Below are 57671 nucleotides of genomic sequence, written 5' to 3' on the forward strand. Positions count from 1 at the left end.
GGCCCTAGTGCGTGGCCCACAAACAAGGTGGCTACTGTGGCCGTCAAGCACAGCATGGCCACGCCGGTTAGGCCCAGCAGTAGGCGGGTGTGGTCGACGGCGTCGGCGGTGTCTTTCAGGGGCAGCGCAATTAGCACCCCACCGATGTATTCCTTACCGTCACCGGAAGAAATTGGCAGGATGATGGCACGCCACTTGGCGCCGTCGATATTCGATTCAATGGTGAAGGGATTGGGTTTATAGGAGGCTACAGCTTTGCGGGAAAAATCTATGCCTTTAATGTTTGGGATGCCGTAATGCTCGGCGGTAGAGCTAGAAATCAGCTGACCAGAAGTGCCGTCAAACCATTTGCCGTAAATGTAGTAAGTGGAGGGAATGGGGTTGGTTTGACCATTTTTAATTAGGGTCAGGGCTTGATTGCCAACTGTACGGGTGGCGCCGGTATCTACCAGTTGCGAATCTACTTGTTCTTGAAGGGTGTTTTCCAGTAGTAGCGAGGTGGATATCGAGGTCACCGCCACCGATAGCATCAGCAGCAAGGTGGTTATTATTGCCAGCTGATTAGTCAGCGGTAGTTTGCTCCAAAACCTTTGGAACAAACTACGTTTAGGTGGCGGTTGGGTGGGCTCGGCCGCATTTAGTTTGACTGGTGGGACCGAGGGAAGCGGTTGCCCATCACGCATCAGGAGTCCTTGGGTTCACGCATCATGTAGCCCACCCCGCGTCGGGTCTGGATTAATGGCGTCACCTTGCCGCCGTCAGGACCCTTGAGCTGGTCAATCTTGCGGCGTAGATAGGAAATATACGACTCAACAATAGCGGCGTCGCCATTCCAGTCATACTCCCATACGTGGTCAAGGATCTGGCTCTTAGAGACCACGCGACCAGAGTTAACCATCAGATAACGCAGTAGTTTGAACTCGGTGGGGGACAGCTCGATTTCCTGGCCAGCACGGCGTACCTCGTAGGCATCCTCGTCTAGGATTAGGTCTGCCAGCTGCAAAATATGGGAGCGCTCAGGCTCTACATTTTGGGTGCGACGCAAAATAGCACGAATACGTGCCACTACTTCTTCAAGACCAAAAGGTTTAGTTACGTAGTCGTCTCCGCCTACGGTTAATCCCTGGATCTTTGCTTCCATATCGTCGCGAGCAGTTAAGAACAAAATAGGTACTTTGATATTTCGTTCACGCATTCGCCTGGCAACAGTGAATCCGTCCATATCGGGCATCATCACGTCCAGAATTATTAAATCAGGCCTTTGGGTCTCGACGGCGTGCATAGCACCATTACCATCTTGAGCAGTTGACACGTCAAAACCCGCAAAGCGTAGCGAAGAAGCTAGCAGATCGCGGATATTGGGTTCATCGTCAACTACTAGTAGCTGAGCTTCGGGAGCGGTCTGATTCGGGGACATGCTTAAAGTATGAGGCATTGGCCTGAAGATTTCCTTGAAGCCCGTCCACTAAACGGACAGTAAGGTTAGCCACTTAGCGGATTAGATGAATTGCTGCGGATCGAATTCTTCTAGCGGGATGATGCGCACGCGCGGCAATGGGCTGGTAAATGCACGCACATCAAGCTCCAGGTCGAATAGTTCCAATCCTTCGAGTTCCAGGGCAGCCAACTGTGTGTTCAGGAACTCTCTGAAGCAGAATACACCTACCTGTACCCCTACCTGCAGCAGGCGCTCAATCTGTGGGATGTAGTCGCCGTCGTGGCTAGCAAGCAGCACGCGGGCAGGGGCGCCGCGCTCAGCGATAGCGTCCAGGGTGCGCTGGATGCCAATGTCTACTACTTTTTCTTCGGCCGATGCAGAAAGTGGAACCGGGCGATAGTCCATTGCTAGTAGGGCCTGTACAAAGCCCATTGGCATATGTCCGGAAGAAGCATTTAAGAAAAAAAGTCCGCGTGTTAGCGTGTCTTGATCCCAAATAGAGTTGCAGTAGTGCAATACGCGATCCCAGCGTGGCCGCTCATCTGGGTCTGGGCGGCGTCCTAAAACACTTGTGCCTAGTGTTGCATCGATGTTTTCGCCGTCGACTAGAAGATAAGTTGGAGTGCCCATATCCACATACTAATTCAAAAGTCTTGAATTTGTTTCTTAAAATGAAAAAATTACGCGCCCAATTTTGGTCAATGACGTGAATCGGGCGCGTACTCGCGTGTTGTTTTAGCTAAGGCCGCACCTAGCGGGGCAAAAATTTAGCGGCAAACTGCGGTTTTTACGGCTAGAGGCGCTTTAGTGCCAAGGCGATAGCTAAGCGCTCACCTTGGCACTAAAACATCTCAGTAGGAGGAGGTGTCGCCGGCGGCCTGGTTTTCAGCCTTCAGGGCGGCAAAGGCGGCGTCAATGTCGACGTCGGAAGCACCGGCGGTGATCTGCGGGGCGCTAGAGGGACGGTTGCCGGACTTCAGAGCGGCCAGACGTGCCTCAGCCTCCATCTGAGCGGAGGAGGACTCTAGGGCGGCAAACTGGGACTCCAGCGAGGTGCCTGCCAGCTCGGCCTGGCCGGCAGCCTGGGCCTCGACGCGGCGTACGCGGTCCTCGAAACGGCCCAGCGACGAGGTGGGGTCGGTGGTGTTGATCTGGTTGAGGGCGCTTTGTACCTTCACCTGGGCCTGCGCGGTGCGCTGACGTGCCACCAGCTCGTCACGCTTGGACTTAAGGTCACCAAGCTTGGCTTCCATCTGGGTCAGGCCAGTCTTTAGCTGCTCAACCACCTGACGCTGGGAGTCAATGGAAGGCTGGGCGGAGCTGACCTTCTGCTCGGCGGTGATCTGCTTGGTTAGTGCAATCTTGGCCAGGTTGTCGAACTTGTCGGCCGCACCAGTGTCACCAGCAGCGCGTAGCTCATCAGCCTTACGGGAGGCGGCCAGGGCCTTGTTGCCCCAGTCGGTAGCTTCAGCGGTGTACTTGGCCTGGTCTTTTTCGGCCATGCGTAGGTTACCGATGGACTGGGCGACAGCCTGACGGGCTTCCACAATAGAGTTGGAGTAGTCGCGTACCAGCTGGTCCAGCATCTTTTGCGGGTCTTCAGCGCGGTCAATAAGCGCGTTAATGTTGGCGCGGGTCAGCTGGGAAATTCGGCCCAGGATCGTTTGCTTCTCAGCCATGAGTTATACCTTTCGTTTTATTGCCTGCTTAATGGCAAGGTAGCACGGAGATGACGATTATTTTTTAAAAAAAATCGCCGAAGTCTATGTCGGAATCGCCGAAATTCGGGCCGCCACCCCAGTCATGGTTACCAATACTACGGGTAACATTTCCGATTACGTCACCCAGCAGGATGCCACCTAGCATCATGGTGCCCATATCGATTCCGCTGGAGCCAATAGCGCGCGGCTGATTGGCGTTAAAACGGTTAATGTCCCGCTGGGCCTGGCCCTGGGCGCGGCCGATAAGCTGCTCGGCATGACCAATAGCCTGCCCGGCCCGCACCGGATCGTTCTTAATAGTCTGCTTAGCCTCAGACGCCAGGCGTGAGGCTTCAGCCAGGTCAGTGCGGGCGGCGATCCCCACCGCACCACGGGCCGTAGAAATCATATTGGTAACTGCGTCAATAGAAGCGTCAAGGCGCCCCAAGCGCTGGTCAAGGCCGGCGCGGGCACGGTTATGTACCTCTTCCTGACTGCGGGCCTGCTCTAGGGCATTATCCAAAGCAGCCTCAGCGGCGGTGAGCTCATTAAGCGGGGCCACCGGGTCTAGCTGGCTTTGGCTCAGCACTCGCTGGCCGGCGGCAATGGCACGCTGAGCGCGAGCCACTAGCGGGTCAAGCACTGCTGCGGGCACGGGCCCATTAGGCTGACCTAGACGCTTAGCGTCCTCAATGTCAGAGCTAATAGAGGTAATTGCCGCAGTTAAGTTAGCGGCCGCATTTTCCAGCAGGGAACGCGTAGCCATCACCTGGTTAGCCAGCTCACCAGCCTGGGTGACGGTAGAAGTAGCCAAGCGAATCTGCTCAAGTGCCAGCACACTATTGCCGGCCTCATAGGTTTCTTTAGCCTGGGCCGCAGTCACCTGCGCGGCCTGCAACAGTTTAGCGGCGCGCTCAGGGGCGTCGGCCACAGAAGTTAGCGATTCAGCCGGGTAGGTGGCAGATAGTGCAACTAGCAGAGAGCGGGCGTTTTCAATGCTGACGTGCACTTCGTTGATCTGAATATTTAGCTGCGAGAGGGTGTCAGGAATATTGGCTAATGTATCGCGCTTAGAAGCAAACTTTTGCTCCTGGGACTTAATGGCGTTAGTGGCCCGCTGGCAGCGATCGAGCAGCTCATTAAGCATGTGGTGACGCTGCACCGGGGTCTCAGGGTTATCGTCGTCGAGCAGGCGACGTAGCTCAAAAGCCCGACTCAACTCTGCCTTGGCGTTATCGATAGCCTTAGCAAAATCCTGAGTTTCAGAACTAGAAAACTGTGCCTGCGCAAAAGCCAGCTCCTGATCGGCGCTGTGTACCAGATCGTCGGCAGCCATCAGCGCAGAGTTAGCCTGCGCATCGAGCTGGTTTAGATCCACCCCGGGCCGCAAACCCGCAGTGGGGGCAGCCTCAATACGTTTACGCATATTCGAATTGGAAGTACTAAGCGCCACAATGGCGGCTAGCACAGCCCCAATTATGAAGATAAATAAAGCGGTTCCCATAGTCTTTCCTGCCTGTTCGGCGTCCCTCCGTAGTCTATGTCAGGAGCCAATGAGACGCGCCATTCATTGAGAAAGTATTTCCCTTAGAGCTGTTAACGTGCTTCCATAGGCACTATGTCCCAGGATTCCTCAATCACTGACGCGATTAATAAGACTCCAGTCCTCACTGTTTTCCAGCCTGCGTCTACAGTTGGCGTTGCGCGGTTTGGACAGTGGCTAGCTTCTGAGGGAGCAATCCTTAACACCATTGACTTAGGTGCAGATCAGCCGGTCCCAGCTTACAGTGAGCTAAACAGTGACGGCATCATTATTCTGGGTGGTCCCATGGGTGCTAACGACGGCGCCGACTACCCCTGGATAGAGCCGCTCAGTCAGCTGGTGCGTGAGGCCTACGCCCACGCCATGCCGGTGTTTGGTATCTGCCTGGGATCCCAGCTTTCCGCCCGCGCCCTGGGTGGACAGGTAGCTAGCCCCGCCCCCGGACAGGGTGAGAGCGGCCTGGCCAGTGTCTTCCTCACCGAAGCCGGCCAGGAAGATGAGGCTATTGCGGAAATGTTCGCCCAAGGTGACGCCGCTAGTGCCCGCGCGGATGTAGCCACCAATGAGGGCACCCAACTGCCCGTGCCCGTAAACCACAACGACGCCGTCGTCGCACTACCCCCGCAAGCCAAACTGCTGGCCAGCTCAAAAGCTTGCCCCATTGAGGCCTGGCGCCTAGGCAGCGTGCTTGGCTTGCAGTGGCACCCCGAAGTTGTGCCCGAGCGCCTATATGTGTGGGCCAAGGAAAACGGCGCCCAAGCGGGCCTAGATGAGGCTGAGATCAAGCGCCAAGCCGACGACGTACTAGCCCAGGGGCGCCGCATTGACGCCATCACCTGCGCCATGGGTCGCACAGCTGCACGTATGTTGCTGCGTAAGGCCCGCGCCTATCGGGTCCTGCAAAGCGTCGTAGACTAAACCATGTGACCGATCAACGTTTAGGGGCGGCACCCACCGCCGCTCAGGCTGCGGCCGCCGCCAAAGACAAAGTGCTGTGTAGCGAGCAGGTAATTGAGGTAGCTCGCATGGCGCTAGCTGACATTACCGACCCGGCTAGCGTCGGTGACTATAGCGGGGCTGTTCCCACCGGCAAGCGCATGGTCACCCACCTGTTTGAATGCAACCTGCCCGGCTATCGCGGCTGGCGCTGGCAGGTGACTGTGGCGCGCCCCTCGCGAGCCCGCCAGGCCACTATCTGCGAGCTAGACCTAGCCCCCGGCGAGGATGCGCTACTAGCCCCTGCCTGGGTGCCTTGGGAGCAGCGCCTGCAGCCCTCGGATGTAAACCGTGGTGACCGCCTGCCCTTTCGAGAATTAGATGAGCGCCTCCAGCCCGGCTGGCAGTCCACCGACGACGCCGTAGCTGACGCCGTGGCCATTGATGAGCTCTACTTGGGTCGCGCCCGGGTGCTTTCACCCCAGGGCCTGGCCGCCGCCGCCCAGCGCTGGTACGAGGGTGATCACGGCCCTACTGCCAACGGTGTACGTCGCGCTCACGCCAACTGCTCTAGCTGCGGTTTCCTGATGCGCATTGATGGACCCATGCGTCGCCTGTTTGGGGTGTGCGCTAACGCCTGGTCTCCCGACGACGGCCAGGTGGTTTCCATGGATCACGGCTGCGGGGCCCACTCAGAAACTGACGTGCCCGAGCGAGAAACGGCCTGGCCTGCCAACGCACCTATCGTGGATGAGGGTGCGGTAGAGGTCGTAGAGCCGGCCAACTAAAAGCGCCGGCGCGCGGCTGGGCGGCGCGCAGCTGGGGCCGTGAGGCTGGTGCGGCTTAGATATCGCGGTAACGCAGGCTGAGGGCCTCGCCGGCAGCGACGTCGTCGACAGGGGTGCTGTTATCCTCACTTAACGGGCCGCGACCTAGGGCTTTGCGATATTCGTGCACGCCACCCCAAGCCATACCGAGCACCCCAATAACAATTCCGCACAGGCAAATTTCCAAAGCTGCCGAGCGTGAAGCCGTGGCACCCAGCAAAATAGACAACCCTACCGCCGCCAGGGCCCAAATGCTGGTGCCCACAGCCATTAGGTGCAGCGCGTCCACATTTTCGGGGCCAACAGTGGGCAGGGACTTATAGTGCGCCAGATTGTGCTCAGTGTTTTTATCTGCCGGCGCCGGGATGGGCGCCTTGGGTTTAGGGCTGCGCTTAATGGATAGCGCTTTAAAGCGCTTAATGGCCGACGCCGGGGCGTCAGCCGATGCCGAGGCTGCCGGAAGCGGGGCCGGGGGCTGTGCCGGGGCTGCGGCTGCGGGTGTTGGGGCCGGGGCTGCGGCCTGAATTTGGGCCTGCGCCGGGGCCGGGATATTGGCTGACGCTGTCGGGCTTAGCGGGCCAGAGTGCGCAGGTCGAGAAGGCGCTGACTGAGGGGCCGGCGGCTGCGCAAACGCAGCTTGCGGGCGGGCCGGTTGAGAGTGCGCTGGCTGGGAGTGCGCTGGCTGGGAGTGCGCAGCTTGGGAGTGTGCAGCTTGGGGATGCGCTGGCTGAGGCATAGTCTGTTGAGAACGCGCTGAGTGAGGGGCCTGCTGTGGAGCTGGCGGTTGAGGCGCCTTCTGTTGAGGAGCCCTCTGCTGCTGAGGGGCTGGCGGGGCCATTAAGGGCGGTTGGGCGCCATTAGCTACATTGCCGACGACGCGGTTTGCTAACTGGTTGGCGTCGGCTGTGCGCTCGCGGCGTTTGCCGCCAAAGAGCTTGCGACGCAGGCGGCCAGCCTTGGAAGCAGACTGAGCGCGGGCAGCAGACTGGGGGGCTGGCGGCGCAAACTGCGCGGGGTAGCCGGGCGCTGGAGTTGTGGGGTAACTGGGCGCTGGGGCGGCGGGAGCTGCGGGGTTGTAGCCGGGCGCCGTCGAGCCAGGGGCCTGTAGATAGCGCGGATACTGGCCGGCGCGGGCGGCAGCGGCATTGGTGGCAGTGCCACGCTGGGCTGCAGTACGTCCCGCAGCGGCGCGGGCGGCCTGTGCTCGTTGTGCCTGAGCCTGCTGCGCCTGGGCTAGTTGTGCCTGCTGCGCCCGCATGACGGCCTCACGTTGGGCCGCTTCGCGCATGGCGGCTTCACGGGCGGCCATGGCGGCCATCTGCTGGGCTCGCTCACGCTGCGCGCGCTCACGCTGCGCGTGCTCAGCAGCAAGCTGCTCGTAGATCCCCATAGCCTCTCCTTAAGCCGGTCACCAGGTAGTTCGGGGCGCTTAGGCGCTAACTGCATACTACTAAGCTCTCCGATGGCAAAACTTGCTGTGATTTAGTTCTCTAATGGCGATATTGCCCTTTTCTGGACGCAAAAGTCAAAATGGGGTAGGTGAGTACTGCAAGCGCTACTAACGCGCAACTAAGTCCGCTAGATCGGTTCTTTAAGATCTCCCAAAGGGGTTCCACCGTCGCCCGCGAAGTACGTGGTGGCCTGGTTACCTTCTTCTCTATGAGCTACATTTTGGTGCTCAACCCGCTTATCCTTAGCACTCCCCACGACGGAATCGCTCCGCTGGGCACCACTGCCCAGATCGCTTCCGGTACCGCATTTATTGCCGGCCTTATGACCATCCTGATGGGTGTAGTAGCCAACTACCCGCTAGCTTTGGCTGCTGGTCTGGGCATTAACGCCATGGTGGCCTATACCCTGGTTGGTATGCACGGCATGACCTATGCCGACGCCATGGGTCTAATCGTGATTGAGGGTGTAGTCATCCTCCTACTAGTGCTAACTGGTTTCCGTGAAGCCGTGTTCCGCGCAGTTCCCGCCCAGCTCAAGACTGCTATCAGTGTTGGTCTGGGCCTTTTCATTGCGCTTATCGGTCTGATCGACTCCAAGGTGGTACGTCAGGGTGGCACCCCGCTAGAGCTCGGCCTGGGTGGCTCGCTACAGGGCTGGCCCACGCTGGTGTTCATGTTCGGCCTATTCCTAACCCTGATTTTGATGGTGCGTAAGGTTCGTGGCGCCATCCTGATCGGTATTCTTTCCTCCACCGTGCTGGCCGTCATCATTGAAGCTGTTGCCCACCTAGGCGCTTTCAATGCTGAAAAGAACAAGACCGGCTGGTCTCTGGCCGTGCCGCACCTCAACGGCTCGCCTTTTGCTATGCCTTCCTTTGAAACCCTGGGTAAGTTCTCCTTGCTGGGTTCTATCGACAAGGTCGGTATTGTTTCGGTAGTCCTGCTGGTGTTCACCCTGCTGCTGGCCGACTTCTTCGACACCATGGGCACCATGATCGCCGTCGGTGCTGAAGGTGACCTGCTGGACTCTGAGGGCAACCCGCCCAAGACCCGCGAAATCCTGGTAGTTGACTCTCTAGCCGCAGTTGCTGGTGGTGTAGGTGGCGTTTCCTCCAACACCTCCTATATTGAGTCCGCCACCGGTGTTGGTGAAGGCGCCCGTACTGGTTTGGCCAGTGTGGTTACCGGCTGCATGTTCTTCCTGTCAATGTTCATTGCCCCGCTGGTAAGCATGGTTCCCTACGAGGCGGCCACACCCGCCCTGGTAATCGTTGGTTTCTTGATGATGACCCAGGTGGCTGAGATTGACTGGACTGACCTGGAAATCGCCATCCCGTCCTTCCTGACCATCGCCATGATGCCCTTCAGCTACTCCATTACTAACGGTATTGGTGCTGGTTTCCTGTCTTACGTGGTGCTGGCTGTGGCTCGCGGCAAGGTAAAGCAGATTCACCCGCTGATGTGGCTGACTGCGGTGCTGTTCCTGGTGTACTTCACCCTGGCCCCCATTAAGGCCATTTTGGGTGTCAGCTGATTCCTTATAAGACCTATATATAAAGGGGCGTGGCTTTTTGGCTGCGCCCCTTTTGGTTGCGCTTTTGGGTTTTGCCAGGTTGTTTAGGGCCGACGGCGCTCGCGGCTTTACTTGCTACCTTCAGTTTTCAGGGCGGTAGGGCGGCTGGAGATGGGCGCTCGCGGCTGGGGTGAGTGGTGACGCGGCGGGGACGGGGGCAGGCGTAAAATTTAGAACCTTAAGGAGGCTAGCTTTTACGTGAGAGAAACTTTCGCATCCCTGAAATATCCCGCCTATCGCATCTGGTTTTTTAGTGCCCTGATTGCCAATATCGGCACCTGGATGCAGCGCATCGCCCAAGACTGGTTGGTGCTGCGCACACTTACTAACGATTCCGCCTATGCAGTGGGTGTGGTTAGCGCCCTGCAATTTGGGCCCTCCCTGCTGTTCTCGCCCCACGCCGGGGTGGTGGCCGACCGGGTTAATCCACGTAAATTACTGGTATGCACCCAGGGGTTAATGGGTTTAATTAGCGCCCTGCTGGCCGTGGATGTGATCAGTGGCCAGGTGCAGCTGTGGCATGTGTATGTGGCGGCAGCGCTGGCTGGGGTGGTGGCCGCCTACGACGCCCCGGTGCGCCAAACTTTTGTGGCTTCCATGGTGCCGGTTGGCTCGCTATCTAATGCGGTGGGTCTAAACGCCACCAGCTTTAACGCGGCCCGCCTGATTGGCCCCGCTTTTGCTGGTTTGGTTATTAACTGGGTTGGTGAAGGCTGGGTGTTTGGCATCAACGCGCTGACCTTCTTAATGCCGATGGCGGCGCTGATCTTGACCCCCAGGCGTCACTTTCGCGAGGTGGAGCGTTCTAAACCCAAACCCGGTCAGCTCCGTGAAGGGGTGGCCTACCTGCGTTCACGCAGCGACATCTTGGTGATTATGGTGGTGGTCGCCGTCGTTAGCGCCATGACCCTTAACTTCCCGGTTACCTTAGCGGCCATGGTGCGCTCTACCTTCCATATGGAGGCCGACGCATACGGCAATGTTTCTAGCTCCTTTGCTATCGGCTCGCTTACCGGGGCGCTAGTTGCGGCCCGACGCCGAGATGCGCGGGTGCGCCTGGTGATTATTGGCGCCCTGGGGCTGGGGGTAACCACCTGCATTTTGGCTTTGATGCCTAATTACTACACCTTCATGGCGGCTTCTATCCCGGTAGGTTTCTTTGTGCTTAGCCTGCTTACCGCCGCCAACCAGACCGTGCAGCTAACTACCCCGGAGGCAGTGCGTGGGCGGGTAATGAGCCTATATGTAATGGTGCTGCTAGGGGCGACGCCGATCGGCTCACCTGTGGTGGGCTGGCTATCGGATGCTTTTGGGCCGCGCGCCGCACTGATAGCTGGCGGAATTAGCTCAATGACAGCGGCCTTGCTGGTTACCCTATGGGCTTTTAAAGCCTGGAATATTCGCCTTAAGTATTTGCGTCACGCGCCTTTTGTGGAAACCGTGCGCGTGCACCAGGGTGAGGCAGACAACGAAAACGGCATTATTTCGCCACAAGATGACCAGTTAAAGCGGTGCTAGGCGGGTTAGGAGTGCCTCAGTAAACCTAGTGGTGATAGCCTGACCTCAGTTGGATGAGGTTTGTAATCAAAGCTGCCTTAACTGCACCATCCCGAAGGGTCCCCGCGTTACACCATGAGCGACTTAATCGACACCACCGAAATGTATCTCAAGACGGTTTACGAGCTTGAAGAGGACGGCGTCACGCCGCTGCGCGCACGCATTGTGGAGCGCCTAGACCATTCTGGTCCCACAGTTAGCCAGACTGTGGCCCGCATGGAGCGTGACGGCCTAATCCATGTAGCTCCTGACCGTTCGCTTGAACTAACTGAGGCTGGCCGCCATCGCGCCACTGAAGTAGTACGCAAGCACCGCCTAGCTGAGCGACTGCTACTAGATGTGATCCGCCTGGATCGCAATCTGGTGCATCAGGAGGCTTGCCGCTGGGAGCACGTAATGAGCGACGACGTCGAGGCGCGCCTATTGGCCGTACTAGACGACCCGGGCGTAGATCCCTTCGGCAACCCCATTCCTGAAGCGGGCGAGCAGCGTCCCGCCCCGGCAGCCGACGAGATGAGCGTAGAAGAGGCACGTCGTCGGGGAGTGCAGCGCGGCGTAATCAAGCGCCTAGGTGAGCCGGTACAGGCCCGAGAAGAGGTCTTTACCGAGATTAACAAGGCCGGCATTGCCCCGGGAGTGTCGGTAAATATCAGCACCGATGCTCACGGCGTCATTGTCACCACCGACGCGGGTGCGCGTATCTTCCTAACTGACGCCATCGCGCGTCACGCCTTCATTTTCCGAGGCTGATAAATAATAGGGCAGGCTGGGCCGCTAGTGCGCAGCTCAGCCACCGTCAGGCGACGACGTAGGTAGGGCTACGTCGTCGCCTTTTTGTTCTAAAAGTTGAATAAATCATGGTTACTGGCGGCAAATCACAAGAGCAATTTCTAAGCTGACAGCTCGAAACAAAACCGCGGTATGGCGCGGAAAAAACGGGAACCAAGTTTACTATTGTGACCCTGGCTACATCAAGAAGTGTTACCTTACTGTGACAACTAGTTGGAAGTTGGGCTACAGTCTTACCTGTCGCGAACCATACCGGTTTGCGATCGCGGAGGTCAGAGCCAAGTCCCGTTATGGCCGAAGTGGAAACAGATCCGGCTAACGGGACCGGAGCTATCTGGACGCGATGCGCGTTTGGCGGGAATTTCCGCTAAGGTAGCCCCGTAAGGCTCAAACAGGAGAAACCAATGTCTAAGACGTCCACTGCGCGCCACCGTAAGGCAGCCCGCCCGCTTAACTCGCTGGTCGGTGCCTCCCCCATGGTGCGTCGCTCCCTAGCCGTCGCTGCATCCTCGGGTCTCGCTCTTACTGTGGTTGCTTCCGGTGTGGCCGCGTCCGGCACCAGCGCCCAGGCCGCGAACAGTGCAGGTACTCTCAAGAGCGCCTCTGTTACCACCGTGGCTCTTGATGCACGCGAAGCCGTAACTACTAACGCTGCTCTCGATGTCTCTGGTGACGTTCAGTGGAGCGCTGACTCTTCGGCTCAGGCCGGTGTAAGTGTTGAGAAGAAGGCAGAGCCGGCTCCCGCCGCTACTGCTACCCCTGCCGCTGACACCAACAAAGATAAAGACAAGGCTGAGGCTGAGGAAGAGACCACTACCGCTACTCAGAACGAGTCTGAGAGCGAGTCCTCCAGCTCTAGCTCTGCTGCCGCCACTCCGGCTGAAACTCCCGCCCCGACCGCTAACACTCATGCTTCTTCCGTGGCCGCCCTGGCCATGCAGTACGTGGGTGTGCCCTACGTGTGGGGTGGCTCTAGCCCCTCCGGCTTCGACTGCTCCGGTCTGGTTTCCTACGTTTACGCCCAGTTCGGTGTAAGCCTGCCCCACCAGAGTGAAGGTATCCGCGCCGCTGGTACCGTCGTCAGCGCCTCCGAGGCTCGCCCCGGTGACGTTGTGTGGTGGCCGGGTCACGTAGGTATCTACATGGGTAACGGCATGATGGTAGATGCCGCCAACGAATCCATCGGTGTGCAGTACGCTTCTGTCTACGCCGGTGCTACTTACCTGCGAATTTCCTGAATTTAGCTACGGTAGGGAGGGTCCGCATCTGCGGGCCCTCTTTTTGTTGCCCGTGCCGCTCAACTGCAGCTGCTCTGCCCAGCTCTGGCCCTGACTGTAAGGGGCAGTAGGCGGGTTGACGACGGCGCTGGCAGGCGGGCTTATGGCGGCGTCCGACAGGGTGCTTGGCGATGGCGCCGGTAGGTGGGCTGACGATGGCGTCAGCGGGGCGCTTGCGGCAATATCTGCCCGGTAGGGCTGGTAACTAACGTTGTGGAGCTGGTCACGGCGCTGGAAGGTGAGCGACGACGTCGGAAATAGGGCTAAAGACCTATGGGGGCGTAACCAAAAATGAGTGCCCGCAAGAATGTGTTTGTCAACACATTAACGTTGACCGGCTATGTTATGAGCAACTGACTTAGTGGATTATTGATTGCTGCGTAAAGCCGCGCAAATACTGCCAATAGTGCAAGTGCTACAAAGCTTGCTACATGCCACTAAGTTTGCTACAAAAATGCTCTTGATCTGCATAGATGTCTGAAAATGCGCAAACTCTATGGGTGCAAATAGCAAATAAGTGCGGTAAAGTGTCGTATACCTCACTTGAGAGGCATGTTGGTCCCCATGCCTTCAGGTGAATCGTAGTTAGGAAGGTGTCGACCATGACCACAGACAATGTTGTCCTCGTGGGCGTAGACGGCTCGCTAGAGTCGCTGGAAGCCCTGCGGTGGGCAGTACAACACGCGGCGCACTCCGGTGCTCGTGTGCACTTAGTTTGTGCGTATTCTTTGCCTTCGTTCACGGCAGGTTCGCTAGATGGTGGATATGCCGGCATTGACGACAGTGCAATTCGGGCTGGTGCCCAAAAAGTTATTGAAGAGGCCGAAGCCATTGTGCGTGAGGCCAATGTGCCGGTAACCAGTGCGCTGGAGACTGGCGATCCCACTGGGGTGCTGGTGGAACTCTCCCGTGAGGCTAGCCTCGCGGTGGTAGGTACTCGTGGTGGTGGCGGCTTTGCTGACCGCCTCCTAGGTGCCGTCTCCTCAGCGCTTCCCGCTCACGCCCACTGCCCGGTGGCGGTTGTACCTCAACACAAAGAGGGATCGGCCTTCACTCCGGTAAGACGCATCGTGGTGGGTGTTGACGGTTCTGACTCGTCCCGCAAGGCGCTAAATGCTGCAGTAGTGGCCGCGCACCTGTGGAATGCAGAGCTCACCGCCATCGCTGCCGTACCCATCGCGGCTGGCTCAGGCGCACTGGCCTGGCTACCGGCTGCTGTAGACCATGAAGAAGTTGTTAACGATCTACGTGCAGGCTTAGATCGTACGATCGCTGCAGTTACCAAGGATTACCCGGATGTGCGCGTGCGCCGGCACGTGCTAGATGGGAACGCAGCAGAACTCATGGCTGAGTTCTCCACTGCGGTAGACCTGATTGTGGTTGGCTCTCGCGGTCGCGGCGGCTTCTCTGGAATCCTGCTTGGCTCCACCTCTCAAGCCGTCCTCAGTCACGCAAGCTGCCCAGTGCTGGTAGTACCTCAGCGTGTACGTGAGGAGCCGGCTCGGCGAGGGAACACTCCCTGGCCGCGTGCATAGCATAGATAGCCGGTAACGGTCGTCATCACCTTAACTTGGCGTCACCCGCCGCAAGGCGGGTGACGCCGCTGTGTATACAGCTGCTAAACTAGCTCGTGTAATGCCCTCGTAGCTCAGGGGATAGAGCACCGCTCTCCTAAAGCGGGTGTCGGACGTTCGAATCGTCTCGGGGGCACGAATTTAGCCAAAACTGGATGTATCCTGACGTTTACCCGGTAAAGTCATGGGGTTTTGGCCTACTTGCACGCTTTGGGTTAACTCTTACGCGTAGCTCACGTAGGGTTAACATATGAAACACCAAGACACCGCTCATCGTCGCCTTGCCCTGGTTGCTACACCATTAGCTTTGCTATTTGCACTTGGGGCCTGCGGCTCAGACACCAAGCCTGCTGCGGAAAGTTCCGCTAAACCCACCACGGTAGCCACGGCTAGTGCAAAATCTGCTGCTAGCTCCAGCGCCAGCGCAACGGCTGCTGTGCCCGGCCTCAAGGCCGGTGAAATCCCGGCCGTACCGGTTTTCTCTATTCCCACCATTGGCGTATTCGCGCAAAACTCGGATAAAGCCCTAATTGAAAGCACCAAACAGCTAAGCACTGTTCCTGGTATTAGCGTCAGCCCCGCCAAGTGCGATGGCAATGGCGTGGTTTCCGGCAGCACTATCCTTAGCGGCTCTGGTGCAGGCGTAACCAGCAGCGACAGTGGCTCCGTAATTAACAGTGGCGCCGGCGCCGGCGTCATCACTGAAGGCCCAGTTAGCATCGTTTACGGCGGCGAGGGCTCAGGCACCTACACCAACTCTGAAACCGGCGAAAACATCACCATTTCCTCCGATGGTTCAGGCACCTACAAGAGCAAGACCCTAAGTATCAACGTTTCTGCAGACGGCTCGGGTACCTACGACAACTCTGAAACCGGCGTTAAGATCAACATTTCCTCCACCGGTTCGGGCACCTACGAGGACACCAAAAACAACATTAAGTACAACAACAACGGTGACGGCGGCGGAACCTACACCTCTGCCACGCTGAACATCATTAACAAGGGTGATGGCACTGCCCTAGTAAACGGGAAAAGCGTCAAGGCCGAAAAGCTACCCCCGGTAGCCAAGGTAGGTAAATTCCCCAAGGTTGAAAGCCTCAAGCCCGTCAAGAGCTGCGGCACGGTAATCACCCTGCAAGACGGCGTGCTGTTTGACTTCGGTAAATATGATCTGCGCCCCGAAGCTAAAGCCACTTTGGCTAAGCTGGCCACTGTGCTTAACCAGGCTAAGGTGCCCGCCGCACAGATCAATGGTCACACCGACTCCATTGGTGACGACGCCTTCAACCAGGACCTGAGCGAAAAGCGCGCCTCCGCCGTCGCCACCCAGCTCAAAGCCGACGGCGTCAGCGCCAACCTGGAAACCCACGGTTACGGCAAAACCCAGCCGGTAGCTGACAACACCAACGCTGACGGCTCCGACAACCCAGCTGGGCGTCAAGCCAACCGCCGCGTAGAGATCTACATTCCGGCGTTCTAAAGCCCAAGCGGCTAGTAACCAGGGAGGTACCTGCGGGTATCTCCCTGCTGCTTTCTAGGGACTTTATGGGGACTTGTACCCGCCAAGAACGAAAAAATTAGCGCCAACGCCCCCAGTGTGAAAAGATGGACACCAATAGATTTTGGAGGGTAGGCCATGAGTGCACAGCCGCAGGTCAACCAGGAGCGAGTGAAGACCTGGCTGGAAAATGCGGGCCTGGAATACACCGTCGACAGTGCGGGAATTATTTCAGTTAACTTTGCCGTGTGTACCGTAGTGATCGGGTTACAACACGACAATTTCATCTGGGTGCGTGCGGTTTGGAAAGCTAACTTAACCTGCACCGACGCCGCGCTGCTGCAAACCTATGTAAACGAACTAAACGCCAAGCGTTTCATGCCGCAGCTGGGCATTTACGGGCGCAACACCGACACCCCGGTGCTGCGGGCGGCAGTGGCCGGAATCATCATGGAAGGCATGAGTGACGCCCAGCTGGATGAATTCATGGACTTGGCAATTGCCGCCACAGAAGGTGCTTTGCGTGAATTAAGTACGGAGCATCCAGAGCTGATGGGGGAGAGTGAATAATGGCTTGGTGGCAACATCCTGAAGACCAAGACACCCCGCCGGTAACGGTGGAGCGCATCACCGAATGGTATGAGCAGCAAGGCTACAAATACGGCATAGACGGCGACGGCGAACGCCAGTATGTGGTTAGCGGTTTCGGTGGCTTTGGCGTGATTATGGAGATCACCCGCGCCGGACTGCTGCGCGTGCACGGCCTGTACGACGTCGACATGAGCGTTAGCGAAGAAAACCGCTCACGCCTAGACTCCGTGTGCTGCTACTACAACGAAAACGCCCTGTTTCCCACCCTTTACAGCGAAGCTGACGATACCGGGCTACAAATACGCTCAGACTTTGTAATTCCCGTAGGGCGTGGTGCCAACGGCAAGCAGCTCAGCAGCTACATCTACACCATGCTCGACGCTACCCTAGACGCCCTGCGCACAGCCCGCCTCGACCTAGGGTTGGAACCCAACCAGGAAGCTGACTGATGTCCACATTCCAAGTAGACCTACGCGGCATGGTAGATCTGCTCTCGCGCAACCTCTACTCCGGTCCGCGCGTGTATGTGCGCGAACTACTGCAAAACTGCGTGGATGCTATCTCTGCGCGCCGCGAACTAGACCCGCAGGCCCCCGCCCGCATCTCTTTCACCATTGAAGGCAACACCCTCACCTGCGCCGACACCGGCATTGGCTTAACCGAGCAGGAGGCGGGCACGCTCCTATCCACCATTGGTGCCTCCTCTAAACGCGACGAGCTGGGCCTGGCCCGCTCAGACTTTTTGGGCCAATTCGGTATCGGGCTGCTGTCCTGCTTTATGGTCAGCCCTGAAATTGATGTGCGCTCACGCTCAGCTAAAGACCCCAACGCTCCCACCGTGCACTGGCAGGGACACACTGACGGTACCTACAGCGTAGACGTGCTCGACGCCGTCGACCCGGGAGTACTGCGCCAAAGCGGCACCGTAATCACCCTGCACGCCCTGCCCGGCGAAGTGTGGATGGAGCCAGACACAGTGCGCTCGCTGATTGACGAGTTTGGCTCACTACTGCCGGTAGAGATTGAAGTACGCTCCCAAGGACGCACCACCCACCACGGCAATGCCAAAGCCCCCTGGGAACTGCCGCGTGAGCAGCAGGTGCGCTGGTGCCGCGAAAACCTAGGCTTTAACCCCTCTGAGATTCTCGAAATTGAGATTCCCGGCTCGGGGCTGCACGGACTGGTGGCTATTAACCCTGATGGGGTAAGCGCCAACGACTCGCGCCACACCGTCTACGTCAAGCGGATGCTGGTCTCGCGCTCTGCCCAGGGGCTGGCCCCCAAGTGGGCTTACTTTGCGCGGGTGGTGGCCGACGCCGATTACCTGCGGCTAACTGCATCACGTGAGCAGCTAGCCGACGACGACCTACTACACGACACCGCCAATGCGGTAGGCACTGGCATTCGCACCTGGCTAGAGCGCCTAGCTAAGCACGCCCCGGGGACGTTTAACGAGTTCGTGGCCAGCCACGCGGTAGGCCTACGCTCAGTGGCCCTAACTGACGACTACATGCTGGACCTAGTGTCTAAGTACGTGCCCTACCAGACCACGCTAGGCCCGCGCACACTGGTGGAACTAGCCGAAATGGACAAACCGGTGCGCTACACCCGCAGCGTGGATCAGTACCGGGCGCTGGCGGATGTGGCCGCCAGCCAAGAACTGGTGCTGGTAAACGCTGGCTACGCCTATGAGGACGAGGTGCTGGGCGCCTTTATGCGCAACCAGACAGTGTCTGGTAAGAGCGTGAATATCTCCCTGGTAGACCCCGGTGACCTGCTAGATGCCTTCCAAAACGCCTCGCCGGCAGAAGAAGCTGAAGCTTTAGACCTGATGCTGGTAGCTGCCCGCGCTATCAACCCGGCAGACTGCGAAGTAGTGCTACGTCGCTTCGAGCCAGCCACCATGCCAGCCCTGTACCTGCCAGACCCGGATCTGGCAGAACGCCAGGTAGCTAAAACTGCGCGCGAAAACGCTGACAGCATCTGGCAAGAACTACTGGGCGTAACTGACCCATTTGCTAATTCACGCCCTCCGCGACTAGTGCTTAACCGCGCCAACTCTCTAGTGGCGCGCCTAGTGGCGGTAGGCTCCAATGAGAAAATCGCTAGCCAAGTACTGCGCGGCCTATATGTGCAATGCCTGCTAGCTGGGCGCCAACCGCTAGGACCCAAAGAACGTGCCTGGGCGGCGCAAGCCCTGGGGGCTTTGCTAGATATGGCGTTGCAGGGTTAACGCCAACTAGCGGGCCGGGAAGGAACATCATGACCACTGCCGACGACGTTCGTCAGCAACTTGACTATGTCTACGCCCTGGCTTACGGCCGGGCACGCATCACTGCGGCAGCTGAGGCCGCCAGTGCCTCACTGGGCATTGATGACACTGCCCTGCAGCTAGAAGCCCACCAGCTACTAGTTGAGGCCTATGTGCAAGGTAGTGAACGCTGGAAAGCTATGGCGCCTTTCTCCTGGTGCCTGGCGCTGTACAAAAACCACCCCGAATATTTCAATGAGGAGCGCTTGGATACGCTGCGTTGGCAGTACAAGTGGATCATTGAAATGGTGTGTAAAAACCCCGATATTAAACGCTCTCAGATTGAGTCTCTATTTAAGCAATTTAGCGACTTCTACCATGAGCAGGGGCTTAGCTCCCACACGGTGTACGGCATCGGGGTGTGGATGTACCAGAGCCTAGGTGAACTAGATCTGGCCTATGAGCAGCTAACCGCCTGGCGCGCCACCCCCACCGACGAGTTTTCTGACTGCCCCGCCTGCGACCTGCAAATTCAGGTGGACTACGCCACCGCCGTCGAAGACTGGCAGCTAGCCCTGAGCGCCACCATCCCAGTGCTAGGCGGCACCCTCGGGTGCGCTGACCAGCCTCAAGCCACCCAGGCCCGGGCCCTGCTACCCATGCTCTACACTAACCGGCCCAAGGACGCCTGGGATGCACACCTACGCTCCTACCGGGTATCGCGCCGCGACCCCGGCAACGCCGTCAAACTAGGTTTGCACCTGCAATACCTGGCCCTATCAGGGCACCTCGCCCGCGGCCTGCGAGCCCTGCGCGAAACCCTGCCCCTAATCAAGGCAGTAGACAGTGCCTACGCCCTGTGGGAGCTACTAGTTGGCGCAGCTTTGGTAGCCCGCGAATCAGTGGCAGCCGGGCAAGGGCAGGGGCTAGTTAGTATCGACGTCGACACCAAAAACATGTGGTGCCCGGGAATGGAAATTACCTCCCAAACCACCATGGCGCAGCTATACGAAGGCCTCACCCAGTGGGCCTACGACCTGGCCGCAAAATTCGACGCCCGCAACCAAAACAGCTTCTTCACTGACACCACCCGCACTCGCCTAGAGCGCGAAACCTTCAAAAACCTAGGCGATGCCGACGACAGTTTCGCCTCCCTGGGCGTAGACCTGCTAGAGATCGGTGAAGAACTGCCTGACGGCGTCGCCCTTGGTGAAAAAGGCGGACTGGAAACCATTGAGGCCCCCGCACGCCCCAACCAAAAACTCAGCCCCCTCAAAGATGACGAACTAGCCCCCTACCCGGCAGTAGACCTGCGTCGCCCTAAGCCGGTGGCTGACGTCAACCAGGCCATGGAGCGCTACATCGCCCAGTTCTTTGATATCGGCACTGACCTGGAATTTGAATACCTGATGGACCAGCTAATCACCCCTGGTTACGCTGAAGCCATTGAAGCTATGGACATTGATCCAGTAGCTAAATACGTGTCTCTAGCCGGCATTCACACTGCCCTGCTAGACCCCCAAGGAGCCATTACTTGGCGGGCGCGGGCGCGTGAAGCAGTACTAGAGCGGCTAAACACCCAGGAAGCCAGTCGCGGCCTGCTAGCCAAGCTCAAAAACAAGCGCGCCGGCCGGGTAGCTTTTGACGAAGCCTACCTGGTGGCATTTGAAATCTCCGACATTGACTCTGAGCTGAGCCTAGAGCAGATGAGCGGGGATGAAGACTCAAATGTCGACAAGCGCACCAAACGCCAACAGAAGCTAGAAAGCCTCTACCTGCTTACTGCCGATATGGTTGAGCGAGGCTGTGAAGAGCGCGAGCGTCAAAAGGACTTTGACAGTTTCCTGTTTTCCATTGCCGGCAGTCTAATTGGCACATCCCTGCAGCTAGAAGACAAAGACCTAGCCGCGAAGTGCCTAGAGCTACGACGCACCATTGCCCAGCGCCCACTGAACCTGGCTACTGACCGGGGTAGCTCGGTTATGCAGATCAAAGACATTTTGGATATTGATCTGGCTGAATATCAGCGCGCCATCGGTAAGGTATATGACGCCTGCGCTCTAGCCGATGAGCTAATGCGCCGCTATGACCCCTGCCCGCCGCGCATTGTGCTAAACGCTCGCCTGGTGATTGCCCGGGCTAGTGTGACCATGGGTGAATACCAAGAAGCTGTGCGCCAGTGCCGCGAAATGGTTAACGTGTGCCTAACCCTGGGGCAGATGGACCGGGCGTTAACCTCCCTGCTGTTCCTGGCTCAGGCGCTAGGTCAAGATGGGCGCTACCTAGAGAGCGCTGAAATCATTGAATCTGGCCTAAACCTGCTGGACTCGCGTGACCTGCCGGCTATCCGACACCACTTTGTGCGTACCCTAGCCCAGGTACAAATGGCCATGGGTGAGCTGGGGGAGGCCGCCGACAACTTCGAAAAAACCGCCGAATTTGAGGCTGCCCAAGGCAACACCAAAGCCTGGGAGAGCGCTTTGGAGTATGCGGCCAGCTGCTGCGAAGAAAACGACGAGTTTACGCGCGCCTTTGGGATTTTGATGCGCCTGGCTGATGGCTATGAGCTAAAAACCCCTGACGAGTGCATTGACTGTGAACGCACCTTACGCCGCGCCGCCGGCGACCTGGTGCAAAACCCCACCCTGCCCCAGCGCCGCGCCAACTTTGACCGGGCCGCTGAGCTGATGGAGCGCGCCCGCAAACTAGCCCAGGCCCAGCCGGCCAGCCCGCGTTACCTGCCCGAATACGAAATGGGCTCGTGGCATTACGACTTCGCGGTGATCTGCTGGAACTGCGAAGAAATTAGCCAGTGTCTAGAACACGCCCAGGCCTCCTATGAGAGCTTTATGAGCGACGAGGATCTGTACCAGGCCCCGCGCGCCATGGCCATGGTAGTGCGCTGCCACATAGCGCTAGGTCAGGTAGAGCAGGCTCGCGCCGCTATCGCCAAGATCCGCGCCATGCTGGACAGTCCCAAATATCGAGACCACCCGGCGCTAGAGTTCTGCGACGAACAAAGCGACCGGCTAGACAGTGAGTTTGGCCCAGAATAAAGCGGTTTTTGAAACTTATTTGCGCCTCGTCGGCAACCCCGGCGGGGCGCATTTTTACCGGTAAATCACCGGGTTTAATCTGTGAATAGCGGCACTAAAAGCGATAGATGGGTTGTCAGCACGTTTTAGCACAGGCTAACGTTATTCACAGTTCAACAACTTAGTCAGCTTTTAATGACTAACCACTTAAAGGAGACGGTCTAGTGACCCAGGTTTGCGGGATGTGTATGTGCTGTTGCCGTTGATGGCCACAGTCAATTTTCCAACCCTAAAACCTTTAAGTGAGGTGCCAAGTGCACACAGAAGAAGCCGTCCGACCACAACGTCAATTTGGCGCCAGCTATGTCTGGAGCGGACTTAAACGTGACAAATGGGGCCTATTTGGCGGGCTGATCGTCGTCGTCGCCACGCTAGTAACCCTGACGGCCACCTGGATCACCAAAGCCCTAGGCATTTCCGCCACCGAATACCACCTACAGCTGCTGGATGATTCTGGCGTGCCTAAAGGGTTCATGGGCGGTGTCAGCCTGGCCCACCCGCTAGGAGTTGAGCCCCAAACCGGGCGCGACCTGCTAGCCATTGTGGTGGAAGGGACGCGCACCTCCTACACCATTGGCCTGGGCGCCACCATTGTTTCCGTACTGATCGCCATTATCTTGGGAGTTAGCGCCGGTTACCTGGGTGGCTGGTGGGATGGGCTCATCTCACGCCTAACCGACGTCACCATGGGCTTTCCGCACCTGGTGTTCATGATTGCGGTTTCCGCCCTGATCCCCTCCAATGTGCCGCGCGTACCCGTAATGATCGCCATCATCGGCATCCTGGGCTGGACCTCCACCGCCCGCGTACTGCGCTCACACGCCCTGAGCCTGCGTAACCGCACCTTCGTGCAAGCAGCCCGGGCCATGGGTTCCAGCAACTGGCGCATCCTTAGCCGCGAGATCATGCCCAACCTGGTCTCCACCCTGATTGTTTTCACCACCATTTCTATCCCCGGCAAGATTGGTGCGGAGGCTGCCCTGTCCTTCCTGGGGGTAGGGGTTAGTCCGCCGACGCCGTCATGGGGACGCACTATCGGCTCGGCAGTGGCCTGGGTAAACACTGACCCCTGGTATCTGCTATGGCCGGGCGCCGCCCTGTTCCTGGTAACGCTGGGTTTCAACATGTTTGGTGACGCGCTACGCGACGCACTGGACCCCAAGACGGGAGAGCAGTGATGGGACGGACTCGTTTCTTAATTTCCCGCACCTTCCAATCCATCTTGGTGCTGGTAATCGTCACCCTAATTACTTTCGCGATTTTCTCACTGTGGCCCTCAAACCCGGCCCTGCTGGTTTGTGGCAAGCCCTGTACTGCTGAGAACCTGGCGCGCGCCCAAGCCTATATGGGGCTAGATGAGCCCTGGTATGTCCAGTTTTGGCAGTACCTGTCCGGGATTTTCACTGGCCGCACTTTCGGTAGCGGGGCAGACATGATTGTTTGCAACGCGCCCTGCTTGGGTTACTCCTTCCGTCTCAACGCCCAAGTGAGCGAACTAATCACTAGTCGCCTGCCGGTGACAGTGTCTATTGCTGTAGGTGCCGCCGTGCTCTGGCTGGTAGTTGGGGTAGGTGCCGGAATTATTTCCGCGCTACGCCGAGGCTCACGCACTGACCGTTTCATCATGGCCGGAACAGTTTTTGGGGTTAGCGCCCCCACCTACCTGATTGGTTTGCTGGGCATCTTAATCTTTGGTTTCACCCTAGATATGGTGCCGGTGGCCGGGTATGTGCCGCTAACTGAAGACTTCGTGGGCTGGCTGTGGCATCTGGTGCTGCCCTGGACCGTACTGGCGATTATCTCCGCCGCCATGTATGCGCGCCTGGTGCGCTCAGACATGCTCGATAACCTCCAGGAAGACTATGTGCGTACCCTACGCGCCCAGGGACTACCTGAGCGGGTAGTGATTGGCCGCCACGTCATGCGCAACATTGCTCTGCCCATCATTACCTTCTTCGCCCTAGATTTTGGGTCTATGTTGGGTGGTGCGGTGATTACTGAACGAGTATTTTCCATGCAGGGACTAGGAGCCTTACTAATGGATGCTGTGGGCACCACAGATATCCCGGTCATCATGGGAGTTACCCTAGTAGCAGCGGCATTCGTGGTGGTCGCGAACTTAATTGCCGACGCCGTCGCTACTTTAGTTGATCCGCGTATCTGAACCTGGAACTTACTTTCACAAACCGGCGCGCAGCTACAGCTACCGTCTACTTTCCGTAACACACAGATTTCTCGCCTGAGCGAGTAGAACCTAGTAGAAACAACTACAGGTTTAAGCACCATAAGAAAGGACTCGAAATGTCCCAGAACCTGTCGGCTCCGGCTTGGGTTAAAGCCAATATTTCTCGTCGTGGTCTGCTAAGCGCATCCGGTATGGGCGCTATGGGTTTGGTGCTAGCCGCATGTGGCGCCAACTCCTCGGACAAGGTGGGGGCTGCGGCGTCGGCCAACGCTAAGAAGGGCGGCACCCTGACGGTACTCAGCTCCTCCACCGACATTAACTGGGACCCGGCCAAGAGCCAGTCCTTGCCCATCACCTCCCTGCCGCTGGTACACCGCCGCCTAGTGGGCCTGCGCCTGGTTGAGGGTAAGCCGGTTGAACTGGTTGGTGACCTAGCCAACGACACCGGTAAGGTCTCTGAAGATGGCCTGACCTGGACCTTCACCATTAAGAAGGGCCTGAAGATGCAAAATGGCCAGGAGATCACCACCAAGCTGATCAAGTACGGCATTGAGCGTTCCTTTGCTCCCTCGCTTTCCGGTGGTCTGGGCTACCACAAGACCCTGCTAGAGGGTGGTAAGAACTACCAGGGCCCCTACAACGGCAAGCACCTGGACTCGATCGGCACCCCCGACGACTACACCATTACCTTCAAGCTGGTGCGCCCCTACGGTGACTGGCCGTGGGTAGTGTCCACCCCCACCTTCTCGCCCGTGCCCACCGGTGACGACCCGTCCACCTACACCCGTAAGCCGGTAGCTTCCGGCCCCTACCAGGTGGCGGACTACAAGCAGGGTGTTTCGGTGACCCTGGAGCGCAACCCCAAGTGGGAGGCCAAGAGCGACCCGCTGCGTAGCGCCCTGCCCGACAAGGTGGTATTCAAGCTGGGTCAGGATGAATCGGTAGCTAACAAGTCCATCATTGCTGACGCCGGTGAGGCTGCCACCTCCATGAGCTCCTCGCGCGTGGCCGCCGCTCAGCTAGCGGAAATCACCGCCAACCCCAAGGCTAAGGCCCGCCTGGCTACCTCCAGCGCTGGCCCGCTGCTGTACTTGGCCATCAACACGGAGCGTGTAAAGGACTTGGCTGTGCGTCAGGCCATCAACTACGCGGTCAACAAGGACGCCGTGGTGCAGGCCCTGGGTGGTCAGCTAGGTGGCCTCAAGGCCACCACCTACATCACCCCCGGCATTGAGGGGCGCAAGGAATACGACCTGTACCCCTACAACGTAAACAAGGCCAAGCAGCTGATCGCCGGCAAGAACGTGCCCGAGCTGGTGCTGCTCACCCCCAACGGCCAGGCCCAGGTGGCCGTGGCTGAGGCAGTGCAGCAGTCGCTGACCAAGGCCGGTTTCAAGGTTCGCATTGACCCGGTTGAAACCGACACCGCCAGCGAGCGCTCCACTAACTCTGACGGTTCCTCCTACGACCTGACGCTAATGTCTTGGAACCCGGACTACCCCAGCCCGGCCGCTAACCTACAGCCGCTGTTTGCCTCCAGCGAGATCGGTAACGGTGGCATTAACGCCTCGCGCTTTAAGGATGACGCCGTCGACAAGGCTATTGACGCGGCCTCAGCTGAGCTGGACCCGGCCAAGGCCAAGGTTGCCTGGGCCGCCGTCGACAAGCAGATTGCCCAGCACGCCCCCGCAGTGCCGTTGGCCTACCGCCGCAACTCCTTCCTGCGTGGCTCGAAGGTTACCGGCTTCTACGTGGAGCCTTACCCGGCATACCCGAACTACCTGGTACTAGGGGTCGAATAGAGATGAGCATCGAAAGTAGTTCCCAGCGCCCTAGTGGCGAGGCTGCAGGCGCCGCAGGCTTTGAAAAGCCTGCGCCTGGAGCGGTGTTTTGCCTGCGCGAATTTGGCGTAACCTTCCCCGCCCAAGGCGGCGAGGACGTCGTCGCCAGCCAGCAGATCAACCTGGACCTAATTAAGGGCCAAGTGTTGGCGCTGGTGGGTGAGTCGGGCTCAGGTAAATCTGTGACCGCCATGGGGGCGTTGGGGCTACTTTCGGCTAACGCGTTAGTTAGTGGCAGTGCCGTACTGGATTGCTGCCACCAAAACCAGGAACTGGTGGGTGCGGCGCGCGAAATTTTGGATCAGGTGCGCGGCGAACATGTGGGCGTGATCTTCCAAGAACCCACCACCGCCCTGGATCCGCTGTTTACCATTGGCGACCAGATCGCCGAAGCCATTGCCATCCACGGTGAGGGTAAACGTAAGCGCACCACTTTGCGTCAGCGCCGCGCCGTGCGCACCCAGGTACTTAACGCCCTTAGTCGCGCCGGTCTGGGCGGGGATCAGCGCGAAACTGAGCGGATCGCTGACTCCTACCCGCACCAGCTTTCTGGTGGCCAGTTGCAGCGCGCCTGCATCGCCCTGGCTACCGCTAACCACCCCAGCGTGCTGATTGCTGACGAGCCCACCACCGCCCTGGATGTAACCGTGCAGGCCGAGATTTTGGATCTGCTGCGCCAACTGGCCAGTGAAGGCGTGGCGGTACTGCTAATCACCCACGACATGGGGGTGGTGGCCGATGTGGCCGACACGGTGGCGGTAATGCGTCACGGGCGAATCATTGAGCGCGGCGATGTGCGCACTATTTTTGCTTCTCCTAGCCATGACTACACCCGTCAGCTGTTGGCTGCGGTGCCGCGTCTAAATAGCTTGCGTGGTGGCGCGGGCAGTGGCGTTGACAGCGGTGCTGGCGACGGCGTCGCGGCTGTGTCTGGCGACGGCCTCGCTAAGGTGGCCACAGTTAACAGCGACGGCGCCGCTAGTGAGGGTGATGGCGTTGCCTCCCGTGCGGGGGATAGCGGCCAGCCGCTAGTGCGAATTGAAAATCTAGACGTTGTCTACCGCAATGGGCGCCGCCACGTGCACGCGGTGCGTGGGGTTAGCTTCGATATTGCGCGCGGCCAAGTTCTGGGCCTGGTGGGTGAATCTGGCTCAGGTAAATCCACCATTGCCGGCACGCTCACCGGACTGGTTCCTATCCACTCCGGCTCAGTACAGGTAGATGGCCTGGAAGTAGCTGGGGCCAGCGGGCGCAAGCTGCGGGGAGTGCGCAGCCAAACCGGCATCGTGTTCCAAAACCCGGCCTCCTCACTAAATCCACGCCGCTCAGTTGGGGCCTCCATTGGCCAGCCATTACAGCTACACACTGATTTGACTAATGCTCAGCGGCGCCAGCGGGTGAATGAGCTGCTTGAGGCAGTGCGCCTACCGGCGTCGATGGCTCAGCGCTACCCCCACGAAATGAGTGGTGGACAGCGTCAACGAGTGGCTATTGCGCGTGCCCTGGCGCTGCAGCCGAAACTGCTGATTGCCGATGAACCCACCAGTGCGCTGGATGTGTCAGTGCAGGCCGTAGTGCTGGAGCTGCTAGCTAACTTGCAGCACGAACTGGGCTTTGCCTGCCTGTTTGTTTCCCACGACCTAGCCGTGGTGGAGCAGGTAGCCTCCCAGGTAGTGGTGTTGCGTCAAGGCCAGGTGGTTGAAGCTGGCAAAACTACCCAGGTGCTCTCTGCCCCCAGTGATCCTTATACCCAAGCACTGGTTGCTGCTGTACCAGTTCCTGACCCAATTATTCAGGCCCAGCGCCGCGCTAAGCGGGCATCTGCTTTACGAGCTGCTTAGACCCTAGCCACAACCGGCTTGCCACCGTAACATTAATTTAGTGGGCAGCGCCACGTTCTTGCGCTGTATATGCCGTTGCGCTGGGCCGTTGGCCTTTGGGATAAGGAGATTGGTATGCCGATTAGTAGCCATAAGCGTTTTGGTTCTGAACTTGCACCTGGACCGGGGCGATACCGACTGGTTGCTAGCGGCGCCTGCCCTTACTGCCGTCGCGTGCTAATTGCCCGTCGACTACTAGGCCTAACCAACGCTCTGCGTGTGGCCTGGAGCTATGGTCGTGGCGAGGACGGCTACTGGCAGCTAACTGATGGCTCTGGCCTACCCGGCGAGGACCCGGTACTGCACGCCACCTCAGTGGCTGAGGTTTACGCCAACACCCCCGGCTACACTCCGCCGCCCACCATTCCCGCCCTGGTTGAACTGGCCAGTGGGGAAGTGGTTATGGACTCCTCTGCTGACCTGCTCTTTGACCTGGCTACCGCCTGGAAGCCGTTCCAGATTGCCAGTGCCCCCGATCTCTACCCTGAGCCCTACCACCTGGCCATTGACGCCTGGCAGCGCTGGCTAGATGACCATGTGGCCGCCCCCCAGGGCAAGATTATTCACGCCGACGGCGACGCCGAACTAGTCGACGCCGGGGTGCTGACCCTATTCACAGCTTTTGACGTGATTGACACTCTGCTGGCGCGCGCCACCGGTATGGAGGCTGCCCGCGAGGACGTCATGACCTTCGCTGAGCACCCCTACCTGGCTGCTGTGACCGCTGTGGGCCAGTACCTGTGCGGCAATAAGCCCACCGCTGCTGACATCTTGCTGTTCACCCAGATCCAGTCCTACGAGTACTCCACCCGTGAGGAGCTGGGCTCTCCCTCAATCAGCTTCTGGCCGGCACTGGCCCGCTGGTTCCGTGCACTGGAGAACACCCGTTACTGGGTGGGTAGCGAGGAGCGCGCCGCCCTGGGCCTGTAAGCCGCCCTGGCTTTGTAACTGCCCTGGGTCTGTAAGCCGTTCAGGCCCTGTAAAAGTGTGTTGTGGCGGCGTGGGGTAGTGCGCTAGTTACGCCAGGCGTTAGGCTTAAAGCCAGCCAAAGTAAATTTGAAAGGCAAATATGAGCGTCGAACTGATCGAGCAGTCTTCCCCTGAGCTAGTGGCTGCCATGGAGCGTCTGATCCCGCAGCTGAGCCGCAGCGCCAAGCCCCTCACCGCCGAGCAGACCCAGGCCCTGGTGGACCAGGACAGTGTCTACCTGTTCGTTTTCCGCACCGATAAGCCCGTCACCGCTGCCGACGGCAACGAGGTTGAGGCCGGCACCATCCTAGGTATGCTCTCCCTGGCTACCTTCGCTATCCCCACCGGCGTGCGCGCCTGGGTTGAGGATGTGGTGGTCGACGCCGGCACACGCGGCATGGGTGCAGGCCAGCAGCTGGTTGAGGCCGCCGTGGCACACGCCCAGAAGATTGGCGCGCGCACCGTTGACCTAACCAGCCGCCCCAGCCGTGAAGCTGCCAACCGTCTCTACCGACGCTGTGGCTTCGAGCTGCGCGAAACCAACGTTTACCGCTACGCCAGCAACTGATCGATATAGGCTGCCACGCTAGGCACGCTGTGACCACCGGCCGCTTCACGCAGGCCATCCACAGAGTTTTCCATGGCGGCAGCCATATCGGCGCTCGCTAGTAGCTGTAAGTCATTCCAAGAATCACCCACCGCCGCAGTGCGGGCCACCGGCCTGCCTGCGGCGGCCAGGTATTGCACCAGCCACTGCAAAGCAGTGGCTTTGGTGACTCCATGTGGGACCACATCAAGGTAGTTGGTGGAACGCGGGGCATCTAGCTGCCCCGCGAACTCCTGGCTGATTTGGGCAGACAGGGCGTCGGCAGTGTGCGGGTTGGGGATATAAACCGGCACTGAGGAAACCTCTAAACCTCGCTCCAACACCTCATCCAGGCTGGACCACACAAAACCGTTTTCAGGCCGGTCAGTGCTGAATTTAGCCAGGTGACCGGTGGCGTCATGAACAATGTAGTCCGCCTGCGGCGTGGTGCAATAGAAGCTGCAATCTTCACGCTCCAACAGGGGCCGCAGCACCGCCTCCAGCTGAGCTGGCGCAATAGTGCGGTTATGGAGCACGTTAGCCTCGCCGTCGGCAACCACGCAGCCAGAAGCGCAAATGGTGTAGTCATAAACCAGCTGCTGCAGCCCTAGCGGGCGCGAAACCAGGCTCAAACTGCGCCCACTGGCGGGCACCAACACGTTGCCAGCAGCCCGCCAACGCGCACAGGCCGCCGTGTTTGCCTCCCCCACAGTGTTAGGGGAGCTAAATAAAGTGCCATCCAAGTCAGTTGCCAGTAACTGCACCAAAACCTCCAAAACTTTAAACAAAACGCGGCTGAACCTGCCCGGCCTGGGCGGGCTCAGCCGCTTAGCAGCCGGCCTGGGCTAAGGCCCTGGTTGGCACTTACTCCTTGGGGACGTTGCGCTCTAGCTCGGACAGCCAAGCGGCCCCGGAAGCATCAGAAGGCATCCGCCAGTCGCCGCGCGGCGAGAGAGTGCCGCCAGCTACCACCTTGGGGCCGTTAGGCAGGGTGGAACGCTTGAACTGGTTAGCGAAGAAACGCTTAATGAACAGCTCCAGCCACTTGCGGATCTCGGGCAGCTGGTAGGCCACCTGTTCACTTTCGGGAATCCCCACCGGCCAGTGGCCCGTGGAGGCGTCATGCCAGGCCTTCTCCGCCAGGAACGCAATGCGGCTGGGGCGCGCCCCGCGTCGCAGCACCTGGAACAGGGTGAAGTCCTGTAGCGGGTAGGGGCCAATCTTAGCCTGGGTGGACTGGATCGGCTCACCATCCTTGCTGGGAACCAGTTCAGGGCTGATCTCAGTGTCCAGCACCGAAAGCAAAGTGGCGCCCACGGCGTCGTCGAAAATCTTTTCCGCCACCACCCAACGGATCAGGTGCTGGATCAAGGTCTTGGGGATGCCGGCGTTGACGCCATAGTGGGCCATCTGGTCGCCCACGCCGAAAGTGCACCAACCCAGCGCCAACTCGCTTAGGTCACCGGTGCCAAGCACAATCCCGCCGCGCTCATTGGCGATACGGAACAGGAAGTCGGTGCGCAGACCAGCCTGGACGTTTTCGAAGGTGACGTCGTAGACCTCCTCGCCGCGTCCGAAGGGGTGACCCATGTCTTTAAGCATTTGCGTGGCCACGGGACGAATGTCGATTTCTTCAAAAGTGCAGCCCAGGCGGGTGGCTAGGTCGATAGCGTTGCGCTTGGTGCCGGCGGTGGTGGCAAAACCGGGCATGGTGATGGCGATTATGTCGCTGCGCGGGCGGCCCAGGCGATCCATGGCGCGCGCGGCCACAATCAACGCATGGGTGGAGTCCAGGCCGCCAGAAACCCCGATCACCAGCTTAGGGTTGCCGATAGCGCGCAGGCGCTGCTCCAGTCCGGCCACCTGGATCGAGTAGGCCTCATAGCAGTCTTGGGCTAGGCGCGCCGGGTCGTCGGGCACGAACGGGAAGCGGTCTAGCGGGCGGCGCAAACCAATATCGGCGCGGGTGGGCACTAGCGGCACCGAAATGGTGCGGTAGTCGCTGGCGGTGCCCTGCTGCTCAACGCGGTTGTCGTCAAAGCTGCCTTGGCGTAGTCGCTCTGAGGCCAGGGTGCGGATATCGACGTCGGCTACCGCCATGCGCGGGCCCTGCGGGAAACGCTCAGTTTCAGCCAGCTTCTCGCCCAGCTCATAGATCATGGTTTGCCCATCCCACGACAGGTCCGTGGAGGACTCGCCCTCACCGGCGGCGGCGTACACGTAGGCGGCGTTGCAGCGCAGGGAGGCTGAGCGGGCCAGCAGCTCACGGTCGTCGGCGCGGCCCACAGTAATGGGCGAGCCCGACAGGTTCACCAGCACATTGGCGCCCGCCAGGGCAGCCTGGGCGGAGGGCGCCACCGGTACCCACAGGTCCTCACACACCTCCATGTGCAACACCATGCCCGGGATATGGGGGAAGTCTAGGAGCAGCTTGTTACCAAAAGGCACGACGGCGCCGCTCGGGCTCACCTGGGCAGCTGCGGGGGAGTCCGGGCTGGCTACGGGGTTGGCTGTAGGCGTGGCCGGGGTGGCTGCAGGGGAGGCGGCTACGGCGTCGTCCTGGGCGGCTGCGAGGGAGGCGGCGACGGCGTCGTCCCGGGTGGGGCCGTCACCCACCCCGGGCAGGGTGATAGAGGTGGTGGCGGCACTGGCGCCAGAGGCGAAGTGGCGCTTTTCGTAAAATTCGCGGTAGTTGGGCAGGAAAGTCTTGGGGGCGACGGCGTAAACGCGACCACCCTGGATGGCTAGCGCGCAGTTGTATAGGCGGTTGCCCTGGCGTAGCGGGGCTCCCACCACTGCCATGACAGTTAGCTCGGCGCTGGCCTGACGCACCGACTCAATTGCGGCCAGAGTCTGCTCTAGCAGTACTTCCTGCAGGAAAAGATCATCGATGGCGTAACCGGTGAGGTTGAGTTCCGGGAACACGGCCACAGCTACGCCCTGAGCTTGGGCTTCGTGAAGCAAATCAATGGTGGTTTGCGCATTCTTAGCTGGATTAGCAGGCGCTACGGGGGCGGTTACGGCCGCGATACGGGCAAAGCCTTGATCATAAACTGAGCGGAACTCCATATGCGTATTGTGTCACGGCCAAGGGGAGTGGGTTAAGTAGTGAGTAGCGGGTTAAGTAGTGAATGGAGCGGGTTAAGTGACGCCGGGGCGGTGAAACTACAAAAACTGCGCCACCAAGGTGGTGACGCAGTTTTTGTGTGCAGTTCTGCGCAGTGGACGGGCCGGCTGGGGAGCCCAGGACCGCCCTGCGCTAGCCGCTAGCGCTCGCAGCTAGCGCTCGCGGGCGCAGGGCCGGGCTGCCTGAGTTGCCGGTTTAAGGGCCGAGCTGCTTTTAGTGGTCAGCTGTCGGATGCAGCTTTCTGAACAGGCGGGGCGACGGCGTCGTCGGCAGATACCGAAGTGGCAGGCGCAGCGTCACCAGCAGACGCAACCTCACCAGCAGACGCAACCTCACCAGCGGCGGCCTCCTCTTCTTCCAGCAGCTGCAAGGCGGCCTTAATGCCCAGCTCCTTCTTGCGGAAGAGCGCACCCAACACGGCGGCCAGTAGCATGGTGGGCACCAAATAGGCGAAGATCGGAATCAAAGCGTCGGCGTAAGATTCCACCACCACGTTACGCAACGGCGTCGGCAATGTCTTAACAATGGCGGGGGTGAGGCCAGAAGTACCCTTGCCGCCACCAACGTTAGAGAAAGCCGCCATCTGCTTAAGCGTGGCCGGGTCAGCGTTAGCCAGCAAGGCGCGCATCTTCTCGCTCAGGTTGTCCTTCAGGCCACTGGAGAAGGCAGTACCCATCGCGGCCACGCCCAAAGACAAGCCAATCTCGCGGAAGAAGTTATTACCGCTGGTGGCAGTGCCAATGTGACGCGGGTTGACGTCATTTTGCACCAGGGTGGTGATTAGCTGGAAGAAGAAGCCGATGCCAGCACCTATAACCGTGGCATACAGGGTGATAAGCCAAACCGGACTGTGAACATCCAGCTGGGACATCCCCAAAGTGCCAGCTGCCGCAACGATCGGGCCAATGATCAGGTAGATCTTGTAATGGCCGGTGCGGCTCATGGCGATGCCGGAGAGAACACCAGTAGCCAACATGCCCAGCGTCATCGGCACCAGCAAAAGCCCTGAAACCGTGGCCGAATATCCATAACCCATTTGCAGGTAAGTAGGCAGGTACAAGGTGGCGCCAAACATGGCCCCCATGTACAGCATGGACATCAGCGTGGCCAGGACGAAGGTGCGGTTAGTCATCACCTCATAGGGCAAAATCGGCTCAACCGCGCGTCGCTCTGCGAGCACAAAAGCCGCCAGGCAGGCCACACCCACCACAGCCATACCAATAATCACCGGGCTAGACCAGGCGTACTCGCTGCCGCCCCACGTGGCCACCAAAACGATCGCCACCGCCGCAACATCCATAAGCACTAAACCTAGCCAGTCAATGGGGGCGGTCAGCTTGTGCTTAGGTAGCTTCAGGGTTAGCGCCATGGCGGTGAAAGCAATTACGCCCAGGGGTAGGTTAATCCAGAAAGTCCAACGCCAAGACACCGAGTCGGTTAGCCAGCCACCAATGATCGGACCCAGTACCGAGGCGATACCGAACATGGCGCCAATCGGGGCGCCGTAGCTGCCACGGTAACGCGGCGGGATCAGGTCAGCCATAACTGCCTGAGAAGAGATAATCAGGCCGCCGCCACCCACGCCCTGTAGGGCACGGAAAACAATGAGCTGGGTCATGTCGGTAGAAAAACCACACAGGGTAGAGCCCAGCAGGAAGCTGCCGATAGCCACCAAGAACAGGTTCTTGCGGCCCACCAGGTCACCTAGCTTGCCGTAAAGCGGCATAACAACCGTGATGGCCAGGGTGTAGGCGGTGATAATCCACGACATGTGCTCGGCGCCGCCCAGTTCACCCACGATTGTGGGTAGGGCCGTGCCTACGATGGTCTGGTCCATGGCTGACAAGAACATCACCAGCAGCAAAGCCACATACACCGCCCAGAAACGGCGGTCTGGCTTAAAGCTGGTTTGTGTTACTGTGCCTGTTTGTGCGGGCGTGGCAGCCTGGGCTGAGGTCGATGCGGGCGTGGCAGCCTGGGCTGAGGTCGATGCGGGCGCGGCGGCTGGTGCGAGCGCGCTTGCGTGCTTTTGTGTGCTCATTTTCCTTCCTTCTCCTGCTTCTTGCGTTTGGCTTGGTTAATCTTTTTAGGTTCGACGGCAGGGCTCGGCTTGGCTACTGGGGGGAGGTCAGTCCCTGAGCCAACAAGGGAGACCATCAAAGCCAAGGTGTGATCAATGGCCTCTTCTAAAGTGGCAGAGCTGAAAGCGTCGTTATCTAGCCACTCATCGAAAGCTGCGCGCTCAATGGCCAGCATCAGGTAGACCGCCATTCGTAGTCGAGAGTCATCTTCGCTGAGCTGGGTGCGCTGAGCTAAGGCTGGGCGCAGTGACTCAAAAGAGTTGCGAATTGCTGCGTCGATGCGGTTGTGAACTTCCGGGTCGGTTGCGGCAATTTCGCGCTGTAACAAAAATTCTGCCCGGTCGCCGTCAAGGTGCCTGGCACGCTCAAGCAGCAGTTCACGCAGATCTGCTAGGAAATTTTCGCTATTGGTAGCGATATGAGCGAAGGCTTTAGCGTCGAGCGTGGGCCAGACTTTAATTAGATCGAATTTGGTGGGGAAATAATTAAAAACGGTCCGACGTGAGACCCCGGCGCGCTCAGCTACGGCGTCGTAAGTCATGGCCTCATAGCCACGCTCGCGAACCAACTCGGCGGCAGCCTGGCGAATCGCCCTATAGCGACGCCGTTTGTGAGGCGGCATTTCAGTGTCCAACACTACCGGACAGTGAAGTTGTTTCACAGAATGTTTCACGGGAAACAATTTTGCACCCAATGCATATTTGCATCAAGTGCAAAAAAGGTGTTAACAAACACAACGGGCGTCCGCTGCGTTAGCGAACGCCCGTAAGGGCCCAAAAGGGGGATTCCCTGCTTCCCAGCGCTTGATACTTTTCGACGTTGTTTCCGTGTGGGTGCGGTCTGGGTGCAGTTGGCTTTGACGATGTCGAAAATCTCGTACCACAACACATTCGCCTGCTTCTGAAAACTCTGCGACATGGCCACAAACGGGGACGCGATCGCAGCACCCGTTGTCGGGTGCTTACCCAACAGCCCGAAATCGGAAATGGCTTTCTCGCATTGGATGAACCGCACGAACGACTGCGCATAGGCCTCCAGCAGACGCTTTGAAACGAACTGCGCGCAGCCTTTGTCGGTGTCGGTACTGGTGAAGTCATAGGGCTCGGGCATCTCATCGGTAGCCAGGATTCTGTCGGTGCGGCCGTCAGCCAGGCGGTCTGCCAAGGGCTCGGGTTTGGTGCCTGCGCGGACGCGGCGTCGCCCCGGTTCGTGCCATCACGAGCCATGCTTTCTCCAGGGTGTTGTGGTCTCATAGAGGTATGGAACAGGTACGGCAACTGCTGCGAGAAGCTTTAGGGGCGCTCGAGAAGGCTTTGTCGCCTCAGGGCGTCCAGGTGCTGAAGTTTGGGCTGCTTTTCGCTGTGCTGGTGGCTATCGACTGTTGGCTTATCGCAAACCAGCACGCAGTTTTTATCGAGAGTGGAAAAAATGTCGGGCCACTGCGTGAGATAACGTGGTTTGGTCTAGTGCTGCTCGATATTAGTGGAGTCTTGAATGTTCTTGGCTACGCAGCGATTGCTAACCGCAAGCTTTTCACGACATTGAGGCTGCCCTCCATTATCGTCTTGACGGTGCTCACGGCAGCGGCGAGTGTTGGGCCTGTAGTAGAAGGCCGGCTAGCGTACTACCTCCACGACGGCAGAATTGTCTACTTGGCTTATCCCATAATCGTGTCAGTCGCAACGGTGCTTACGCGGTATTTCTGGTTCCGAAGGAAGAGGCAGTTGGGTGCGGCGGAAGGATGACTCTTCGGCCGCACCCAACTTGATCTTCCCCTTAGCGTGATCGCGCCAACAGGTATCCAGCCAACGCGTTGCAACAAGCCTGGCGCTCTTCTTCAGTCGAATCTCCAGCAAGTTCGAGTAGTCCAGCCCCCCAAATGTGTGTACTGAAGCTATTCATAGCATTCCAGATACTTGCAGCTAATGCCGTTTGGGAGGAGTAGTCCAACTCATCAGCCTCGCTAGGATCAGAGCCGATGAGTGCGTTGGCGGCGCTGGCGGTTATCAATCCGCTCCAGGTGCGCCATGATCCTCTCCTCTGCCCCGTGGGGGTTGAACCCACCACCAGGCATCCCATCCAGCTTGGGTGAGCTGGCGGTGGGGATATCTTCGGCGATGGCCTGGGCGCGGCAGGCCTGCGCGGTCGACCCCACGCCACGACCCCACAGTGTCTAGCCTGCTGCTATGTAATCAGCCCTCGACGCGAGCACCCGGTCCGGCCGGAGCCTGCGGATCTGCGGGGCGATCGTAACCACCGGCGGCGCGGTCGTCGGCGTCGGCGTCAGTCTCAAAGAGCATGTTGGCCAGGCGCACGTGCACGGTCTCAATCTTGGGGATGTCCTCTAGGCGCACCGGCTTTTCGGCACTGGTTTCCAAAATCAGTGTGCCGCAACCGAAAATGCGGTCAGTCCAGCCGCGCTCGTAACGGATGTCAGAGATACGCGATAGGGGGATGTCGTGACCGTCTTTGTTGAAAATGCCCTTGCGGGTGATGATGCGGCGGTTGGTGATGGTGAAGGTTTTATTTAGCCACTCCAGCCAGGGGATGATCATTAGCGGGAAAGCCACGATAAGCGCCAGGATCCAGACTGCGTAAAGTCCCCAAGGCTGCCACGACTGCGGTGCAATTACGCTGGCGATGATGGCTACGATAATGAGTAACACGGTGCCCAAGATGCGCCAACCCAGTACTTTGGGGTGGGTGTGCATGTGGTCAACTACGTACTCGCCGGCGGATAGATGTTTTTTAGGAAACGCCATAGCTTCATCTTTGCAGACCCTCGCCTTAGTGTCACTTGCTTAGGCCGGAAAATTTTAGGTGCGGGCGCAGCTTGGTAGTGGAGCTTGACGGCGGTGCCTTGGCGACCAGCTGGTTGTGTGCAGGGTGGCTGCGTGGGTCGACGGCGTCAGGCTGGTGGCGGCATGTGCCGATGGGGTGCGGCGTGAAACCGGGAGTGGTTAAGGGTGTAGGAGGCTAGATGGATGAGATGGATGGGTTACAAATACTGAAAAATCGTCCCTTGCCTATAAAACCCCATGAATTTTTTATAGGCGAGGGACGATTTTGTATGTACCTGTGTGTACTTGTATGTACTTGTATGTACTTGTGTGTATGCGAAGAGAAGATCAGTTCTGCTTGGCCAGCAGGTCGCGGATCTCGCTGAGCAGCTCGGTCTCGGTGGGAACGGCCGGAGCTGCGGCTTCCTTGGCAGCCTTGCGCTCGCGCATCTTGTTCATGGGCAGCACGATGCAGAAGTAAACAGCGGCGGCCACCAGCAGGAAGTTGATGCCCTGGGTCAGGATGGCGCCGGGCTGGATGTATTCCTTGGAGCTGGGGTCAATCTTGAACTGCAGCACAGAGTCGAAGTTCGGGGAACCGATTAGCTGAGCCAGGATGCCCATGATGAAAGCGGTTACCTTGTCAACGATCGGCTTGAAAGCGTTACCGATAATAACGGCGACGGCAAGGTCGACCACGTTGCCCTGAGAAATAAAGTCGCGGAAGCCCTTAAGCATGGTTTTCCCCCCTGAAGTTTTAAGTGAAGTGGGTGTGCCTACCCCGTTTCAGGGTCTGAGCACTATTGAAAGCGGGCCCTGGGAAGCCGCGCCGCATAAAAGCGTAGCCTCAGTTTCCTTAACTGCAAACGTTATTAGTCTCATAGTCCCTTGTGTTTGGGTGAGATTCGCTTTGTTTGGCGGCTCTACATCAACAATTGTGACTTTCCGCGCCAATACCTGCGCCCCCACCTTGGAGTATGCGCCGTCACTAGAAACCACCCCGCCATTAGTGGTACCGTCCACCGAACCCACAATGTCCACCTGCTGGCCTATACGCGCCAGCTGCGAGCCGGTTTGTATCTGCAACTGCACCACCCGCTGCTGCTTGCCTAGATGTGAGAGCGCCGGCCCGGTAAGCATTGATTCAATCAGTGCTGTGCCTTTGGGTAGGTCAATGCTCAGTTTTCGGCCCACTGGGGAGGTGCGTACCGCTTGCGGTGGCGAGGTTGGCAGGTTGCTTAGGACGACGTCGCTGCTGCTGATCACTTGCCCCAAAGACATATCCGTGCGTATTACCCACACTTTTGCCTGGCTGGGGTTAGTTAGTGCCTGGGCTGCTAGTAGCGCGCATAAAAGCACAGCTAAGGCGGTAATTAGCCGCCGGTGCAGCCACAGCTGGCCGCGCCAAGAGGCCCTAGCTAATTGGCTGAGCCCCTGATTGACCTGCCCGGATGCTGGCTTAGCCCTTTGCTGGAGGCCGTCACGGAGCTGGTCAGTACTAGTCTGTCCGGGTGCAAGCTGGGGCCCTTGGCTATCAGCCCAGCTGAGCGACGAGGGCTCCTTAAACCCTGAGTTAAAGCGCAGGCTAAAGCTGCGCTGGGGCTCATCGAGTTCCTGGTTGAGTCCCGGGCAGTGAGCGGCAGGGCCGGTTTTGCGTTGCATGATTCAAGTGTTGAGCATTTAGTCCAGCGCCTGCCTGGCGACTGTGGATAGGTGGCATTCAGGAAATTTTTTATCCACAGGCGCGCAAAACCGCCTCGCAAAGCGCTGCCCGCCGCGGCGTCACCGGCAAAGAGTCGCCAGCACCGCCCTAAAGCAGCGTCGCCAAAGCCGCAGCGCAGTGCGCAGGCAGGCGCCTACGGTGTGGCCCTACTCCGTCGTCGGCAAAAGGCCCCTACGCCGTCGTCGGCAAAAAACACCCCGCGCCCAAGAACTTACGTTCCAAGGACGCGGGGATAGTGTGCGGGCGCGCTGTTAACGGGGAGCTCTCAGCGCCGGCCGGGACCCAGGCAAGAGCAGCCCGCAGGCGAGGGCCAACATAAGAGCAGCCCGCAGGCGAGGCCCACTAGAAGCGGGTGATGCCTTCCGTGGTGATAATGCCGCTAACCGGGCGGTCAAACTCGGCAGTGGGTAGGACCGTGTCGGTCAGATACTCGTTGGGGTGCAGTAGCGCGAAAGTTTCCACACCAGGGTTAACCAGCGGCAGCATTCGGTCATACCAGCCGCCACCTTGACCCAGGCGGTTGCCGTGCGCATCAACTGCCAGCGCCGGCACCAATACGCTTTGCACCAGCGTGATAGCGGCAGGCCCCAGCACCAGGCCAGAAGGCTCGGGGGGACGGCCGGGAGCGCGGGTAGCCAGATCATCGCTACCACGGAACCAGCCCCAACTGCGCGACAGGTGGGGCCCAAGCACAGGCAGGAGCACCTGCACACCGGCGGCGTACAGCTCATCAATAAGTAGACGAGTACAGGGCTCGTCTCCTACAGACACATAGGCGGCCACGGCCTGAGCGCCGTTTAAAGCCTGAAAGACGTTTTCGGCCAAAGCCGCACAACGGGCGTCGTGGCGGCGGGACGGGTGGCTGTACGCAGCGCGCGTGCGGCGAAGCTTGTAACGCAGGTGGTCCTTAAGATCGTCAACGTCCAATCCGACTACGGTGTCGGTCATTGAGTTCCCTTCACTTGATCCGGTTTCTCGTACTTCCAGGGTACCCTAAAAGTATCCCTAAGTGTCGCGCCACTGACCCCACAGGAGTTTCAAATGCGTACCGTCGCTGAACATTTATCGGCCTGCCTTGAGGTAGCCCACGCTGCTGAGCCGCTTGACGTGGTACTTTCCGACGCCGTGGGCACGGTGCTAGCTGCAGATATCGTTTCTGACGTGGATATGCCCCCCGCGAACCTGGCCGGTTTAGACGGTTACGCGGTGCGCGCCAAGGACTGCGTCAGCGCCTCCCCGGCCACGCCGGTGGTGCTGGATGTGATCGACGCCGTCCGCGCGGGGGATGTGCGCCGCACCCATCTTGTGCCCGGCACTGCGGTGCTGATTGACTCTGGTGCGCCCATGCCGATCGGGGCCGACGCCGTGGTTCCCTGGCAGTTCACCGACCGGGGTGAGGCGCAGGTGACCATTAACCGCAAGGTCAATGCTGGCCAGCGGGTGCGCATGTTGGGTGAGGACGTTGAGGCCGGCGCTACCGTGCTTTCTAAGGGCAGCCGAATTGGGGCGCGCCAGGTGGCGCTGCTGGCTTCGCTGGGTCACCAGCGCGTGGCGGTGCACCCGGTGCCGCGCGTGGTGGTGGTTTCTATTGGCGACGAGCTGATTGAGCCCGGCCAGCGCGCTGAGCCGGGGGACGTGTATGACGCTAACGGTCACGCCCTGTCCACAGCGGTGGCCGACGCCGGCGGGCAGCCTTTCCGAGTGAGTGCCGTCCCCGACGAGTACCACGCCCTTACCGAAACCCTGGAGGACCAGCTGGTGCGTTCTGACCTGCTGATCACCACCGGTGGTTTGAGTGTGGGTCAGGGTGACACGGTTAAAGAGGTGCTCTCACCGCTGGGCACGGTGCGTTTTGACACGGTGGCGATGAGCCCGGGACGCCAGCTGGGTGTGGGCACGCTAGGTGACGGTATTCCGGTGTTTTGTCTGCCCGGTGACCCGGTCAGCGCCCAGATGGCTTTTGAAGTGTTTGTGCGCCCGGTGCTGCGCTCAATTGCGGGCTGGCAGGACATTCACCGCCCCTCACTGCCGGCGGCGGTTTCTACATCCTGGTCTAGCCCGGCGGGGATGCGTGAATTTGTGCCGGTGCAGCTAGCTGGCGCCCCCAGCACTGGCTATCAGGCCCACCCCACCCAGGCTCCAGGGGTGCAAACTATTTCTGGTCTGGCCTATGCAAATGCTATTGCGGTAGTGCCCGAAGAAGTTACGCAAGTTAATGCTGGGACGCAATTGCATTGCCTACTTTTAGATATGTAACGCAATAGTAACGACACGCCGCGAAACTTCCGGATGCCTCCTGTATAAACCCTTACTTTTAGTCGTATGGTGTTTCAGGCGGTTCTTGGTTTTGCGCTGGCGGGCGCAATCTCGTTCTATTTGCTGCCACATTTGCGCAGGCGCGATAGGCTTGCAGTCTACTCGCATGACCAGGATCGCTACTCGCCCTACCTACGTGTGTTAAATACGGCTATGGCGGCTGGTAAAACTCCAGGTCACGCGAATAATAATGATATTGCTAGGCTGATTTTTAGCCCGGAGGTGAAGGTCATGAATCGACCTGCCGTGAGGAACGTGCGTGCCGCGCGCCTGGAGCGTGATTTAGCGAAGGCAAAGCGGGCTCAGGCTGCTCACCAGGCCAAGGCTTCAGCTGCTGCCAAAACTCGCCGCATCCTGATGGGGTCTTTAGCCGGCGTAACTGTGCTTCTAGGGGTTTTAGCTGGGGTCTTTACTTGGCCTTGGTTTGTGGTTTTGCCGACGGCGGCCCTGCTTGCGGCCGCTATGGTTGGTGACGTGCGCGTACGTCGTGTTAGCGCCAAAAATGATGCTGCCCTGGCTGTGCGGGTAAGCCAGCTGGAGGAGCAGCTTGAAGGCGTAGGCCGATCCGCCAAGACCGTCAAGGAAGCTAAAGCTAAGCGCGAGGCTGAGATTGCCGCTCGTAAGGCGAGTGTGGAAGCTGCCCGCCGCGAGGCGGCTCGCCTGCGTGAGCAGGAGGCTGCCGCTGCCCGTAAGGAGCTGGCTGAGCAGGAGCGCCGGGCCCACGAAAGCGCCGAGGAAACCGATGTGCGCCAGCGTGAGCAGGTAGCTAAGGTTAAGGACCAGCTGGTGCGGGAAGCTAAAACCGCCACTGAAGCTAAGTACTTGGCGCGCCTAAACAAGCAAGCTGAAGCTAAGCAGGCTGTTGCTAAGGCTGCCGCTTCGGCCGCTAAGCCGGCCGCTAAGCCGGCCACCCAGGTTGAGCCGGCCGCCAAGCCTGCCCCGACTGTTGCCAAGCCGGCCGCCTCGGCTACTGCGTCTGCTTCGGCTGTTGCCAAGCCAGTCTCTGCCGCTAAGGTGACTTCCGCTGACAGCGCTGGCGACGTCGTCGAGACTGCCAAGGCTGCCCCCAAGGCCGCTAGCGCCACCAAGTGGGAACCGGTGAACGTGCCCGCCCCCAGCTACACCATGGCTGCGCGTGGGCCGCGTCGCCGGGTTGTAGAGGCTGAGGCGGACTTCAACTCAGCCAAGGAAGTAACCGGCGTGGTTAACCCGGTACGTCCCTCCACCGCGCCGGCTAACGTGTCGCTGGATGTGGAGTCTGTGGCTGGAGACTTCAAGCCGATCGACCTCGATGCTGTCTTGGAGCGGCGTCGCGCGGCGGGTGAATAAGCAGGCGGCGGGTGAGTAAGCCGCCAGGGCATGGCTCGCAGAATTTACGCGGGCCGCGCGCTGTGCTAAGCTAAACCCGCCCATGGGGCTATGGCGCAGTTGGTAGCGCGTCTCGTTCGCAATGAGAAGGTCAGGGGTTCGAATCCCCTTAGCTCCACCAAACAGACGATCCGACCTGGAAACCAGGTCGGATTTTTTGTTGTCCAAGGCTGGCTGAGTTGTTACCCAAAGGTTGGCTTTTTGTTGCCTAAAGGGCAACCGAGGTGGGCCATAAGCACTGAAGGCCCACTATGGGGCAGACACAAAGCGCACGATTGCTGCCAAGTGCATCGCCAATACCTGGCTAATACCCGATCAATAACCGGCTAGTTCTTACCAAAGTAAAAGCCCCAGTATTTAAGATCCGGCATCTCTGGGCAAAAGTTCTAATTGTTTACTTTTAGGTCTTTAGGACTAAAGCGGATAAACCTATAGCTTTGTAAATATAAGCATTGTTTATGATGACTTCGTAAAAAGCTTAAGAAAATGCCGAGGGCCGCACGTTTCACGTGCGGCCCATCGCCAATGAGGTTCCTCAACCCGTGTTCCCAGATCGGGGAGGGCGCCTCCTTCGCCAGAACGTTCACTGTAGGCTCCCTTAAACCTCAGTCCAACTAGCTCTCGGCCGGTCATCAGGCTCCCCAACCCTCGCGACCGCTAACCTCTGGCGGTAGTAAGAATTTAACCCCCTCTGCCTGTAAGAACACCCCTGGGCAAGCTGTGAATTTCCTGGGAAATTTAAATAGCGTTCCCAGGTTTCTGCAAAAGCGAATTTGACCTGGATAAACGTCAAAAAGTCCGACTACATACAAAGTAAAGTTTTTATCTCTCAACGCAACTTCGTGCAGCATACTGAGCCTGTAGGCTTGTAACCGTGCTCTGTCAGCTCCACGACGCCTCCCTGTGTCGCTCCTGCCCCAACCTTGATCTACCCCTGGCGCAGCAGCTGCAATTAAAGCAATCTGCGGTGCAAGCCACACTTGCCGGCCAGGTTGAGGCGGCCGCCTGGCTTGAACCTTTCGCCAGCGCCCCCAGCCACTTCCGCAATAAAGCCAAACTGGCGGTTTCGGGCGCAACCCATGCCCCGGCGCTGGGGCTAGTTGACCGTTTCGACAACGGCACGGATTTAACTTCCTGCCCGCTGCATGTAAACGAAATTAAAGCCGCACTAGCCCCGTTAACTCGCGCAATTACCCGTATGGGGCTGCAGCCCTACTCGATCGTCAAGCGGCGCGGGGAGCTTAAGCATGTGCTGGTTACTGCCTCGGCTAACGGCCAGCTGATGGTGCGTTTCGTTTTGCGCTCGACGGCGCAGTTGCCGGCTATCCGTAAAGGTGCACCCCGCCTGCAAAGCGAGCTGCCCGGCTTGCGGGTGCTGTCGGTAAATATTCAGCCCCGCCCGGCCGCAATCTTGGAGGGCGAGCGCGAAATTATTTTGAGCCAGGACTCAACCCTGGACATGCCGCTGTATCTGCCGGAACTGGGGGCGGACGGCGTCGTCGTAAATAACAAAAAAAGCGTCCTGCCGCTGGTGCTGCCCCCGCAGTCATTCTTCCAAACCAACAGTGGCGTGGCCGCCGGGCTCTATGCCCAAGCCCGCGCCTGGGCGCGCGACTATGCGGGTGGTGGCGTCTTGACGGGCGCTGAGGCTGAGCGAGAAGGGGCTGGTGGACAAGCTGGCGCCTTGACGGGTGAGCCCGGGGCTGACGGGGCGTACCCTGACGCAATCCAAAGCAGCCAGTCGATTTGGGATCTGTACTGCGGCGTGGGCGGCTTTGCCCTGGCCCTAGCCCAGCCCGGTGCGCAGGTGCTGGGGGTGGAAGTTTCTGCCCCTGCCATCGATGGCGCCCGCGCGGCCGCCGCCCAGCTGGGCCTGACTAGCCCGCAGGTTCGCTTTGAAGCAGGCGACGCCTCCGTGCTGGATGCCTCGGGCCAGGTCTATGGTCACGACAAGCCTGATCTATTAGTAGTTAACCCACCCCGGCGCGGCATTGGTGAACTGGCGGCCTCAATTGAAGACAGCGGCATTCAACGAGTGCTGTATTCCTCCTGCAATCCGGCCTCACTGACCAAAGATTTAGAGGTAATGAGTAGCTATCGGGTACGCCGGGCGCGGTTGTTCGACATGTTCCCTCACACCAATCACGCTGAAGTGCTAGTTGAATTAACTCATAACTAGGCTTTGCGCCTGCTTGCAGTGCTGGCAGGCTGATAAAAGTGCAGCTCAGCGCCCATATGAATAGTGCTTAGAGGTTGCTGACTTGGGTATTTCCTATTGAATTACAGGCTGAATGTGATCTGTTCCACTCGCATTCAGTCTGACTAATTCCCTAATATGTTCGGAACCAAAGATCTATAGATAAGGAATGTTATGTCTAAGCAAGCCGAATCCTCAAAGGATGAAAAGAACGCGCAAGCCGCTTCTGAGCCGGAAGTTCGCTCTGGTTTGGCGCTGACCGTTAAGCAGGAAAAGGTCCTGGGGTGGGTTGCTACCTTCATGGCCGTGTGCATGTACGTTGCCTACGTTCCTCAGATCGTGAGCAACCTCAACGGCCAGGCCGGTAACCCGCTGCAGCCTCTGGTAGCTGCAATCAACTGCAGCCTGTGGGTGTACTACGGCCTGTTCAAGCCTTCTCGTGACCTGCCGCTGGCAGCCGCTAACGCCCCCGGCATTTTCTTCGGCCTGGCTGCCTTCGTCACCGCGCTGTAAGACGCAGAGTTACTAGACGGTGTCAGGCCCTGCCGTATTGCAGATAGGGCTGCTCGCATTCGTCACCAATGCGGATGCCCGGCGCCAATGCCCCGGCTTGGCTAGCGCGCAGCTGTTCCAACTCGCGCACCACCCGCTCGCGTAGCGAACGCGGATCAATAGTGTTCAGGTAAATCTTGGTGGCGCCCTCAAAACCCGCCAAAGTGGAAACACGCCACTTAAGCACCACCCGCCAAGGCATTTCCTTAGCCACGCCCGGGGCGCGGTAATGCCACTCCTCGTTTAGTGGTACCTGCGTGCCCGTAGCCTGGTGTAGGGCGTGCACCAAATCAGAAACCGCATCCACCTGTTCGGGCTCCATCAGCCACGGCTCAGAGACCGGCCCGGTGGAGTAGACCTCCAACGAGGGGTAGCGGTGACCCACCCCAGCCAGGGCCACGGCGCCGTCGTTAGCGGCCACAACCAAACCCGCCCGGTAAGCCCAATCCACAAAATCGCGGTAAATATTTCCGTTAGCGTTCACTCGGGCAATTTCAGCCTGCAAGCTAGCCCCCAGCGAATCCACGCCCACCACCTGTTTGTGCAGGTGATCGAAGCTAGCGCCGGCCGGGCGCAGCCAGTTCTGGAACACGGCCACATACTTAACGTGCTTGTTTTGCAGGTACTGCGCGTGCATGGCGTTAACCGCCCACTGGGTCCACACGCGGTGCTCGGTCACGCTTAAAGTGGCGCTGCCAGCCAAGCCGGTAGTGTCGACGGCGTCATCGCGCCAGTGGCGGCGGGCCACCAACACATCATGGCTGCCCCCGAAAAAGCCGGCGCTGTGACGGCGAATGTCGCTCAGGTTCAGGTCGGCAATCTCTGCGTCGCCAGCTCCGGAGGCACGCAGCTTGGCGCTTACAATGGCGCGCAAATGCTCATATCCGGCGGCGTCAGCCAGGTAGTTTTCGAGCCGGTCACGGCAGCGCTCAGGCAGCTCAAAACCATAGTTAGCTTGCCAATAATTGAACGGTAAAATCTCAAAAAGGTTGGGGATACGCCGAAATTCGGCTACGCTCTGATCTAAATATTCAGGCAGCAAGCCAAAAAACGTGTGCCAAGTGTCGCCTGCCCCGGCGTCGGCACCCAGCCTGGCGTTGGCCCCAGAGGCCTTAGTCCTCGCTCCGGCGTCGGCGCTAGCGGCGTCGTCGTCCTTAACCGAGGCAAAACGCACGATACGGGCATATTCAGGCGGCGTCTCCAGATAACGGCCGCTACAAAAAGCACAAGTGTGAGTGTGCATGTGGGAACTGAGAGGACGCACCTCAACCTGAGGCAGGCGCAAGGGGCGGTTAGCGCGGCCGGGTACAGTCCACACTTCCGTGCCAGTGAAAGGGCTAAGCTGTTTGACAGTACCGTCACAAAGACGGCGCAGGTAGGGGTGATCGTCCATGCCTCTATTGTGCCGGGTTTTAGATTGGAGGGAACATGCTAGGAGATGCCTTTGGGGCGCTGTTTTTAATCGCCACCGTAATATTTCTAGCGCCGCTCATTGCGCGGGCCATCCCAGGCGGGTTTGTGCCAGAAACTGTGCTTTTGCTGGCCGGTGGAATGGCCATGGGTGCGGCTGGCTTTACACTCACCGAGGCGGGCGAACCAATTTCCTTCCTGCGTGAACTGGGCGTGGGTTTCCTGTTCCTGCTGGCCGGTTATGAGCTAGACCTGGGGGAGCTGCGCGGCTCAGGCGGGCGCCACGCCATAGTGGGGTGGTTTGCTTCGCTGGGCTTGGCTTTCGCGGCGGTGATCGCCATGGGGGTGGGGTCAATTACTGATATGCGCGACGGCGCTATAGCCCTGGCTATTGCCATGACCTCCACCGCCCTGGGCACACTACTGCCGATTTTGCGCGAGCGCGGGCTGCTATCTACCTCAGTGGGTGCCGCCGTGCTAAACCATGGGGCGATTGGTGAAGTCGGCCCGATTGTGCTGATGGCGCTGCTGCTGGGAAGTCGCGCCACCTGGGCTTCGGCGCTGGTGTTGGCCGGCTTTGTGGCTATCACGGCGCTAATCATCGTGTTCAACGAGCGGGTTAAGCGGGCCGGTACGCGCCTGGTCGCGGCAATTCAGCGCGGGCAGCACACCACCGCCCAAACCACTATTCGCGCCGCCGTGTTGCTGCTGGTGGGGCTGTGTGCACTGGCTGAAGTGTTTGAGCTTGACGTGGTGCTGGGGGCGTTCGCGGCGGGAATTATTTTGCGCCGGGTGCTGCCGGAGGGCTCGCGGCCCTTTGAGGAAAAACTTGATGGTTTGGCCTATGGCTTCTTCATCCCGATTTTCTTTGTAACTTCAGGCATGACCATTACCGTGTCGAACCTGAGTGAAAAGATTGGCCCGATTTTGGGTTTCTTGGTGCTGCTGGTGGCCGTGCGCGGAGTGCCGGTGCTGCTGGTGAGCGCCGCTGAGCGCAAGCGCGACGGCTCGCGGGTGTTTAGCTGGCGTCAAAGCCTGCAGGTGGCCTGCTATTCCACCACCGCCTTGCCGATTATTGTGGCCGTGACCCAGGTGGCGGTTTCTGCCGGAACCATGACCCGCGATGTGGCTTCCACCTTGATTTTGGCTGGTGCCCTGTCTGTGCTGATTATGCCGACGGCGGCGCTGCCCTTGTCGCGGCACACCGATAAGCTGCCCCAAACCCAGACCATGGGCGTGGTGCAGGGGCCGGTGCGTGCCGATGGTTCCACCACTGCTAGCACGCAGGAAGAAGATGGTTACGCTGTTGGTCGTCCCAGCGACGGCGCCGAGGCGCAAGATGCCCCCGAAGTGCGTACTGCCTTGTACGTGCCCCCGCATGAGCGGGTTGACGCCGGCCGTGACGCCCTTGCCCAGGCCCAGGGTGAAACTGGCGTGGAATCTGGCGTGGAATCTGGCGGGCGCCTGGGCGGCGTGCAGGTGCGTCTGGGTGTGCTTTCGCACCGCCTGCAATGGCAGGGCGACGAACCAGTGCACTGGCAGCTGCGTAGGCGCATGGTCAAGCGCATAAACCGCCACCGCCATAAGTAGGCAGGTGCAAGTACAAACACAGGCAAAATACATACAAATACAGGCAAAATCATCCCTTCCCTATAAAAAATTCATGGGGTTTTATAGGGAAGGGATGAAATGTCAGTATCTGTAGTTCAAGTACTTATACTTTAGTTCAACAACTTATACTTTGACCAATTCTAGGCATTTTTGGTTGCCTCCAGGGTCGATGCCGGGGCCGACGACGGCGCCGGGACGCAGCCTCTGGGGCTGATGGCAATGCCGCCGAGGCTGACGACGTCGTCCGGGCCGCCGCCCGGCCAAACCGCCGCCCAGCTAGGACATCGCCCTACCAGGACACCGAACGGCCAAGCCTAGACGCCGTTGCCGTAGTGCGGCGGGACGTCACCTAACAGTCGCGCGTCATTGGCGTGCGCGGACGGATCCTCGCGGCGCAAATCTTCACGGCTCCAAGCTGGCCTTTCAGCATCCACCTTGCCCAGCGCCTCCTGCACAACCTGTTCAAGGTTGGCGCCCTCGGCCACCCGTTCGCGGTCCTTCGGCCCCAAATGCACTACGCGCCGACGCCGCCGCCCGGCTTGGTTGGGATGCCCGGCTTGGTTGGGATGCCCGGCTTGGGTGGGGGAAGTCTGAGCCAGTGGGGCCTCAGTGTGCCCGGCTGCGGAGGCTGTGCTGGTCGCCGCCGCAAAGGCAGGGTTTGCCTGATCGGCCGGTACGACTGCGCTGGCTGGTGCGCCCGGCACAGGCGCATCCGGCGCGGGCACGTCAGCTATAGGCGCGCCAGCGTCTGCACTGTTTTGGCTGGTAATTATGGTTCTCAGCTCGCTTGGTGGTGGACCGGTTGCGGCTGAGTTTAACTCAGATGCAACCGGGCCGGCTCAGTTGTGGAAAGTGCGGCGCAGCCGCGCCGATGCAGTTCGGTTGGCTTATGTCGCGGTGGCTCAGCTGCGGCCACGCTTGACGGCGTGGTGTAGCACTGCGTCCACGGTGGTGCCGCGTCGCTTGAGGGCCAGGGTTTCGCGTAGCTGCTCCACTTCCTCATCCTCGCTGCGTTCGACGCCGTCAGAGCGGATCCAGGACACCAGATCGTCAAGCTGGTCGTCACTGTAGGCCTGTAGCGGCAAGCCCTGGGCGATCGGCGGGCGCACATCACGCTCGCGTGCGTTGCCGGCCCCAGCACCGTCTCCGGCTCCAGCCGCATTGGTGCCGACGGCGCCCTGGCCAGCTCCTTCAGAACCCTGCCCGGCTGTGGCCGCGCTGTGGGCACTGGCCGCAGTCGCACTGTGGGCGCTGGCTGCGCTAGCGCCCTGATCGGCGCCGCTACCAGCAGCGTTAACGCCAGCGGCGCTGGAAGAGAGGCCAGGCGGGGGAGGAACCGGGCGCTCACCGGCCGTGCCAGTCCCGGTAGCGCCAGCCCCAGCCCCGGTGATGTGGCCACTGCGGCTGCCAAGCCCAGCGCCGGCCCCGGCAAGCCCACCGGCCGCGCCGGCCCCAAGCCCAGCCCCAAGCCCAGCACTAGCCCCATATCCGGCTGCCGCCGAGTCGCCGTCGTCGCTAATTAGCTCCGGAACCGCCTCGCCGTCGTCGCTGACACTTTGACGCTTATCAACAATGTCGAGCACCAACTGGCAGATGCGCTCAGCTTCAGCGGAAGGATCCACAAACACGCCAGCGCTAAAGGCCCGGTACACGGTCCAGCCGCGCCGCTCCAGACGCTCCACCCAGTAGCGCTCACGCATACGCACCGAAGGCTCATCCATATAAGCCTCGTCGTCGGTAAGCACCGCCACCAGCAGCTCATCGGGGTAGTCTGGGTGGCCCACAGCCAGCGGGATCGCCCCGGGGCCATCCGTGCCGTAACGCGGCACCACAGACAGGCCCATCTGGAAGCAGTGCAAAGCCAGATCCAGCAGCAGGCGGTCAGGGGCCTTACCGGCGTCGTCGAGAGGCAGCGGACCCACCTGGGCTCGCTCAAGCAGCTGACGCAGCAGACGCTCCCCAGCCCCATGCAGGCGCGAAGGGTCAATGTCGGCCGCGCTCAGGCAAGAAACCACAGTGGTAGTGCCGCGCGAAGCACACAGCGCCGCCACCAGCCCGCCGGCGCCGTCGCGAGTAGACAGCTGCCCGAAGGAGTGCACCAGGGAGCCGTTGGGGGTCTTGGCGTAACCCACCGCAATAATGATGTGGTCGCGGCGCAGACGGTAAGCCTGGCTGATATCCACCACCACAAACGGCTCGGACTTGTCGGCGTTAAAGAACTCCTCCAGGGCGGGAGAACCGTTAGTTTCGGCCGCCACCGCCGCGCGGATCGCCTCAGCATGACGCGAGTTGAGAGCCACCACAGCCAGGGACTGCTCCGGGCGGGTTAGGGCGGCGTCAATAATGTGATCGACGACGGCGTCCACCTCGGCACGTACCGTCTCCACCTCGTTGCGGCCCGGGGCGGGAGTGCCTCGCCCATCAACCGCAGTCAGGGTCAGGGTTTGGGCCCCCGGCGGGGAGGGGATCACGTCAATCACGTCGGCGTAACCATTAGCAGCCAGAAAGCGGGCAATCTCCGGGTCCAGGTTGTGGCGGGTGGTGGACAGCTGCACGTGCTGGAGCACCGGCGCCAAAACCCCAGCCACACCGTTATCAACCGCGTGGGAGTCACCCACCACCACCAGTTGCCGCGAGCGCGCCAAAGCCGGCACTACCTGGCTTAATGGCAGCGGGTAGGAGGCGTCAATGATCACCAAATCCACCTGGGTGGTGGGTTTAAGCACGCTGGGCACCAGCGAGGGCGGCACAATCCAAATCGGCTTGATGATTTTGGCCAGTGGGTAGGTGTCCAAAACGTCGCGCAGGGAGGCGTTGTCGCTGCGGCCCAGGGCTCGGTACAGGGCGCGGGCTTGTTCCTTGTCTGCCCCCACCTCTTGGCGCACGCGCATGGCGTAGGCCTGGGCTACCGGCGCGGCCAGGGTGTGTACCTGGTTGATGTCGGCTTGGCGCAGCTGGGAGGCCAGGTTGGCGAGGGCGGTGGTGTCTAGGCCACCCATGTCGGGGTCTTCCGCTAGGCAGTGGGCCAGGATGGAGGACCACCAGCAGTAGGTCAGCTCTTGTTCCAGGTACTGCTTGGGTACCTGACGCTGGGCCAGGTCCGCCACCAGGTCGGTTAGGCCGTAGTGTTCTAGCTGCTGCTCAATGCTGTTGATGCGGGGAATGTCTTTGGCGCTGGCTTCTTCAGTGTCCAGCTCGCGCAGCATCGAGTGCAGTTTCATGATGGGCATTTCCATCAGGTCCATGCCCTCAGCTGGTCCCTCCAGCAGCGGCGCCAGCTCAGAGAGCATCTGCTCGGTTTGGGCGGCGACGCGCTCCATTTCGTCTAGCCCCAGCGGTAGGCGCGGCCAGCCCCCTTCGCTAGAGTAGCGCTGCCACTGTTCCCGACGGCGCTGCACTAGTACCAGCTCAGAGTACAGGTCTTCGACTTGGCGGCCCGGGCGCACCAGAGAGCGGGCTTGTTTAATGAAACGACGCCGGTCAGAGCCGCTCATTTCTACGTGCTTGTCGCGGCGCCACTGCTTGGTGGCGGTGGCGATCACCATGTCTGCGGCGGAGCGTTCAAAAACTTCGGGCACAAACACGTCTAGGGATTCACGTACCCCGTCAAGCATGGCCAGCTGCTCATGCCACTGGCTCAGGTTCAAGGGGCGGTGTAGCTCAGTTTGGGTGATGGCGGAGCTGATCTGTTCACGCACCAGCGGCAGTAGCTCTGTGGCCAGCTCATGCACCTTAGAGACGGTGCGTTCAGCCATAATTGCACTGTTTAGCGGCACCTGCGACCAGGGGTTAGCAGGCCGATCCTTATCCAGTATCCCCAGGTCATAGGCCTGGGTGAGGATCTTGTTGGCGTTACTTAAACCCTGCATGTCAAGGTTAGCTAGGCCCGCAGAGCTGATGCGGGCACGGGTGCACGCATGGTTATCGCCGCTAGTGAGCTCCACCAGCTCATCTAGCGCCTCATACACCGACACGTTCCAGGGGTGACGGCGCTTGTGTAGCGCGTCCGCGTAGCGTTGCATCCGACGACGCAAAGACACCAGGTGAGCGCGGGTGGTGGCGATAGCCTCCACATCCACCTCAGGCACCTTCACGCCCATAGCTTCACGGATAGAGGCCGAAGCGTGACGCCTAAAAGCGCCGTCGACAGTTAAATCCAAAACCAAATCAGACAGGCCAGCATCGCGCAGCACCTGCGCCACAGCCCGCCCATCAGCCCCGGAGGCTGGAACATGCAGCACATGGCGGCCACTAGCGGCGGCGTCGGCCAAAATAGCGGCCAAAGTCGCGGGCACATCCACCCCGGGCGGGGCATCCAAAAGCAGCTGGGCGCCCGTGCCCACAGCCTCAATGGCATAGGCCTGGGAAGTGTCTAGATCCCCAATGCCGCGCTCATAGTCAGGGTCCAAATCCGCGCGGATCGCCGGCGGCAAATCAACATGCAAAGCGGCGCGGGCATGATCGTCCCCCAAAGCGGCGGCAATCAGCGGGTTAGTGCGCAGCAGCGGAATAACCGCCTCAAAGTCAGCCAGCAGGCTCTGGCCCGGGTGCACAAAAGCACCCACAACCAGGCGCTCGTGATACTCAAAGCCGGGCAGATACTCGCGCCCCAAACTGGCAATCCGGGTCAAAACCGCGCGCGGCGTGAACCCACCAGGGCTGATAGCAGCGCGAGCAATAGTTTCCACATCCACCTTGCAGCCATAAGCCTTAAGGGCCTTAACCAGCACCGGGTTAACCGTGATGGAAGAATCCAAGGTCAACGCACTCTGGGCGGTGTCAGTGCTCAGCCGCACCGGACGCAGCAAAATCGGGGCGTTAACCGTGCGCACCGGGCCGTCACCCACCTGCTCACTAAACTCAGCCACACCCAACGCCAAATGCACCGCAGCCTGACCAAACTGGCGTTGTAGCTGGTGCGAGCGGGTAGCCAGGGCGTTGAAAGAACGCTGCGCCACACTCAGAGAGGCGTTTTCGCGCACCAGGTTACGCAGGCGTGTAGTGCTGCCGCCGTAAAGCTGCGCCAAGCCCGTGGGGTGACCGTCAGTTAAGTCAATAACCGCCGCATCCAGGAAGCTAACATCGTCAAGGCTAGCTACTTCCCCCAGCGCGTTAAGCTCAGCCCGCCAGGACTTAATGGCAATATCTAGGGTTTCATCCAGGCTTAAAGGGGCGACGACGTCGTCCGCGTCAGTGCCGTCCGAAAAGTCTGTGGGGTCTACCTCAAGGCCAGAATGCTTACCAGAGCCAGAAAAACCGGCAGAACCGGCAGAACCAGCTGCGGAGGCGGCGTCGGGAACTGAAGCGGGGGAGGTGGCGCTCGCGGAGTGGGAGGCGCCCGAATGCGCCGATAGGGGCGCGTCAGTTTCGGTGGGCGCGCTGGTATCGCTTGAATCTGTGGCGAAGTAGCTCTCTTCCGCAGACGTGTCGGAATTGTGCCTACGATGGCGACCGAAAGAGAAGAAAGCTGGAGTCATGGCCCTAGATTAACTGGCTAAAGTTACCGCTCGGGGCAGGGCGCGCTAAAAAGTTGACTTTTGTTATGGGGCCTTAATGGGCTATAGTCGTGCGTGCCCCTCGTGTGGCGTTATCTCGTGAACTCCCCCAGGACCGGAAGGTAGCAAGGGTAAGCGGGCTCTGGCGGGTGCGCGAGGGGTTTTTGCTGCCCTTTTAGGCGTCGATCGCGGCGGACGGATTACGCTAGACGGTAGCGCTGCAGCGCTATTGCGTCGAGCCTGCGTGCTTGGGATTAGCAAAGCGTTTAGAGTTCAGCTGTGACCACTGCTCTGTATCGCCGCTACCGCCCCGACACTTTTCAACAGGTGATTGGTCAAGAGCACGTGACCGAGCCGCTGATGGCTGCTCTGCGTGCGAACCGCGTTAACCACGCCTACCTGTTCTCCGGGCCGCGTGGCTGCGGTAAAACCACTAGTGCTCGCATTTTGGCCCGTTGTCTCAACTGTGAGCAGGGGCCGACAGATACTCCTTGCGGGGTGTGTCCCTCCTGCGTGGATTTAGCTACCGGCGGCAGTGGCTCACTGGATGTGGTGGAGATTGACGCCGCCTCCCACAACAGCGTGGAGGACGCCCGTGAGCTGCGTGAACGTGCCTCGTTTGCACCGGCCCGGGATACTTACAAGATTTTTATTCTCGACGAAGCCCATATGGTCACTAATCAGGGCTTTAACGCTTTGCTGAAGCTGGTGGAGGAGCCGCCGCCGCATGTGAAGTTCATTTTTGCCACCACCGAGCCTGAGAAGGTGATTGGCACTATTCGCTCGCGCACCCACCACTATCCTTTCCGTCTGGTGCCGCCGCCGGTGTTGGAGGACTATTTGCGCCAGCTTTGCCACAGCGAAAAGGTTGAGGTGGGCGACGGGGTGTTGCCGCTGGTGGTGCGGGCTGGTGGGGGCTCGGTGCGTGACACCTTGTCGGTGCTTGACCAGCTAATTGGTGGCTCTGACGGCAAAGTTGATTATGAGCAGGCCATTGGTTTGCTGGGGTTCACTGACATTTCTTTGCTTGATCAGTGCGTGGATGCGATTGCTGCCCGCGACGGCGCCGCCTGCTTTGAGGTGGTGCAGCGCGTGGTTTCCTCTGGTCACGATCCGCGCCGGTTTGTGGAGGATCTGCTGCAGCGTCTGCGTGACCTGCTGATTTTGGCTGTGGCCGGGGATCAGGCGCAGGCGGCTTTGGGTTCGCTGCCGGTGGATCAGCTGGAGCGGATGCAGGTGCAGGCGCGCGCTTTGGGAGCTGGACAGTTGTCTCGCTGTGCGGACATGTGTGCTGCTGCCTTGGGCACCATGGTGGGGGCTACTAGCCCGCGTTTGCAGCTTGAGTTGTTGATGGCCCGCCTGCTGGTGGTGGGTTTGGCCCAGCCGACGACGGCGCCGCGCTCCCTGCCTGGTGGTGGCTCTCAGGGTGTGGTTGGGGCCCAGGGTCAAGATGGCGCCGGGCGCGCCTCGGTGGGTTCGGGGCGCACCCCGGAGGGCTCTGGCCGTGAGGCGGCGCGGGCTGCTTTGCAACGCGCAAATATGGCAATTCCAGTGCTTGCTGAGGCCCCAAGTGGGCCTGGCGTCGGGGGAGGCGTTGGCATGAATGTGCCAGTGGCGCCCAACGCCCCAGCTGCCCCTAGCGTTCCGGGCAGTGTTCCGGGCACGCCCAGCGTTCCGGCTGGTCCTAGTGCTGCTAGTGCAGCTTCCAGCGCGCCTGCGGCGCGCTCTGCCGCAGGGGCTGGACCTGCAACTGCTGGATCCGCTGCGCAAACCCGCTCGGCTGCCCAGGCGGCAAATAGCGCGGCTGTCCGCCCTGCCCAGGGGCCGGGGGCTGGCTCGTCGTCGCCGTCGGAGCTGATTCGTAACCGTTGGGGCGAAGTGCTGGCCAAAGTTAAGGCCGCTAGCCGCGTGACTAACGCCCTGGTGGGGGCTAATGCGCAGCCGGGCAAGGTGTCGGGCGAGACTTTTACGCTGATTTTCGCCTCGCCGGGCCTGGTGCGCAGCTTTAACTCTGGGCGTCACCCGCAGGTGGTGGCCGGGGCACTGTATGAAGCTTTGGGTTTGCGTCTGCAGGTTCAGGCAGTTAGCGACGGCGAAGCAGCAACGGTTGCTGAGCCCGGCTCAGCCCCCTATCCACCTAGTGCAGCTAGCGCCACTCATGTAGGCGGCCGCCAAGGCCGTGGCAATGAGACGGCAGGCGGCCAGACAGAGCAGGTGCAGGGACGCGCCCAGCACCCAGGGGCTGGGGGCGCAGGGCCCCGAGAATCACGCTCTGCACAATCGCAGCCTGCGCAGCGCTCGGAATCTCAGCGCGCAGACTCGCGCCCTGCGCAGCGCTCCAAGCCGACTCGGCGTGAAGCTACTCCGGCGCGCGAGGCGGCCCCTTCAGCTTGGGACCAACCGGCTCCAGCCAGTTGGGATGAAGACTGGGAAGTAGTGCAAATCCCCAACTCGGGTAGTGCTGGGCCAGGCGGCGCTGAGGCGCCGGTAGACCAGGCCTCCAGTGAATCAAATAGCGGCGCCCTCATGGGTGGCCCTGCTGGCGGCGTCCCCACGGGTGGTCCCGCTGGTGGCGTCCCTACCGGGGCTCGGGCTGGTGATCCTGCTAGCATCCCCGCTGGTGGCCCCACGGATGGTCCACAAACCATGGGTGGCCCGCAAGCCGCTGGCTCCACACAGGCCGGTGGTCAGGACGATTGGGCTGGTGGCGGCCAGTTTGATCAGACGCAAGACAGTGTCTACTTTGGTGGCCCGGCGCAGGATGAAGGGCAAGCTAGAGGCCAGTTTGATGCCGTGCCAGGCGGCGCAAGCTCTGGCCTGGCAACAGTAACCGCAGGCAGCGCCGCAATTGCAGCCGCCAGTGCAGCTTCAGCCAGCTCCCACTTGGCGCCAGCTAGCCCAATAGCGCCAGCCACTCCTATGGCTTCAGCTGGTTCCAGCACAGCCGCTGCGGCCCTGGCTGCCTCGCGCGCCAACCACCCCTCCAATGGCGCGGCCAGTGCAAACACCTGGGAAAGCACCTGGGAGGCCGCCCCGATTCCCACGCCAGACAACTACACGCCGGTAGCGCCAGAGCCTGGACTAGCCACTGTCCACCGCCTGCACCCCCTGCCCTCGCTACCCAATGCGGGAGCACAGTCAGCCCCGGCTCCAGAAGCAGCCCACAGCTGGCAACCCGATCCGGGTGCCTCCAGCCGCATGGCCCAAGCCATCGCCGCTGCCAGGGCCGCAGCTAACGCGGGCGGCGTCGTCGACGATGAAGAAGACATGCCCTCCATGGACGACGCGGACGCAGACGAATCCGGCGCCGTGGGCATAGAAGTAGTCAAACGCCTGCTGGGTGCGAAAGTAATTGAAGAAGTAACCGTGCGGGCAGATGATCGCTAAAGACGTATCTGAGCGTTAAAGGCGCGGCACTGCTGCAATCGATGCCTGGCGCGAGTTGCTGGC

The 57671-nt window shown here is 59.8% G+C and carries 43 protein-coding genes, 2 tRNA genes, 1 other RNA gene and 1 pseudogene (1 of these 47 running past the window's edge); 28 read left to right on the top strand and 19 right to left on the bottom strand.

The window, feature by feature from the left end; all coding sequences use genetic code 11:
- The 5 genes from HMPREF0045_RS07185 to HMPREF0045_RS07205 all read right to left on the bottom strand — a co-directional run.
- Positions 1-530, bottom strand: partial view of a sensor histidine kinase gene (locus HMPREF0045_RS07185; RefSeq protein ID WP_231196715.1) — the start only. 865 nt of this gene lie to the left of the window's left edge; the window shows 530 of its 1395 coding nt (coding positions 1-530); the start codon lies at positions 528-530; the stop codon falls past the left edge of the window.
- 152 nt (positions 531-682) lie between these two features.
- The gene (locus tag HMPREF0045_RS07190; protein ID WP_102240492.1) at positions 683-1417 is read right to left on the bottom strand and encodes a response regulator transcription factor; all 735 of its coding nucleotides are present in this window, start codon (positions 1415-1417) and stop codon (positions 683-685) included.
- An 81-nt stretch (positions 1418-1498) separates the two neighbouring features.
- A complete protein-coding gene (locus HMPREF0045_RS07195; RefSeq protein ID WP_005986951.1) occupies positions 1499-2068 on the bottom strand; it encodes an NYN domain-containing protein in 570 nt (189 codons plus the stop codon).
- A 221-nt stretch (positions 2069-2289) separates the two neighbouring features.
- On the bottom strand, positions 2290-3117 hold the full coding sequence (locus HMPREF0045_RS07200) for a PspA/IM30 family protein (protein WP_005986953.1): 828 nt from the start codon (positions 3115-3117) through the stop codon (positions 2290-2292).
- A 64-nt stretch (positions 3118-3181) separates the two neighbouring features.
- Positions 3182-4642, bottom strand: coding sequence for a hypothetical protein (locus HMPREF0045_RS07205; protein ID WP_005986956.1), 1461 nt, complete (start codon positions 4640-4642; stop codon positions 3182-3184).
- Between the two features lie 114 nt (positions 4643-4756).
- Here HMPREF0045_RS07205 and HMPREF0045_RS07210 point away from each other — a divergent pair, with 114 nt between their 5' ends.
- Entirely contained in the window at positions 4757-5599 is an 843-nt protein-coding gene (locus tag HMPREF0045_RS07210) for a type 1 glutamine amidotransferase (RefSeq protein ID WP_005986958.1), read from the top strand.
- A 5-nt stretch (positions 5600-5604) separates the two neighbouring features.
- Entirely contained in the window at positions 5605-6405 is an 801-nt protein-coding gene (locus HMPREF0045_RS07215) for a DUF3027 domain-containing protein (protein WP_005986960.1), read from the top strand.
- Between the two features lie 55 nt (positions 6406-6460).
- Here the strand turns inward: HMPREF0045_RS07215 and HMPREF0045_RS07220 are convergent, their stop codons facing one another.
- On the bottom strand, positions 6461-7834 hold the full coding sequence (locus tag HMPREF0045_RS07220; protein ID WP_005986962.1) for a DUF2530 domain-containing protein: 1374 nt from the start codon (positions 7832-7834) through the stop codon (positions 6461-6463).
- Positions 7835-7983: 149 nt separating this feature from the next.
- Between HMPREF0045_RS07220 and HMPREF0045_RS07225 the strand changes: the two genes are divergently transcribed.
- From HMPREF0045_RS07225 to HMPREF0045_RS07305, 17 genes are all read left to right on the top strand, one after another.
- Entirely contained in the window at positions 7984-9429 is a 1446-nt protein-coding gene (locus tag HMPREF0045_RS07225) for an NCS2 family permease (protein ID WP_005986964.1), read from the top strand.
- Positions 9430-9666: 237 nt separating this feature from the next.
- Positions 9667-10986, top strand: a complete 1320-nt coding sequence (locus HMPREF0045_RS07230; RefSeq protein ID WP_005986965.1) for an MFS transporter — start codon at positions 9667-9669, stop codon at positions 10984-10986.
- Positions 10987-11100: 114 nt separating this feature from the next.
- Positions 11101-11775 (top strand): metal-dependent transcriptional regulator, encoded by a 675-nt coding sequence (locus tag HMPREF0045_RS07235; RefSeq protein ID WP_005986967.1) that lies wholly within the window; start codon positions 11101-11103, stop codon positions 11773-11775.
- Positions 11776-12218: 443 nt separating this feature from the next.
- Complete coding sequence (locus HMPREF0045_RS07240; protein WP_005986970.1) at positions 12219-13052, top strand: C40 family peptidase; 834 nt, start codon at positions 12219-12221, stop codon at positions 13050-13052.
- 641 nt (positions 13053-13693) lie between these two features.
- Positions 13694-14626, top strand: a complete 933-nt coding sequence (locus tag HMPREF0045_RS07245) for a universal stress protein (protein ID WP_005986972.1) — start codon at positions 13694-13696, stop codon at positions 14624-14626.
- A gap of 102 nt (positions 14627-14728) precedes the next feature.
- Positions 14729-14801 (top strand) — tRNA-Arg (locus HMPREF0045_RS07250).
- Between the two features lie 114 nt (positions 14802-14915).
- On the top strand, positions 14916-16145 hold the full coding sequence (locus HMPREF0045_RS07255; protein ID WP_005986973.1) for an OmpA family protein: 1230 nt from the start codon (positions 14916-14918) through the stop codon (positions 16143-16145).
- A 156-nt stretch (positions 16146-16301) separates the two neighbouring features.
- A complete protein-coding gene (locus HMPREF0045_RS07260; protein ID WP_005986974.1) occupies positions 16302-16733 on the top strand; it encodes a YbjN domain-containing protein in 432 nt (143 codons plus the stop codon).
- Positions 16733-17203: a YbjN domain-containing protein gene (locus tag HMPREF0045_RS07265; protein ID WP_005986975.1), complete on the top strand. Its 471-nt coding sequence runs from the start codon at positions 16733-16735 to the stop codon at positions 17201-17203. The genes HMPREF0045_RS07260 and HMPREF0045_RS07265 overlap by 1 nt, the downstream gene beginning before the upstream one ends.
- Positions 17203-18987: an HSP90 family protein gene (locus HMPREF0045_RS07270; protein ID WP_005986976.1), complete on the top strand. Its 1785-nt coding sequence runs from the start codon at positions 17203-17205 to the stop codon at positions 18985-18987. The genes HMPREF0045_RS07265 and HMPREF0045_RS07270 overlap by 1 nt, the downstream gene beginning before the upstream one ends.
- 29 nt (positions 18988-19016) lie before the next feature.
- Positions 19017-22061: a hypothetical protein gene (locus tag HMPREF0045_RS07275; RefSeq protein ID WP_005986977.1), complete on the top strand. Its 3045-nt coding sequence runs from the start codon at positions 19017-19019 to the stop codon at positions 22059-22061.
- A gap of 293 nt (positions 22062-22354) precedes the next feature.
- The gene (locus HMPREF0045_RS07280; protein ID WP_005986978.1) at positions 22355-23278 is read left to right on the top strand and encodes an ABC transporter permease; all 924 of its coding nucleotides are present in this window, start codon (positions 22355-22357) and stop codon (positions 23276-23278) included.
- Positions 23278-24264, top strand: coding sequence for an ABC transporter permease (locus tag HMPREF0045_RS07285; RefSeq protein WP_005986979.1), 987 nt, complete (start codon positions 23278-23280; stop codon positions 24262-24264). The genes HMPREF0045_RS07280 and HMPREF0045_RS07285 overlap by 1 nt, the downstream gene beginning before the upstream one ends.
- A 137-nt stretch (positions 24265-24401) precedes the next feature.
- Positions 24402-26087: an ABC transporter substrate-binding protein gene (locus HMPREF0045_RS07290; protein ID WP_005986980.1), complete on the top strand. Its 1686-nt coding sequence runs from the start codon at positions 24402-24404 to the stop codon at positions 26085-26087.
- Between the two features lie 2 nt (positions 26088-26089).
- Positions 26090-27967 (top strand): dipeptide ABC transporter ATP-binding protein, encoded by a 1878-nt coding sequence (locus HMPREF0045_RS07295; protein ID WP_005986981.1) that lies wholly within the window; start codon positions 26090-26092, stop codon positions 27965-27967.
- Between the two features lie 114 nt (positions 27968-28081).
- Positions 28082-28936 (top strand): glutathione S-transferase C-terminal domain-containing protein, encoded by an 855-nt coding sequence (locus HMPREF0045_RS07300; RefSeq protein WP_005986982.1) that lies wholly within the window; start codon positions 28082-28084, stop codon positions 28934-28936.
- Positions 28937-29075: 139 nt separating this feature from the next.
- A complete protein-coding gene (locus HMPREF0045_RS07305; RefSeq protein ID WP_005986983.1) occupies positions 29076-29543 on the top strand; it encodes a GNAT family N-acetyltransferase in 468 nt (155 codons plus the stop codon).
- Here the strand turns inward: HMPREF0045_RS07305 and HMPREF0045_RS07310 are convergent.
- The 5 genes and pseudogenes from HMPREF0045_RS07310 to HMPREF0045_RS10195 form a co-directional block, all read right to left on the bottom strand.
- Positions 29528-30349, bottom strand: coding sequence for an HAD family hydrolase (locus HMPREF0045_RS07310; RefSeq protein WP_040315780.1), 822 nt, complete (start codon positions 30347-30349; stop codon positions 29528-29530). The genes HMPREF0045_RS07305 and HMPREF0045_RS07310 overlap by 16 nt on opposite strands.
- 76 nt (positions 30350-30425) lie before the next feature.
- Positions 30426-32630 carry an NAD(+) synthase gene (locus tag HMPREF0045_RS07315; protein WP_005986985.1) on the bottom strand — a complete coding sequence of 735 codons (2205 nt, stop codon included), beginning with the start codon at positions 32628-32630 and terminating at the stop codon, positions 30426-30428.
- A gap of 278 nt (positions 32631-32908) precedes the next feature.
- Positions 32909-34729: an MDR family MFS transporter gene (locus HMPREF0045_RS07320; protein WP_005986986.1), complete on the bottom strand. Its 1821-nt coding sequence runs from the start codon at positions 34727-34729 to the stop codon at positions 32909-32911.
- The gene (locus HMPREF0045_RS07325) at positions 34726-35442 is read right to left on the bottom strand and encodes a TetR/AcrR family transcriptional regulator (protein WP_155813123.1); all 717 of its coding nucleotides are present in this window, start codon (positions 35440-35442) and stop codon (positions 34726-34728) included. Before HMPREF0045_RS07325 ends, HMPREF0045_RS07320 begins: the two co-directional genes overlap by 4 nt.
- A 170-nt stretch (positions 35443-35612) precedes the next feature.
- Positions 35613-35995: pseudogene (locus tag HMPREF0045_RS10195) on the bottom strand (terminase); the annotation flags it as partial.
- Positions 35996-36028: 33 nt separating this feature from the next.
- Between HMPREF0045_RS10195 and HMPREF0045_RS07335 the strand changes: the two are divergent.
- Positions 36029-36514 (top strand): hypothetical protein, encoded by a 486-nt coding sequence (locus HMPREF0045_RS07335; RefSeq protein WP_040315781.1) that lies wholly within the window; start codon positions 36029-36031, stop codon positions 36512-36514.
- Between the two features lie 224 nt (positions 36515-36738).
- On the opposite strand, the gene HMPREF0045_RS07340 is transcribed toward HMPREF0045_RS07335, so the two are convergent.
- From HMPREF0045_RS07340 to HMPREF0045_RS07360, 5 genes are all read right to left on the bottom strand, one after another.
- Complete coding sequence (locus HMPREF0045_RS07340) at positions 36739-36924, bottom strand: hypothetical protein (RefSeq protein WP_040315782.1); 186 nt, start codon at positions 36922-36924, stop codon at positions 36739-36741.
- 37 nt (positions 36925-36961) lie between these two features.
- Entirely contained in the window at positions 36962-37531 is a 570-nt protein-coding gene (locus HMPREF0045_RS07345) for a PH domain-containing protein (RefSeq protein WP_005986989.1), read from the bottom strand.
- Between the two features lie 366 nt (positions 37532-37897).
- On the bottom strand, positions 37898-38287 hold the full coding sequence (gene mscL, locus HMPREF0045_RS07350; protein WP_005986990.1) for a large conductance mechanosensitive channel protein MscL: 390 nt from the start codon (positions 38285-38287) through the stop codon (positions 37898-37900).
- Between the two features lie 48 nt (positions 38288-38335).
- Complete coding sequence (locus HMPREF0045_RS07355) at positions 38336-39211, bottom strand: SAF domain-containing protein (RefSeq protein ID WP_005986991.1); 876 nt, start codon at positions 39209-39211, stop codon at positions 38336-38338.
- A gap of 403 nt (positions 39212-39614) precedes the next feature.
- Positions 39615-40220 (bottom strand): 5-formyltetrahydrofolate cyclo-ligase, encoded by a 606-nt coding sequence (locus HMPREF0045_RS07360; protein ID WP_005986992.1) that lies wholly within the window; start codon positions 40218-40220, stop codon positions 39615-39617.
- Between the two features lie 93 nt (positions 40221-40313).
- Between HMPREF0045_RS07360 and HMPREF0045_RS07365 the strand changes: the two genes are divergently transcribed.
- The 5 genes from HMPREF0045_RS07365 to HMPREF0045_RS07385 all read left to right on the top strand — a co-directional run bounded on the left by HMPREF0045_RS07365 (position 40314) and on the right by HMPREF0045_RS07385 (position 45666).
- On the top strand, positions 40314-41528 hold the full coding sequence (locus tag HMPREF0045_RS07365) for a molybdopterin molybdotransferase MoeA (RefSeq protein ID WP_005986993.1): 1215 nt from the start codon (positions 40314-40316) through the stop codon (positions 41526-41528).
- Positions 41529-41819: 291 nt separating this feature from the next.
- Entirely contained in the window at positions 41820-42917 is a 1098-nt protein-coding gene (locus HMPREF0045_RS07370; RefSeq protein WP_005986995.1) for a hypothetical protein, read from the top strand.
- Between the two features lie 84 nt (positions 42918-43001).
- A tRNA-Ala gene (locus HMPREF0045_RS07375) sits at positions 43002-43077 on the top strand.
- A 753-nt stretch (positions 43078-43830) separates the two neighbouring features.
- Positions 43831-45135 carry a methyltransferase domain-containing protein gene (locus HMPREF0045_RS07380; protein ID WP_005986997.1) on the top strand — a complete coding sequence of 435 codons (1305 nt, stop codon included), beginning with the start codon at positions 43831-43833 and terminating at the stop codon, positions 45133-45135.
- A 192-nt stretch (positions 45136-45327) separates the two neighbouring features.
- Positions 45328-45666 (top strand): SemiSWEET family transporter, encoded by a 339-nt coding sequence (locus tag HMPREF0045_RS07385; protein ID WP_005986998.1) that lies wholly within the window; start codon positions 45328-45330, stop codon positions 45664-45666.
- Between the two features lie 22 nt (positions 45667-45688).
- Here the strand turns inward: HMPREF0045_RS07385 and HMPREF0045_RS07390 are convergent, their stop codons facing one another.
- Positions 45689-47098, bottom strand: coding sequence for a DUF4921 family protein (locus HMPREF0045_RS07390; RefSeq protein ID WP_005986999.1), 1410 nt, complete (start codon positions 47096-47098; stop codon positions 45689-45691).
- A 35-nt stretch (positions 47099-47133) separates the two neighbouring features.
- Between HMPREF0045_RS07390 and HMPREF0045_RS07395 the strand changes: the two genes are divergently transcribed.
- Positions 47134-48705, top strand: a complete 1572-nt coding sequence (locus tag HMPREF0045_RS07395; RefSeq protein WP_005987001.1) for a cation:proton antiporter — start codon at positions 47134-47136, stop codon at positions 48703-48705.
- Positions 48706-49040: 335 nt separating this feature from the next.
- On the opposite strand, the gene HMPREF0045_RS11075 is transcribed toward HMPREF0045_RS07395, so the two are convergent.
- Complete coding sequence (locus HMPREF0045_RS11075) at positions 49041-49430, bottom strand: hypothetical protein (protein WP_005987004.1); 390 nt, start codon at positions 49428-49430, stop codon at positions 49041-49043.
- A 198-nt stretch (positions 49431-49628) separates the two neighbouring features.
- Entirely contained in the window at positions 49629-54203 is a 4575-nt protein-coding gene (locus HMPREF0045_RS11155) for a DUF4011 domain-containing protein (RefSeq protein WP_005987006.1), read from the bottom strand.
- 94 nt (positions 54204-54297) lie between these two features.
- On the opposite strand from HMPREF0045_RS11155, the gene ffs reads away from it, so the two are divergent.
- Both ffs and HMPREF0045_RS07410 read left to right on the top strand, forming a co-directional pair.
- An RNA gene (ffs, locus tag HMPREF0045_RS10200) (signal recognition particle sRNA small type) lies at positions 54298-54387 on the top strand.
- A 113-nt stretch (positions 54388-54500) separates the two neighbouring features.
- The gene (locus HMPREF0045_RS07410; protein ID WP_005987008.1) at positions 54501-57608 is read left to right on the top strand and encodes a DNA polymerase III subunit gamma and tau; all 3108 of its coding nucleotides are present in this window, start codon (positions 54501-54503) and stop codon (positions 57606-57608) included.
- Positions 57609-57671: the final 63 nt, after the last annotated feature.

Source organism: Actinomyces graevenitzii C83 (assembly GCF_000239695.1).
Taxonomy (GTDB): Bacteria; Actinomycetota; Actinomycetes; order Actinomycetales; family Actinomycetaceae; genus Actinomyces; species Actinomyces graevenitzii.

Excerpts from the sequence above, each read along its gene's own strand:
- HMPREF0045_RS07190 (WP_102240492.1), bottom strand. The coding sequence starts at position 1,417 with ATGTCCCCGAATCAGACCGCTCCCGAAGCTCAGCTACTAGTAGTTGAC.
- HMPREF0045_RS07195 (WP_005986951.1), bottom strand. The coding sequence starts at position 2,068 with ATGGGCACTCCAACTTATCTTCTAGTCGACGGCGAAAACATCGATGCA.
- HMPREF0045_RS07200 (WP_005986953.1), bottom strand. The coding sequence starts at position 3,117 with ATGGCTGAGAAGCAAACGATCCTGGGCCGAATTTCCCAGCTGACCCGC.
- HMPREF0045_RS07205 (WP_005986956.1), bottom strand. The coding sequence starts at position 4,642 with ATGGGAACCGCTTTATTTATCTTCATAATTGGGGCTGTGCTAGCCGCC.
- HMPREF0045_RS07210 (WP_005986958.1), top strand. The coding sequence starts at position 4,757 with ATGTCCCAGGATTCCTCAATCACTGACGCGATTAATAAGACTCCAGTC.
- HMPREF0045_RS07220 (WP_005986962.1), bottom strand. The coding sequence starts at position 7,834 with ATGGGGATCTACGAGCAGCTTGCTGCTGAGCACGCGCAGCGTGAGCGC.
- HMPREF0045_RS07235 (WP_005986967.1), top strand. The coding sequence starts at position 11,101 with ATGAGCGACTTAATCGACACCACCGAAATGTATCTCAAGACGGTTTAC.
- HMPREF0045_RS07240 (WP_005986970.1), top strand. The coding sequence starts at position 12,219 with ATGTCTAAGACGTCCACTGCGCGCCACCGTAAGGCAGCCCGCCCGCTT.
- HMPREF0045_RS07245 (WP_005986972.1), top strand. The coding sequence starts at position 13,694 with ATGACCACAGACAATGTTGTCCTCGTGGGCGTAGACGGCTCGCTAGAG.
- HMPREF0045_RS07255 (WP_005986973.1), top strand. The coding sequence starts at position 14,916 with ATGAAACACCAAGACACCGCTCATCGTCGCCTTGCCCTGGTTGCTACA.
- HMPREF0045_RS07260 (WP_005986974.1), top strand. The coding sequence starts at position 16,302 with ATGAGTGCACAGCCGCAGGTCAACCAGGAGCGAGTGAAGACCTGGCTG.
- HMPREF0045_RS07265 (WP_005986975.1), top strand. The coding sequence starts at position 16,733 with ATGGCTTGGTGGCAACATCCTGAAGACCAAGACACCCCGCCGGTAACG.
- HMPREF0045_RS07270 (WP_005986976.1), top strand. The coding sequence starts at position 17,203 with ATGTCCACATTCCAAGTAGACCTACGCGGCATGGTAGATCTGCTCTCG.
- HMPREF0045_RS07275 (WP_005986977.1), top strand. The coding sequence starts at position 19,017 with ATGACCACTGCCGACGACGTTCGTCAGCAACTTGACTATGTCTACGCC.
- HMPREF0045_RS07285 (WP_005986979.1), top strand. The coding sequence starts at position 23,278 with ATGGGACGGACTCGTTTCTTAATTTCCCGCACCTTCCAATCCATCTTG.
- HMPREF0045_RS07290 (WP_005986980.1), top strand. The coding sequence starts at position 24,402 with ATGTCCCAGAACCTGTCGGCTCCGGCTTGGGTTAAAGCCAATATTTCT.
- HMPREF0045_RS07295 (WP_005986981.1), top strand. The coding sequence starts at position 26,090 with ATGAGCATCGAAAGTAGTTCCCAGCGCCCTAGTGGCGAGGCTGCAGGC.
- HMPREF0045_RS07300 (WP_005986982.1), top strand. The coding sequence starts at position 28,082 with ATGCCGATTAGTAGCCATAAGCGTTTTGGTTCTGAACTTGCACCTGGA.
- HMPREF0045_RS07305 (WP_005986983.1), top strand. The coding sequence starts at position 29,076 with ATGAGCGTCGAACTGATCGAGCAGTCTTCCCCTGAGCTAGTGGCTGCC.
- HMPREF0045_RS07315 (WP_005986985.1), bottom strand. The coding sequence starts at position 32,630 with ATGGAGTTCCGCTCAGTTTATGATCAAGGCTTTGCCCGTATCGCGGCC.
- HMPREF0045_RS07320 (WP_005986986.1), bottom strand. The coding sequence starts at position 34,729 with ATGAGCACACAAAAGCACGCAAGCGCGCTCGCACCAGCCGCCGCGCCC.
- HMPREF0045_RS07335 (WP_040315781.1), top strand. The coding sequence starts at position 36,029 with ATGGAACAGGTACGGCAACTGCTGCGAGAAGCTTTAGGGGCGCTCGAG.
- HMPREF0045_RS07345 (WP_005986989.1), bottom strand. The coding sequence starts at position 37,531 with ATGGCGTTTCCTAAAAAACATCTATCCGCCGGCGAGTACGTAGTTGAC.
- mscL (WP_005986990.1), bottom strand. The coding sequence starts at position 38,287 with ATGCTTAAGGGCTTCCGCGACTTTATTTCTCAGGGCAACGTGGTCGAC.
- HMPREF0045_RS07355 (WP_005986991.1), bottom strand. The coding sequence starts at position 39,211 with ATGCAACGCAAAACCGGCCCTGCCGCTCACTGCCCGGGACTCAACCAG.
- HMPREF0045_RS07360 (WP_005986992.1), bottom strand. The coding sequence starts at position 40,220 with ATGACCGACACCGTAGTCGGATTGGACGTTGACGATCTTAAGGACCAC.
- HMPREF0045_RS07365 (WP_005986993.1), top strand. The coding sequence starts at position 40,314 with ATGCGTACCGTCGCTGAACATTTATCGGCCTGCCTTGAGGTAGCCCAC.
- HMPREF0045_RS07370 (WP_005986995.1), top strand. The coding sequence starts at position 41,820 with ATGAATCGACCTGCCGTGAGGAACGTGCGTGCCGCGCGCCTGGAGCGT.
- HMPREF0045_RS07385 (WP_005986998.1), top strand. The coding sequence starts at position 45,328 with ATGTCTAAGCAAGCCGAATCCTCAAAGGATGAAAAGAACGCGCAAGCC.
- HMPREF0045_RS07390 (WP_005986999.1), bottom strand. The coding sequence starts at position 47,098 with ATGGACGATCACCCCTACCTGCGCCGTCTTTGTGACGGTACTGTCAAA.
- HMPREF0045_RS07395 (WP_005987001.1), top strand. The coding sequence starts at position 47,134 with ATGCTAGGAGATGCCTTTGGGGCGCTGTTTTTAATCGCCACCGTAATA.
- HMPREF0045_RS11155 (WP_005987006.1), bottom strand. The coding sequence starts at position 54,203 with ATGACTCCAGCTTTCTTCTCTTTCGGTCGCCATCGTAGGCACAATTCC.